Annotated in this window: 62 protein-coding genes and 1 pseudogene (2 of these 63 running past the window's edge); 20 read left to right on the top strand and 43 right to left on the bottom strand. The window is 50.2% G+C overall.

Going from position 1 to position 54,474, the window contains the following annotated elements:
• On the bottom strand, positions 1–1,383 hold the 5' portion of the coding sequence (locus H6F86_RS21470; protein ID WP_190450964.1) for an isochorismate synthase. The gene continues 60 nt to the left of window position 1, outside the view; the window shows 1,383 of its 1,443 coding nt (coding positions 1–1,383); it begins with the start codon at positions 1,381–1,383; the stop codon falls past the left edge of the window.
• A gap of 229 nt (positions 1,384–1,612) precedes the next feature.
• On the opposite strand from H6F86_RS21470, the gene menA reads away from it, so the two are divergent.
• The 3 genes from menA to H6F86_RS21455 are packed head-to-tail and all read left to right on the top strand — an operon-like array spanning position 1,613 to position 5,373.
• Positions 1,613–2,575, top strand: coding sequence for a 2-carboxy-1,4-naphthoquinone phytyltransferase (gene menA, locus H6F86_RS21465; RefSeq protein WP_190450962.1), 963 nt, complete (start codon positions 1,613–1,615; stop codon positions 2,573–2,575).
• A complete protein-coding gene (locus H6F86_RS21460; RefSeq protein WP_242033612.1) occupies positions 2,576–3,838 on the top strand; it encodes an o-succinylbenzoate synthase in 1,263 nt (420 codons plus the stop codon). It abuts the gene before it with no gap.
• The gene (locus tag H6F86_RS21455; RefSeq protein ID WP_190450960.1) at positions 3,823–5,373 is read left to right on the top strand and encodes a 2-succinylbenzoate--CoA ligase; all 1,551 of its coding nucleotides are present in this window, start codon (positions 3,823–3,825) and stop codon (positions 5,371–5,373) included. The genes H6F86_RS21460 and H6F86_RS21455 overlap by 16 nt, the downstream gene beginning before the upstream one ends.
• Here H6F86_RS21455 and H6F86_RS21450 read toward each other — a convergent pair.
• A complete protein-coding gene (locus H6F86_RS21450) occupies positions 5,336–5,755 on the bottom strand; it encodes a thioesterase family protein (protein ID WP_190450958.1) in 420 nt (139 codons plus the stop codon). The two genes, H6F86_RS21455 and H6F86_RS21450, sit on opposite strands and share 38 nt — an antisense overlap.
• A 347-nt stretch (positions 5,756–6,102) precedes the next feature.
• On the opposite strand from H6F86_RS21450, the gene H6F86_RS21445 reads away from it, so the two are divergent.
• The 3 genes from H6F86_RS21445 (at position 6,103) to H6F86_RS21435 (ending at position 9,543) form a co-directional block, all read left to right on the top strand.
• Positions 6,103–6,753, top strand: a complete 651-nt coding sequence (locus H6F86_RS21445; protein WP_190450956.1) for a DUF3386 domain-containing protein — start codon at positions 6,103–6,105, stop codon at positions 6,751–6,753.
• Between the two features lie 195 nt (positions 6,754–6,948).
• A complete protein-coding gene (locus H6F86_RS21440) occupies positions 6,949–7,191 on the top strand; it encodes a NifU family protein (protein WP_190450949.1) in 243 nt (80 codons plus the stop codon).
• 102 nt (positions 7,192–7,293) lie between these two features.
• Positions 7,294–9,543: a glycoside hydrolase gene (locus tag H6F86_RS21435; RefSeq protein ID WP_190450947.1), complete on the top strand. Its 2,250-nt coding sequence runs from the start codon at positions 7,294–7,296 to the stop codon at positions 9,541–9,543.
• Positions 9,544–9,618: 75 nt separating this feature from the next.
• Here the strand turns inward: H6F86_RS21435 and H6F86_RS21430 are convergent, their stop codons facing one another.
• The 3 genes from H6F86_RS21430 to H6F86_RS21420 all read right to left on the bottom strand — a co-directional run bounded on the left by H6F86_RS21430 (position 9,619) and on the right by H6F86_RS21420 (position 12,085).
• Entirely contained in the window at positions 9,619–11,253 is a 1,635-nt protein-coding gene (locus H6F86_RS21430) for a glycoside hydrolase family 3 N-terminal domain-containing protein (protein WP_190450945.1), read from the bottom strand.
• 161 nt (positions 11,254–11,414) lie between these two features.
• The gene (gene rbfA / locus H6F86_RS21425; protein ID WP_190450942.1) at positions 11,415–11,807 is read right to left on the bottom strand and encodes a 30S ribosome-binding factor RbfA; all 393 of its coding nucleotides are present in this window, start codon (positions 11,805–11,807) and stop codon (positions 11,415–11,417) included.
• 74 nt (positions 11,808–11,881) lie between these two features.
• Complete coding sequence (locus H6F86_RS21420; protein WP_190450941.1) at positions 11,882–12,085, bottom strand: DUF751 family protein; 204 nt, start codon at positions 12,083–12,085, stop codon at positions 11,882–11,884.
• A gap of 316 nt (positions 12,086–12,401) precedes the next feature.
• Between H6F86_RS21420 and H6F86_RS21415 the strand changes: the two genes are divergently transcribed.
• Positions 12,402–13,229: a DNA adenine methylase gene (locus H6F86_RS21415; protein WP_190450939.1), complete on the top strand. Its 828-nt coding sequence runs from the start codon at positions 12,402–12,404 to the stop codon at positions 13,227–13,229.
• A gap of 38 nt (positions 13,230–13,267) precedes the next feature.
• On the opposite strand, the gene H6F86_RS21410 is transcribed toward H6F86_RS21415, so the two are convergent.
• The gene (locus H6F86_RS21410; RefSeq protein ID WP_190450936.1) at positions 13,268–14,449 is read right to left on the bottom strand and encodes a metallophosphoesterase; all 1,182 of its coding nucleotides are present in this window, start codon (positions 14,447–14,449) and stop codon (positions 13,268–13,270) included.
• A gap of 160 nt (positions 14,450–14,609) precedes the next feature.
• Between H6F86_RS21410 and H6F86_RS21405 the strand changes: the two genes are divergently transcribed.
• Positions 14,610–15,842 (top strand): hypothetical protein, encoded by a 1,233-nt coding sequence (locus H6F86_RS21405; RefSeq protein ID WP_190450934.1) that lies wholly within the window; start codon positions 14,610–14,612, stop codon positions 15,840–15,842.
• Here H6F86_RS21405 and H6F86_RS32920 read toward each other — a convergent pair.
• The 7 genes and pseudogenes from H6F86_RS32920 to H6F86_RS21375 all read right to left on the bottom strand — a co-directional run bounded on the left by H6F86_RS32920 (position 15,839) and on the right by H6F86_RS21375 (position 22,217).
• Positions 15,839–16,333 carry a GNAT family N-acetyltransferase gene (locus H6F86_RS32920; protein ID WP_277881697.1) on the bottom strand — a complete coding sequence of 165 codons (495 nt, stop codon included), beginning with the start codon at positions 16,331–16,333 and terminating at the stop codon, positions 15,839–15,841. The two genes, H6F86_RS21405 and H6F86_RS32920, sit on opposite strands and share 4 nt — an antisense overlap.
• A pseudogene (locus tag H6F86_RS32365) lies at positions 16,331–17,065 on the bottom strand (N-acetylmannosamine-6-phosphate 2-epimerase); the annotation flags it as partial. The pseudogene H6F86_RS32365 and the gene H6F86_RS32920, both read right to left, overlap by 3 nt.
• A 65-nt stretch (positions 17,066–17,130) precedes the next feature.
• On the bottom strand, positions 17,131–17,892 hold the full coding sequence (locus tag H6F86_RS21395; RefSeq protein ID WP_190450929.1) for an ABC transporter ATP-binding protein: 762 nt from the start codon (positions 17,890–17,892) through the stop codon (positions 17,131–17,133).
• A 259-nt stretch (positions 17,893–18,151) separates the two neighbouring features.
• A complete protein-coding gene (locus tag H6F86_RS21390; protein ID WP_190450926.1) occupies positions 18,152–19,399 on the bottom strand; it encodes an FtsX-like permease family protein in 1,248 nt (415 codons plus the stop codon).
• 186 nt (positions 19,400–19,585) lie between these two features.
• A complete protein-coding gene (locus H6F86_RS21385; RefSeq protein WP_190450924.1) occupies positions 19,586–20,992 on the bottom strand; it encodes an amidohydrolase family protein in 1,407 nt (468 codons plus the stop codon).
• Positions 20,993–21,286: 294 nt separating this feature from the next.
• Positions 21,287–21,673, bottom strand: a complete 387-nt coding sequence (locus tag H6F86_RS21380; protein ID WP_199305396.1) for an Mpo1-like protein — start codon at positions 21,671–21,673, stop codon at positions 21,287–21,289.
• Positions 21,674–21,713: 40 nt separating this feature from the next.
• Positions 21,714–22,217, bottom strand: a complete 504-nt coding sequence (locus H6F86_RS21375; RefSeq protein ID WP_190450921.1) for a sterol desaturase family protein — start codon at positions 22,215–22,217, stop codon at positions 21,714–21,716.
• A 313-nt stretch (positions 22,218–22,530) separates the two neighbouring features.
• Between H6F86_RS21375 and H6F86_RS21370 the strand changes: the two genes are divergently transcribed.
• From H6F86_RS21370 to H6F86_RS21355, 4 genes are all read left to right on the top strand, one after another.
• A complete protein-coding gene (locus tag H6F86_RS21370) occupies positions 22,531–23,697 on the top strand; it encodes an aromatic ring-hydroxylating dioxygenase subunit alpha (protein WP_190450919.1) in 1,167 nt (388 codons plus the stop codon).
• A gap of 231 nt (positions 23,698–23,928) precedes the next feature.
• Complete coding sequence (locus tag H6F86_RS21365) at positions 23,929–25,206, top strand: aminotransferase class I/II-fold pyridoxal phosphate-dependent enzyme (RefSeq protein ID WP_190450917.1); 1,278 nt, start codon at positions 23,929–23,931, stop codon at positions 25,204–25,206.
• Positions 25,207–25,752: 546 nt separating this feature from the next.
• Positions 25,753–27,159 (top strand): ABC transporter substrate-binding protein, encoded by a 1,407-nt coding sequence (locus tag H6F86_RS21360; RefSeq protein WP_190450909.1) that lies wholly within the window; start codon positions 25,753–25,755, stop codon positions 27,157–27,159.
• 233 nt (positions 27,160–27,392) lie between these two features.
• Positions 27,393–27,677: a hypothetical protein gene (locus H6F86_RS21355; protein ID WP_190450907.1), complete on the top strand. Its 285-nt coding sequence runs from the start codon at positions 27,393–27,395 to the stop codon at positions 27,675–27,677.
• Between the two features lie 2 nt (positions 27,678–27,679).
• Here the strand turns inward: H6F86_RS21355 and wecB are convergent, their stop codons facing one another.
• Together wecB and H6F86_RS21345 are read right to left on the bottom strand one after the other, a co-directional pair.
• Positions 27,680–28,795, bottom strand: a complete 1,116-nt coding sequence (wecB, locus tag H6F86_RS21350; protein WP_190450905.1) for a UDP-N-acetylglucosamine 2-epimerase (non-hydrolyzing) — start codon at positions 28,793–28,795, stop codon at positions 27,680–27,682.
• A 244-nt stretch (positions 28,796–29,039) separates the two neighbouring features.
• Positions 29,040–29,414 carry a hypothetical protein gene (locus H6F86_RS21345; RefSeq protein WP_190450903.1) on the bottom strand — a complete coding sequence of 125 codons (375 nt, stop codon included), beginning with the start codon at positions 29,412–29,414 and terminating at the stop codon, positions 29,040–29,042.
• A 766-nt stretch (positions 29,415–30,180) separates the two neighbouring features.
• On the opposite strand from H6F86_RS21345, the gene gorA reads away from it, so the two are divergent.
• Positions 30,181–31,539, top strand: coding sequence for a glutathione-disulfide reductase (gorA, locus tag H6F86_RS21340; RefSeq protein ID WP_190450901.1), 1,359 nt, complete (start codon positions 30,181–30,183; stop codon positions 31,537–31,539).
• A 115-nt stretch (positions 31,540–31,654) separates the two neighbouring features.
• A complete protein-coding gene (locus H6F86_RS21335) occupies positions 31,655–32,197 on the top strand; it encodes a Dps family protein (protein WP_190450899.1) in 543 nt (180 codons plus the stop codon).
• Between the two features lie 140 nt (positions 32,198–32,337).
• Here H6F86_RS21335 and H6F86_RS21330 read toward each other — a convergent pair whose 3' ends face one another.
• The 3 genes from H6F86_RS21330 to pgeF form a co-directional block, all read right to left on the bottom strand.
• Entirely contained in the window at positions 32,338–34,212 is a 1,875-nt protein-coding gene (locus H6F86_RS21330; RefSeq protein WP_190450897.1) for a serine/threonine-protein kinase, read from the bottom strand.
• Positions 34,213–34,786: 574 nt separating this feature from the next.
• Positions 34,787–34,921, bottom strand: coding sequence for a hypothetical protein (locus H6F86_RS32915; protein WP_277881696.1), 135 nt, complete (start codon positions 34,919–34,921; stop codon positions 34,787–34,789).
• A 53-nt stretch (positions 34,922–34,974) separates the two neighbouring features.
• Positions 34,975–35,757 (bottom strand): peptidoglycan editing factor PgeF, encoded by a 783-nt coding sequence (gene pgeF / locus H6F86_RS21325; RefSeq protein ID WP_190450895.1) that lies wholly within the window; start codon positions 35,755–35,757, stop codon positions 34,975–34,977.
• A gap of 345 nt (positions 35,758–36,102) precedes the next feature.
• Between pgeF and H6F86_RS32910 the strand changes: the two genes are divergently transcribed.
• Positions 36,103–37,203: a M23 family metallopeptidase gene (locus tag H6F86_RS32910; protein ID WP_277881695.1), complete on the top strand. Its 1,101-nt coding sequence runs from the start codon at positions 36,103–36,105 to the stop codon at positions 37,201–37,203.
• Positions 37,204–37,350: 147 nt separating this feature from the next.
• On the opposite strand, the gene H6F86_RS21315 is transcribed toward H6F86_RS32910, so the two are convergent.
• Positions 37,351–37,773 (bottom strand): response regulator, encoded by a 423-nt coding sequence (locus H6F86_RS21315; protein WP_190450893.1) that lies wholly within the window; start codon positions 37,771–37,773, stop codon positions 37,351–37,353.
• An 839-nt stretch (positions 37,774–38,612) separates the two neighbouring features.
• Between H6F86_RS21315 and H6F86_RS21310 the strand changes: the two genes are divergently transcribed.
• The 3 genes from H6F86_RS21310 to H6F86_RS21300 all read left to right on the top strand — a co-directional run bounded on the left by H6F86_RS21310 (position 38,613) and on the right by H6F86_RS21300 (position 41,417).
• Positions 38,613–39,608: a metal ABC transporter substrate-binding protein gene (locus H6F86_RS21310; protein WP_242033611.1), complete on the top strand. Its 996-nt coding sequence runs from the start codon at positions 38,613–38,615 to the stop codon at positions 39,606–39,608.
• Positions 39,609–39,777: 169 nt separating this feature from the next.
• The gene (locus H6F86_RS21305; protein ID WP_190450891.1) at positions 39,778–40,554 is read left to right on the top strand and encodes a metal ABC transporter ATP-binding protein; all 777 of its coding nucleotides are present in this window, start codon (positions 39,778–39,780) and stop codon (positions 40,552–40,554) included.
• Positions 40,554–41,417, top strand: coding sequence for a metal ABC transporter permease (locus H6F86_RS21300; protein ID WP_190450889.1), 864 nt, complete (start codon positions 40,554–40,556; stop codon positions 41,415–41,417). Before H6F86_RS21305 ends, H6F86_RS21300 begins: the two co-directional genes overlap by 1 nt.
• Positions 41,418–41,490: 73 nt before the next feature.
• On the opposite strand, the gene rsmD is transcribed toward H6F86_RS21300, so the two are convergent.
• On the bottom strand, positions 41,491–42,036 hold the full coding sequence (gene rsmD / locus H6F86_RS21295) for a 16S rRNA (guanine(966)-N(2))-methyltransferase RsmD (protein ID WP_190450887.1): 546 nt from the start codon (positions 42,034–42,036) through the stop codon (positions 41,491–41,493).
• Positions 42,036–42,680 carry an imidazole glycerol phosphate synthase subunit HisH gene (gene hisH / locus H6F86_RS21290; protein WP_190450878.1) on the bottom strand — a complete coding sequence of 215 codons (645 nt, stop codon included), beginning with the start codon at positions 42,678–42,680 and terminating at the stop codon, positions 42,036–42,038. The genes rsmD and hisH overlap by 1 nt, the downstream gene beginning before the upstream one ends.
• Positions 42,681–42,791: 111 nt before the next feature.
• Between hisH and H6F86_RS21285 the strand changes: the two genes are divergently transcribed.
• Together H6F86_RS21285 and H6F86_RS21280 are read left to right on the top strand one after the other, a co-directional pair.
• Positions 42,792–42,956, top strand: coding sequence for a hypothetical protein (locus H6F86_RS21285; RefSeq protein ID WP_190451112.1), 165 nt, complete (start codon positions 42,792–42,794; stop codon positions 42,954–42,956).
• Positions 42,929–44,464 carry a recombinase family protein gene (locus tag H6F86_RS21280; RefSeq protein ID WP_190450877.1) on the top strand — a complete coding sequence of 512 codons (1,536 nt, stop codon included), beginning with the start codon at positions 42,929–42,931 and terminating at the stop codon, positions 44,462–44,464. The genes H6F86_RS21285 and H6F86_RS21280 overlap by 28 nt, the downstream gene beginning before the upstream one ends.
• A gap of 119 nt (positions 44,465–44,583) precedes the next feature.
• Here the strand turns inward: H6F86_RS21280 and H6F86_RS21275 are convergent, their stop codons facing one another.
• The 22 genes from H6F86_RS21275 to H6F86_RS21170 form a co-directional block, all read right to left on the bottom strand.
• On the bottom strand, positions 44,584–44,820 hold the full coding sequence (locus H6F86_RS21275; protein WP_190450868.1) for a hypothetical protein: 237 nt from the start codon (positions 44,818–44,820) through the stop codon (positions 44,584–44,586).
• The gene (locus tag H6F86_RS21270) at positions 44,817–45,512 is read right to left on the bottom strand and encodes a hypothetical protein (protein ID WP_190450866.1); all 696 of its coding nucleotides are present in this window, start codon (positions 45,510–45,512) and stop codon (positions 44,817–44,819) included. Before H6F86_RS21270 ends, H6F86_RS21275 begins: the two co-directional genes overlap by 4 nt.
• Complete coding sequence (locus H6F86_RS21265; RefSeq protein ID WP_190450865.1) at positions 45,505–45,981, bottom strand: hypothetical protein; 477 nt, start codon at positions 45,979–45,981, stop codon at positions 45,505–45,507. The genes H6F86_RS21270 and H6F86_RS21265 overlap by 8 nt, the downstream gene beginning before the upstream one ends.
• The gene (locus tag H6F86_RS21260) at positions 45,978–46,133 is read right to left on the bottom strand and encodes a hypothetical protein (protein ID WP_190450863.1); all 156 of its coding nucleotides are present in this window, start codon (positions 46,131–46,133) and stop codon (positions 45,978–45,980) included. Before H6F86_RS21260 ends, H6F86_RS21265 begins: the two co-directional genes overlap by 4 nt.
• Entirely contained in the window at positions 46,127–46,414 is a 288-nt protein-coding gene (locus H6F86_RS21255; RefSeq protein WP_190450861.1) for a hypothetical protein, read from the bottom strand. Before H6F86_RS21255 ends, H6F86_RS21260 begins: the two co-directional genes overlap by 7 nt.
• Positions 46,414–46,590, bottom strand: coding sequence for a hypothetical protein (locus H6F86_RS21250; protein WP_190450859.1), 177 nt, complete (start codon positions 46,588–46,590; stop codon positions 46,414–46,416). The genes H6F86_RS21255 and H6F86_RS21250 overlap by 1 nt, the downstream gene beginning before the upstream one ends.
• Positions 46,591–47,094 (bottom strand): dCTP deaminase, encoded by a 504-nt coding sequence (gene dcd, locus H6F86_RS21245; RefSeq protein ID WP_190450857.1) that lies wholly within the window; start codon positions 47,092–47,094, stop codon positions 46,591–46,593.
• 8 nt (positions 47,095–47,102) lie between these two features.
• Entirely contained in the window at positions 47,103–47,414 is a 312-nt protein-coding gene (locus tag H6F86_RS21240; RefSeq protein ID WP_190450855.1) for a hypothetical protein, read from the bottom strand.
• A 5-nt stretch (positions 47,415–47,419) separates the two neighbouring features.
• The gene (locus tag H6F86_RS21235; protein WP_190450853.1) at positions 47,420–47,689 is read right to left on the bottom strand and encodes a hypothetical protein; all 270 of its coding nucleotides are present in this window, start codon (positions 47,687–47,689) and stop codon (positions 47,420–47,422) included.
• Entirely contained in the window at positions 47,686–48,504 is an 819-nt protein-coding gene (gene thyX / locus H6F86_RS21230; protein WP_190450851.1) for an FAD-dependent thymidylate synthase, read from the bottom strand. Before thyX ends, H6F86_RS21235 begins: the two co-directional genes overlap by 4 nt.
• Entirely contained in the window at positions 48,491–48,823 is a 333-nt protein-coding gene (locus H6F86_RS21225; RefSeq protein ID WP_190450844.1) for a hypothetical protein, read from the bottom strand. The genes thyX and H6F86_RS21225 overlap by 14 nt, the downstream gene beginning before the upstream one ends.
• A 2-nt stretch (positions 48,824–48,825) precedes the next feature.
• Positions 48,826–49,356: a hypothetical protein gene (locus H6F86_RS21220; protein WP_190450842.1), complete on the bottom strand. Its 531-nt coding sequence runs from the start codon at positions 49,354–49,356 to the stop codon at positions 48,826–48,828.
• Positions 49,353–49,640, bottom strand: a complete 288-nt coding sequence (locus tag H6F86_RS21215) for a hypothetical protein (RefSeq protein WP_190450840.1) — start codon at positions 49,638–49,640, stop codon at positions 49,353–49,355. The genes H6F86_RS21220 and H6F86_RS21215 overlap by 4 nt, the downstream gene beginning before the upstream one ends.
• A gap of 75 nt (positions 49,641–49,715) precedes the next feature.
• Positions 49,716–49,931: a hypothetical protein gene (locus H6F86_RS21210; protein ID WP_190450838.1), complete on the bottom strand. Its 216-nt coding sequence runs from the start codon at positions 49,929–49,931 to the stop codon at positions 49,716–49,718.
• Positions 49,928–50,308, bottom strand: coding sequence for a hypothetical protein (locus tag H6F86_RS21205; protein WP_190450835.1), 381 nt, complete (start codon positions 50,306–50,308; stop codon positions 49,928–49,930). The genes H6F86_RS21210 and H6F86_RS21205 overlap by 4 nt, the downstream gene beginning before the upstream one ends.
• A gap of 354 nt (positions 50,309–50,662) precedes the next feature.
• On the bottom strand, positions 50,663–50,938 hold the full coding sequence (locus tag H6F86_RS21200) for a hypothetical protein (RefSeq protein WP_190450833.1): 276 nt from the start codon (positions 50,936–50,938) through the stop codon (positions 50,663–50,665).
• Positions 50,935–51,168 (bottom strand): hypothetical protein, encoded by a 234-nt coding sequence (locus H6F86_RS21195; RefSeq protein ID WP_190450831.1) that lies wholly within the window; start codon positions 51,166–51,168, stop codon positions 50,935–50,937. Before H6F86_RS21195 ends, H6F86_RS21200 begins: the two co-directional genes overlap by 4 nt.
• A complete protein-coding gene (locus tag H6F86_RS21190; RefSeq protein WP_190450826.1) occupies positions 51,165–51,377 on the bottom strand; it encodes a hypothetical protein in 213 nt (70 codons plus the stop codon). The genes H6F86_RS21195 and H6F86_RS21190 overlap by 4 nt, the downstream gene beginning before the upstream one ends.
• Positions 51,370–52,734, bottom strand: coding sequence for a replicative DNA helicase (gene dnaB / locus H6F86_RS21185; RefSeq protein WP_347240820.1), 1,365 nt, complete (start codon positions 52,732–52,734; stop codon positions 51,370–51,372). The genes H6F86_RS21190 and dnaB overlap by 8 nt, the downstream gene beginning before the upstream one ends.
• On the bottom strand, positions 52,721–53,803 hold the full coding sequence (locus H6F86_RS21180) for a helix-turn-helix domain-containing protein (protein WP_190450824.1): 1,083 nt from the start codon (positions 53,801–53,803) through the stop codon (positions 52,721–52,723). Before H6F86_RS21180 ends, dnaB begins: the two co-directional genes overlap by 14 nt.
• Before the next feature lie 183 nt (positions 53,804–53,986).
• Complete coding sequence (locus H6F86_RS21175) at positions 53,987–54,295, bottom strand: hypothetical protein (RefSeq protein ID WP_190450822.1); 309 nt, start codon at positions 54,293–54,295, stop codon at positions 53,987–53,989.
• A gap of 67 nt (positions 54,296–54,362) precedes the next feature.
• A protein-coding gene (locus tag H6F86_RS21170; protein WP_190450820.1) for a hypothetical protein crosses the window boundary here: on the bottom strand, positions 54,363–54,474 show its end. Its footprint extends 1,286 nt past the window's final position; the window shows 112 of its 1,398 coding nt (coding positions 1,287–1,398); its start codon lies beyond the right edge, outside the window — the gene reads right to left on this strand; the stop codon is at positions 54,363–54,365.

The following is a 54,474-nucleotide window of genomic DNA, read 5'->3' as shown; positions in this document are numbered from 1 at the left end:
TGGGGCTGAGCCTTCCACAATGCCTGCGCCTGCAAACAGTCTGGCACTGCAACCATCAATCAAAGCCGATCGAATGCCAACGGCAAATTCACCATTACCGTGATGATCGACCCAGCCGATCGGCGCGGCGTAGAGCGATCGCTCAAAGGTTTCGTAGCGACGAATGTAGTCACAGGCAGCAGCGCGAGGCATTCCGGCAACGGCAGGCGTGGGATGAAGGGCTGCTACGACATCAAGCAGATGAGTATCGGCAGGCACTGTGGCATAAATGGGTGTTTGCAGATGTTGAATGTTGGACAGTTGTAACAGGCGCACAGGCAACGACTGGGGACTTAAGCCCAACTGAGCTAGCTGTTGGCAAATAAACTGGCTCACAACCCGATGTTCGTGGCGTTCTTTGACGCTCTCTAAGAGGCGTTTTGCCAGGGCAGCATCAGCGCTGGTGGTTTTGCCACGGGGAGCCGAACCCGCTAACGCGCCCGTTTTGAGCTGCCCATCTCGTACGCTGACCAGCCGCTCTGGGCTGGCACCAATAAACTGCTGCCCCCGATCGTTGCTGGTGGAGAACAGGTAGCAACCGGGATATAGCTTACGAAGATGATGTAGTGCCGCGATCGCATCAAACGGTAGCGGTGAGGTGACATCCACCGCATGAGCCAGCACAATTTTGTGAAACGTCGCCTGCTGAATGTCGGTCAAGGCAGCCTGTACCGCTTGCTTAAAGTGTTGGGTAGTGGCAACATCACGCCGTGTCAGCAGGTCTTGATGCTCGATCGCCGGTGTGATTAATTCATACCGAATCGCTCGTATAGATTGCCATGTTTGCCAGAGTCGATCGACCGTTTCTTCTAAGTTTGTCGTGGCACAAAGCACGACATTCGCTACAACCAAACAATGCGATCCGCTTCTAGAAATTTGCCACTCTGGTAGAAAGATGGTTGCTGCTGGAAACGCTGGTTTACGATCAGAATCCTGATCAAAAAATGTGAAGCTACAGAAGAAATGAGGACCGGCTAACGGTAAGTGAGCCTGACCACAAATGGCAGTCTGAGCCAGCGTTGAGCGGATAAACTGCTGGGCAGCCGTAAAGCGTTCTGCACCGTTAATCGTGAACTTGGCAGCAGAGCCGATCGCGGCGATCGCCACTCCTTCCTGTGGCTCAACTTCTTGCCCAAACGCTCGTTTTTCCATATAGAAATTGAGCTGCTGTGGTTCTGCAAGCGCCTGAAAGACAACCAGCGGATCAACCGGATCTATTGCCATCGAAAGGCTCATAATCTGCGGCTGGATTCTCTCTTCTGAAATCTGTTTATAGCGGTTTAGAAAATGATGTAATTCTCTACGAGTTTGAAACAGATGAGTGCAGCGAGGGGTAACGGTCATGGGAAAGCAAGAGGGATTGGGGAGTGGGGAGGCAGGGGGAGCAGGGGAGAGCTTCTAGTTCCTGGCTCCTAGCTTCTGACTCCTTGATTCTGACCCCTCACCCCTCACTCCTTAGCCAAAATATTGCGAATCTTAAAGTCTGGACGGTCTATCAGGGTTGTCCGATCCACTCGATCGTAGAATGGGTGAGCTTCTGAGAACTACATCCAACTTTTGATATTTGCAAAAAATGACCACAAGAACGGTTAATTATTCAGCAAATGCTTTAAAGACCGCGCCAGCCATCCGCAAAAAGTTGTGGCTAGCAGCGATTAAGCCACCGATGTACAGTGTGGCGATCATGCCAATTATGGTGGGCACCGCGATCGCCATTGCCGAGACCAGAACGTTACAGGCAGGTATCTTCGCCATCTTTGTCTTTGCTGCCATCCTCATCCTTGCCTGGGAGAACCTCGCTAACGATGTCTTTGACTCCGAGACAGGCGTTGACGTGAACAAAGCGCACTCGCTGGTAAATCTGACCGCCAACAAATCGTTGATTTTTTGGTTAGGGAATTTGTGCCTTGCCACTGGACTATTTGGCATCGGCGCGATCGCTGCCATCCAGCGCGATCTGACCGTGGTTGGCATTATTCTGGTTTGCTGCGTGCTTGGCTACATTTACCAGGGACCGCCCTTTCGCCTCAGTTTCCAGGGATGGGGAGAAATTCTTTGCTTTTTCGCCTTTGGTCCCTTAGCGTTTGCAGCAGCGTATTACAGTCAAACGCAAGCCTGGTCAGGTACGAATCTGGCGGCTTCGACGATCGTGGGTGTTTCCACTAGCCTGATTCTCTTTTGCTCCCATTTTCATCAAGAAGCAGATGATGCCGCTGTGGGTAAGCGATCGCCGATCGTCCGATTGGGTACAAAACGCGCCGCGCAGCTACTACCCTGGCTCTGTGGCAGCATTTTCGCGCTGACGGCTCTTTGCGTGTGGCTGGGCGTGTTTCCAGTGACAACGCTGCTGGTGTTTGCCAGTCTGCCGATCGCGCTTAAACTCTGCAAACACGTTGGCACCAACCACAACAAACCAGAGAAGGTGAGCAATTGCAAGTTCATTGCCGTTGCCCTGCATTTCTGGAGCGGTATTTTTCTGGGTCTTGGCTTTGTTCTCCCACAACTGCTGGGGTTTGGAGCAGTCTTGCCAACGTAAATGCTGTACCAGTGGGAATTTCGCCCTTATCAACGACGCTTCAAGCAACCGTTGCAAACTAGCCACGGTTGCTGGGCAGTGCGAGAGGGTGTGATTTTGCGGTTGGTCGATGATGCTGGCAACATTAGCTGGGGCGAAATTGCGCCGATTCCCTGGTTCGGTTCCGAAACCCTTGAGCAGGCATTGGCGTTTTGTCACCAACTGCCAACAGTACTGACAGACGACCTCATTTTCGCTGTGCCCGACACGCTGCCATGCTGCCAGTTTGCCTTTGAATCGGCATGGGAAGGTCTGCAAGAATCAGCGATCGCTCAGGCAGCACCGCAGAGAGACAGAGGCGCAGGGAATCAAGCGTCGTTTGTCACTGCAAGCTCGACTCTCCGACCTCAGAACTCGAACCTTGCGGCTTTGAACTCGGCAATTACAGTTCAGAACTCGGCACTTCGAGATCAAAGCTCGGATGTTGCAGTGCAGAGCTCGATCCTCCGAGTTCAGAACTCGTCACTTCGACCTCAGAACTCGGATGTTGCAGTTCAGAACTCGAAACTTCAGTCTCAAGACCTAAGACCGAACAGTCGCTCTACTGCCCCTCTCCCCTCTCCCCTCTCCCCTCTCCCCTACAGCGCCCTCTTGCCAGCGGGAAACCTGGCGCTCCACACCTGGCAACCGCTCTGGGCGCAGGGTTTTCGCACATTTAAATGGAAAATTGGGGTACAGGCGATCGCCACCGAGCTTAAGGTGCTTGATGCACTCACTCAAGCCCTGCCAAAACCAGCCAAATTACGCCTGGATGCGAATGGTGGACTCAGCGCTGACGAGACGACTCAATGGTTACAAGCCTGTGATGCCATGATTGACCCTTCAAACCGAGGGGTCGTGCTTGAATACATCGAGCAACCGCTACCCATCGCGCAGTTCGAGGCAATGCAAGACTTGAGCCAGAATTATCGAACGCCGATCGCCCTGGATGAATCAGTGGCAACCTTGCAACAACTACAAACTTGTTACGAGCACGGTTGGCGAGGCATTTATGTGATTAAACCCGCGATCGTCGGTTCCCCCTCTCGTCTCCGCCAGTTTTGCCAGCACCATCCGATCGATGCCGTGTTCTCCTCTAGTTTTGAAACCGCGATCGGGCGACAGGCAGGGTTACGTTTAGCAGCATCGCTGGGGAATCCCGATCGAGCCGTAGGTTATGGCACAACGCACTGGTTTGAGGATTCTGAAAGCGACGCTTTTGAGCAGCTATGGCAGACCCTTTAACCATCCTCAAGCAACGTTCGAGAGACGATTGGCTAGTTGGTTATGACAGCCAGGAGTTTTTTGCTTTAGCGGAGCGAGTGTTAGTGGAGCTGCGATCGCCTCCAAACTCCGAAGCTCCCCTCACCATTCTGTTAGCCGATCGCAATCCGCTGACGTTTCTCGCGCACTTCATCGCCGCTTGTGCTGCTAATTGCTGCATTGTTCTTGCTAACCCCGATTGGACAAAAGCCGAATGGCAACAGGTCTTTGAGTTAGTGCAGCCGGATTTGGTTTGGGGCGAGGAAGCAAAGGTAGAAGGCAGGAGGCAGAGGGCAGGAGGCAGAAGGCAGAAGGCAGAAGGCAAAGAAGCAGCCAGTAGTCAGCAGCGCTCCTCTGCTTCCCCCAATCCCCTGCTTCCCCAGCCCCCAGTTCTCACTCCTCATATCCTGATCCCTACAGGCGGCACGTCGGGCAAAATCCGCTTTGCTGTCCACACTTGGGAAACCCTCATGGTATCAGTAGAGGGCTTTCGTGAATATTTTGAGGTTGAGCCGATCAACTCGTTCTGCGTGCTGCCGCTCTATCACGTCAGTGGACTGATGCAGTTCATGCGATCGTTCACTACCGGCGGCAAGCTCGTCGTACTGCCCTTCAAAGCACTTGAAGCGGGCGATCGCAGTAACCTTAACCCAGAAGAATTTTTTCTGTCCCTGGTGCCTACGCAACTTCAGCGGTTGCTGGATGGAGAAAGCAGAGGGCAGAAGGCAGCAGGCAGAAGGCAAGAGACACAACACTCAACGTCACTCCTGGCTCCCGACTCTTCGATCGCCTGGTTAGCGCGCTTCCACACGGTTCTCCTCGGCGGCGCACCTGCCTGGTCAGAATTGCTTGATCGTGCCAGAAGCCAACGCATCCGGCTCGCTCCCACCTACGGCATGACCGAAACTGCGTCCCAAATTGCCACTCTCAAACCAGACGACTTTCTCAACGGACAGACCAACGCTGGACACGTCTTGCCCCATGCCCAACTCACCATTCGCAATCCATCCGGCGACATTCTGAAGACAGACCAAATCGGTAACATCACCATCCAGGCGAAATCACTTGCCTGGAGCTATTTTCCCCCCACTCCCCACTCCCCACTCCCCACTCCCCGCTCCTTCCAACCCGATGACCTCGGCTATTTCGATGCCAATGGTTACCTGCACATCGTCGGGCGGCAAAGCGACAAAATCATCACAGGTGGCGAGAATGTGTTTCCCGCAGAAGTCGAAGCAGCCATCCGATCGACTGGGCTAGTACAAGATGTATGCGTGATCGGCATCAGCGATCGCCATTGGGGACAAGCCATTACAGCCGTTTACATCCCCATCAGCGCTGACATTTCTCCTACAAGTATCCAAACAGCCTTAAGTGACACTTTAAGCAAATTCAAACGTCCCAAACATTGGCTTGCCGTCGATCGCCTGCCTCGCAACGCTCAAGGCAAAGTCAATCGACCCCAAGTAGAGGCGATCGCTAAGATGGCGTTGCCCACTGTTCTAGCCATTGATTGATTTCCAGCGGCAGCGATCGACGTTTGCGAGTGCCTGGATCAATGCAGATATGGCGCGTCTGGGCATTACTCACCGATCGTTCCAACTTGCCCTCCAAAAACACAGCATATGCAATCTCAAATTCGCTCTCTTGTAGCTGTTTTGGAATCAGATGAACCACCAGACGATCGCCACAGAACATAGGACGAAAGAAATCCACATTGGCATGGGCGATCGGCAATGCCACGTCAACCCCGCTAAAAAAAGCCCTTAAATCAATCCCCGTTGCTGCCAACGATGCCTCATACGCCTCATGGCAAAGCGTCAACACGTTCGCAAAGTAGACTACCCCCGCCGCATCCGTATCGCTAAACCGTACTGTCCGTTGGTAGATAAAAGGCATGGGGTAAGGGAGTGAAGGGGTGAGGAAGTGAAGGAGTGAAGCGGTGAAAGGGTCAGAGGTCAGAAGTTGATGATCGCAATTAATTGAGCGCCACTAACGCAGATTCTCTTGCCTGCGGCATCCCCTTTGTTAAGAGGAACTGAGAGAACTTAGTTTTATACAAGGATCTGCTACTTTCATACTTTCAATTGGTATTAAAACTCAAAACTCAAAACTTTCCCTATCCCTCGCTCCCCTTGCCCCTTCACCATCTCATCTTCCTACTCTCCACTCCCTACACAGTTGCCGCAACATACCTACCAAAACTCTCTACACTAGAGATTGGACGATGACGCAAGGAGAATTGCATGACAGAGCCACTGTCCGCTCGTGAATTATTCCGGGCTGCTTACGAAAACCGCTACACCTGGGACTCTAACTTCCCCGGCTACAGCACCGACATCACGGTCAAGCAAGGCGATCGGCTTTACACTGGCAAAGCCCGCATCAACCACGATCTCACCTATGACATCACCGATGTCTCTGATGAGCAAGCCCAAGATTTAATCAAAGGTCAAGTCTGGGAAATCGCCGTTCATCGCGTCCGCAAGCCGTTTGAAGAAACTCACGGCAAGAATATCTTTGAACTCGGCGAAACCGATGAAACAGGAGCCGTCGCTATTGCCGTCAGCGGCAAGGCAATGGGCGATGGCTACAAAGTGCGCGACAACGTTGTTTCCCTCGTGCATCGCCACATTCATGGTGTTGTCGTCACTATCAATACCTTCAGCACGATCGACACTGGCGAAGGCTATCTTGCAGAACGCTATGATTCTGTCTACCGCGATGCCAGCACAGGTGAACTCAAAGGCTCCAGCCAATCTGAAGACACCTACGAAAAAATTGGTGGCTACTACATCATCACGCGCCGTGTCATCACAGAAGACAAACAAGGGGAAACCGTTATGACTGAGTATGGCTTCTCCAACATCAAGCTGTTAACGCCAGTAGCAGTCTAAAGAGGCAAGGGACATAGAAGAGACAGAGGAGGCAGGGGCGCAGAGGGAGAAAGAGTTCGGGATTCTTTCTAATGACTTGAGCTGAGTCTCCGTGTTCTATCTCCCATTGCCTCCCTTTCTCCCCTTGCTCTCCCTGCTGCCTTTCTTTCCGCTACGATCGAGATCAAACCACAACCAACACGTCATAGGTGAATCATGGCTGAAACATTAGAACTAACTCCAGTCAACGTCGAAACCGTACTGGATGAAATGCGCCCCTACCTGATGGCAGACGGCGGCAACGTTGAACTGGTCGAAATTGACGGACCGATCGTCAAACTGCGGCTGCAAGGTGCGTGCGGCTCCTGCCCCAGTTCCGCTATGACCTTGAGAATGGGCATTGAGCGTCGTTTGCGCGAATTTATTCCTGAAATCGCTGAAGTTGAACAAGTGTTCTAGAAAGGCTGAGGGATGTAGCTTGCTTCCGCTCTGCGGTGGGCTAAGGGCTGAGTTGATACTGCTCCTTCATCCCTCATACTTCATCCTTTATCCCTTCCCTCTATGCCCCATCCCCTTTACGTTGCTTTTATCTGGCATCAGCATCAGCCGCTCTACAAAAGTCGGGTCGATCGCCCAACACTTCTAGCTGGACAGTACCGCTTGCCTTGGGTGCGACTACATGGCACAAAAGACTACCTTGATCTGGTGCTGCTGCTGGAGGAATACCCCAAGCTGCATCAAACGGTGAATCTTGTCCCTTCACTGCTGCTGCAAATTGAGGATTATGTAGCGGGAACGGCGTTCGATCCCTATCTAACAGCGGCACTGCTGCCCACAGAGCAATTGAAGCCAGAGCAAAAAGCCTTTGTGGTGGAGCATTTTTTTGACGGTAACCACCATACGTTGATTGATCCCCATCCTCGCTATGCCGAGCTTTACTACCAGCGGCAGGATAAAGGACGCGATTGGTGCTTAGAAAACTGGAATCTACAAGACTTCAGTGACTTGCTGGCGTGGCATAATCTTGCCTGGATTGACCCGCTCTTTTGGGGTGATCCAGAGATTGCTCAGTGGTTAGAGCAGGGCAAGGGCTTTACATTGGGCGATCGCCAGCGCATTTACTCCAAACAGCGTGAGATTCTCAGCCGCATTGTGCCTCAACACCGCAAAATGCAGGATGCTGGGCAGCTAGAGGTGATCACGTCGCCCTACACCCATCCCATTTTGCCCCTGCTGGCAGATACCGATGCGGGGCGGGTAGCAGTCCCTAATATGATGTTGCCCACACAGCGCTTTCAGTGGGCAGACGATATGCCCCGTCACCTCAAGAAAGCCTGGACAATGTACGAGGAGCGGTTTGGTCGCTCGCCCCGTGGCTTGTGGCCCTCAGAACAATCGGTCAGCCCTGCGGTTTTAGCCCCGATCGCCAAAGAAGGCTTCCAATGGATCTGTTCGGATGAAGCGGTGCTGGGCTGGAGCATCAAGCATTTCTTCCACCGCGATGCGTCAGGCAATGTTTCTGAACCCGATTTGCTGTATCGCCCCTATCGGCTAGAGACGACCGATGGCGATCTCGCGATCGTCTTTCGAGATCACCGTCTGTCTGACCTGATCGGCTTCACCTACAGCGCTATGGAACCCAAGCAGGCAGCTAGCGATCTGGTGGGACATCTGGAGGCGATCGGGCGATCGCTTAAAACGCAGCAGCCCAGTGATAGCACAGCGCTCGAAGAACCTCGGCTAGTGACGATCGCCCTCGATGGCGAAAACTGCTGGGAGTATTACCCCCAAGACGGCATTCCCTTTTTGCGATCGCTCTACGAAACCCTTAGCCATTCGTCCGACATTCAGCTTGTCACTGTTTCCGAATTTCTCGACCAGTTTCCACCCACCGAAACCATTCCCGCCGACCAGTTGCACAGCGGTTCATGGGTAGACGGCAACTTCACCACCTGGATTGGCGACCCTGCCAAAAATTGCGCCTGGGACTTGCTGACCGAAGCCCGGCAGGTTTTGGCAAGTCATCCCGAAGCCACAGAAGAAGCAAACCCAGCCGTGTGGGAAGCGCTTTATGCAGCAGAAGGTTCCGACTGGTTCTGGTGGTTTGGCGAAGGACATTCCTCCAACCAGGATGCCATTTTCGATCAGCTTTTTCGGGAGCATCTTGCTGCTATCTATCAAGCGTTGAATGAACCCATTCCTGCTAACGTGCGCCGTCCGGTAGAGTCACATACAGAAGGGGGCGATCGTGCCCCTCAAAGCTTCATCCATCCGTTTATTGATGGGCGCGGTGATGAACAAGATTGGGATAAAGCCGGTCGGATTGAAATTGGCGGCGCACGGGGCACTATGCATCGCAGTAGCGCCATTCAACGGCTCTGGTATGGCGTAGACCACTTGAACTTTTACCTGCGGCTAGACTTCAAAGCAGGGGCAGAACCGGGAAGCGATTATCCACCCGAACTAAATTTACTCTGGTTTTACCCCAATGAAACCATGCATAACAGCCCTGCGCCTTTTGTAGACTTACCCGATGAAGCGCCCCTAAACTATCTGTTTCATCATCATTTGGGCATTAACCTACTCACTCAAACACTCTGGTTTCAAGAAGCTGAAGAAGATTGCCGTTGGCAGTCACGCATGACCCGCGCCCGGATCGGCTTTGATACGTGTCTGGAGTTGGCAATTCCCTGGGCAGATTTGCACATTCAACCCGATTGGTCGCTACAACTGGTTGTGGTCTTGTCAGACAGTGGACGTTATCGAAGCTACCTGCCGGAGAATGCACTCTTACCGATCGGTGTACCGTAAGAGCCAAGCTGTACGTGTAAACCACTCAAGTGGATTAATTTGGTCGATCGCCGCAGAACTCACGACACCGCAATTTTATGTTCTCAAAAGCTCTAGCGCGATCGCCTGCGCTTGTGGCATTTGCCCGTAAGTAAACACGTAGGGAATTTCAGGGGCTAACGTTGGCAAAAACTGATCGAGCACATAAGGGCTGCCATAGATGACTAACGCGAGCAGTTGCTCAGACTCAACTAGAAAGTGAAACCAGTCGGTAGCAGTTTGAGTCAACCCAGCGCTGCCGCGAAACGGATTACCGCGGATAAAAAGCTGTAGTAAGGTAGGCTGCCAGATTTTTGTATCAGCGTCTAGCGCGATCGCGGGCGTATGGCGATCGATCACTTGAAGTTTATAACCAAGGGATTGCGGCAGGGCGATCGCGGGGGTCTGCTGCCCTAGCACCTTACATGCCAACGCATCATCAACTACAATGAGATTGCGGCGATCTTGCGACCAGCGTGGGCGATCGATCCGGGAATCAACCGGACAATGCACCCGCATCGAATCTTGCAGAATGTTGGTAACGGTTGCCTGCGCTTGTGGCTGCGCTAATAGAGACACAACGGTTTGCGCTTCAACACCAGTAGGAGTCTGCGTTTCCCAAGCATGAGATGTGTCACCACCAACGGCACCACAGACTTTCTGCTTGGCTTGCCAGAGACGTTCAACCGAAGCCTGAATGCGTTCTGCGGGAATGCGTCCCGTTTCTACGGCTTCACAAACTGCCTGAATCGCACCTTCAGGATCAAGCGGCATTAAAAGCACATCTGCCCCTGCTTCCACTGCCAGCACAGCAGCTTCGTTGGCACCATAGCGGTTCGCAATGGCTCCCATAACCAGTGCATCGGTAACGATCAAGCCGTCAAAGCCCAACGACTGCCTCAATGCCTGGGTCAAAATGCGGTGAGAAAGGGTGGCTGGAAAATCCGGGTCAAGGGCAGGGATTTGGAGGTGAGCGCTCATAACCGCATCAACCCCCGCCGCGATCGCGGCTTTGAACGGCAGTATTTCTACTTCAGTGAGACGTTCGACCGAGTGATTCAGGACGGGTAACTCGAAATGAGAATCAACGGCTGTATCGCCGTGACCCGGAAAATGCTTGGCAGCCGTCAACACGGGATGCTGTTGCGCTCCCCGCAGAAACGCTGTAGTGAGTTGGCTCACGATCGCTGACGTTTCACCAAACGCCCGCACATTGATTACCGGATTGGCAGGATTGTTATTAACATCGACAGTCGGAGCCAGCACCCAATTTAGCCCGAGCGCCCGTGCTTCTTGGGCAGTCGTGGCTCCCAGTTGCTCGGCATAGTACTCAGCGCGATCGGGAAACTGTTGTACAACTGCCGCCAACGCCATCGGCGGCGGGAACCATGTCGCACCAGAAAAGCGCTGCCCCACACCTTCTTCGACATCCGCTGCCATTAGTAACGGAATGCCTGCCCATGCTTGAAGCTGCTGCGTGCGTAACGCAAGTTCTCCTGCACTACCACCCAGGAAAATCACTCCGCCGACCCCTAAGTCTCGAATCCAGTGCTGTAGTATCTCTGCAGTCGGCTCCCAAAGCGGATACTGAATCTGATGGTCAAACAGGTAGCCTGATGCCCGTACCACCACCATTTGAGCCACCTGCTCGGTTAGCGAAAGTGTTTCGATGCTGGGAAGAAGGGGCTGCATAGGAAGAGGTGGGGGGTGAGGGAAGCAAGGATGAAGCTAAAGAAGGAATGATAAGAACTAAAGGCTTTGAGTTTTCTGCCTGCTTTCTGCTTCCCCTGCCTCCCTTCCTTCCCCTACCTTTTGCCTTCTGCCTTTTGCCTTTTGCCTTCTACCTTCCACCGTTACTCCTCTTCCACAAGGTCGGATGGTGCTGATCGCTCCCGTTCCTGACTCAGACGATTGAGTAACGACAGCACTTTGTCACCACGCTCCAGGGAGGCGTCTTCTAGAAACAGCACTTCGGGGGTGCGACGTAGGCGAATGCGTTGACCCAGCTCACTACGAACGAAGCCAGTAGCAGATTTTAGCCCTGCCATTGTTTCAGCTTTGGCTTCGCTGGTGCCATAGATGCTGACAAAGATTTTGGCGTGCTGCAAGTCTCCAGCAACCTGAACATCCGTCACGCTGACGATACCGGCACCCACGCGATCGTCCTTAATGCCAGAGAGCAACATCTGGCTGACCTCGCGCTTAATCAGCTCGGCAACGCGCTCAATCCGACGACTCGTAGCCATAACAAACCTACCTTTTAATGTGTACGTTACTGCTTGGAGTCGCTGTTGCGTCGTCCTTACAGCCGTGAGAATGCTTAAGTCAGCCCAACGCCCAACATGGCACGCAGCGTAAAGCCAAGGAAGACAAAGGCTGCAATAAAGGTGCCAATTAGGGCGATCGCAGTCACTGGGTTCTTAAGCAGCGGTGCGAGGGGCTTCAGTGCGTTCAGAAAGACACCCAAAATTATACCAGTGAGAAAAATCGGGTACTTAGAGACGGTGTTCCAGAAATTTTGCATAAGCTTTGATGAGAATGGCGCAGTCGTGCGTCAAGTCAGGTCGTGAAGAGCATTATTGTTTCATTTTACTGGACTTTCGCTAAAGCACTCCACGCTGAAGTGAATCAAGCGACCCTTAGTAGGGTGAGGAGTGAGGGGTGAGAAAGTGGAAGGGTGAAAAGGTGAGGGCGTGGAAGAGTGAGAAAGTGAAAGGATCAGAAGGGGAAAGGGTAGGTTTTGCATTCAAAGTGTTGCTCCTAATCACTGACCGCTGATAGCTGACTGCTAACCGCTGAAAACTTGCTTCCACATTGAAAAACGCCTCTATGATAGTTGAATGCAAACTCGACTCCCGCCACGACTGCATCCCCGCCCGTTTTTAAAGTGGGCTGGTGGCAAAGGGCAACTCATTCAACAATACAGCGCACATTTTCCTAAACGGTTTTCAACGTACTACGAGCCGTTTCTGGGTGGTGGTGCGGTTTTTTTTCATCTGTTGCCTGATCGATCGCACCTGATGGACATTAACCCTGAATTGGTGAATGTTTACATATGCGTTAGAGACCAGGTTGAAGCGTTAATTGCTTGCTTAAAAGTGCATCGCGATCGTCATTGTGCGGACTATTACTATCAGGTACGTGCCAGTGTGGGTGGTTCGCCACTGGAGCGTGCAGCACGTCTAATTTATTTGAATAAAACGTGCTTTAACGGTCTTTACCGAGAGAATTCTAAAGGGCTTTTCAATGTGCCGATCGGCAGCTACAAAAAGCCAACCATTTGTGATGATGAGCTGCTGTATGCCACTTCAGCCGCACTGCGATCAACGCACATTGAGTCAGGTTGCTTTGAAGCCGTCTTGCATCATGCCACTAGCAGCCATGATTTTGTTTACCTCGACCCGCCGTATCATCCCCTTAGTGCGACTAGCAAGTTCACATCTTACAATCGCTATGCGTTTACAGAAGCAGACCAAATTCGACTGCGAGACACGGTTGTCACGCTGGCAAATCGTGGCGTAAAGGTAATGCTTTCAAATTCGGATTGTCCGTTTATTCGTGAACTCTATCAAGATTTCACAACGCATACGATCGTTGCTTCTAGAGCAATCAATTCCAACGCTGAAAAACGAGGCAAGATTACTGAAGTTTTAGTGACATCTTATTAGCTAAATCTTATTAGGCAAATCGCTTCATTGAATACAGGCTAGCTGGGTGTAAACGTCAGCGATCGCTCGGCGGTTGTTAAATCACTTTCGTTTACGTCTAGCCGTAAGGCTCTGCCCGTCGGACCGACAATCAATCGAGGCAAGGTTTTGTGATCCACAACCTGCATAGTAGTCATGTTGTAAGTGGTGTAGCGGGTTGCATCCGCATCCAAATCAACATCAATGACCGTCAGTGTTTTAAAGGGTTGCAGGCGGCTATTAAGCAGTGGGCGTGGACCGGAGCCTAACGCGCTGGTGTGAAGCAATTCGAGCTTGCCGCTATGAGCGGGATAGTAAGCGTGATCATGTCCGCTGATATAGGTATGAACGCGATATTTTTCGAGCAATGCTCGCAGCTTATCAGCAGGAGCAAGAATTTCGCCGAGTTCATCACGTCCTACAGCTACGGCGTAGAGAGGCAAATGCCCGATCACCATCCGCATTTTGGCAGACTGCGCTGTGGCACTCGCCAAACTTTTTTCTGCCCAGGCTATTTGTTCTGGCGGCATTTGTGAGGTAGAAGCATCCCAGACCAGATAGAAAATATCTTTATGCTGAAAGGTGTAGTAGAACGGAAAGCCTGCGCGATCGACAAACTGGAGATTGGGGTTATGTGCAGGCGCATTCCAGTAAGCTGCCGCCGCCTCACGCTCGCGGCTAAACAAAAACTTGCCGCCGACCGACAGCGCCCCTGATGCATCGTGATTGCCGATCGTAAAGCCAAAGGGTAAACCCGTTTTACGAAGCGGTGCGCCAACGTGACGGTCGAACCCATTCCACATTGCCTGAATTTCTGCGGGGCTAAGGGAGGGCGCTTGACCCGCAACCATATCGCCACCACTCAGCACAACATCTGGTTCCCAGCCAGGGATAAGGGCGATCGCTTTGTGTACTTCCGCTTCATAGGTTGTGGAGCCATAAGCGCTGTTCAAGTCACTGATGACCGCAATCCGTACATCTCCGCGTACTGGGGCAAACAACCCTTTCGGCGCGATCGCAGTTTTGGCAGCGGCGATCGTTTGCCCAGTTGGTGTAGTCGTAGGCGATGGCGCAGTCGTAGCCGCAAGAGACGGAGGACGACTGACTGCACCACTCGTCAAAGCCCTGTGCGCTAACGTTGCAACACCGACCCCACCGAGCAATCCACCCAAAACCAAAAATTGACGACGATTGAGACTCATAAAGGCTTTGGCAAGAACTAGAGGCTAGGGATAAAGACAAAAGGATCAAAGCTGGAGACGAAAGGCTGATCGCTAACTGCTAAGATTAACTCTGCTAAGGTAGCACCCGTAAGAATTTACCGCGTTTGAGTCTCTTTGTGCTGCCTGGGGAAGAAATTGTATGTCACAGGATCAGCCCGAATTGTCATCCAGCCAGCCTGAGCCAGCAGACGGCTCTGAGCGACTAGACGAATCTGAGCCGCTACTAGGATCGGAGTCACTGGACGGCTCTGAGCAATCAGAAATACCTGAGTTATCAGAAGCAACGATCGACCCCCAGCCAGACTTGCAACAGACGGAACCATTGGTAGAGCCAGAGCAGCCGACTGTTCTAAGAGAGGACGTTGCACGTCCCGTCGGTCGATCGCGCTCAACTGCCGCTAGAAGAACGCCGACTGAAAAGGACGAAATTTTACCGGAAACGCTGGTACGGCTTTTGGGTGAGGCAGTTGTAGCCACGCTACCGCTACTTAAGCAACAGAGCATTAAGACACTCCGTGGCACAATCGACCTTTTAGAAACAGCCGTTGAGAGACTGGAAGCAGAACCCACGCCACCCCAAAGAAAGGCACCAGCGCCAGCGATATCTGAGAACGTTTTGCCCCCGTCCTCAAAGCCAAACACTGGCAGACTGGCACCAACTCTCTCGACTCGTGCACTGCGGGAGAAGTTCCAAACCGTTTGGCAACCGCTTTGGCGATCGTGGCGTAGCCTTCTGCGACCACTTCGTAAGCGCCTGCCTACCTCGATCAACCGCAAGTTTTCTGATCCAGCGCTGACTGCCACGCTCGCAGGGTTAACTGCGATCGTCGTATGGGCAACAGGTACGCTTTTCGATCGCCCGCAGCCTACAGTCGTTTCCACACCTTCTACACCATCGCCTGTTGTAGCGGTTTCGCCATCGCCTATACCTACACCCATTCCTTCTCCTACACCAATTCCACCAGTGGTTCAGGCACCAGAAGCACCTAAGCCGATCGAAATCAGTCCTGCACCCAGCAAACCATCCCCGCCACTGCCACCACTCAAATTAACGCCAGAACAAGCGCTAATCGCCCGGATTCAGGATCAGGTTGCTGCCATCAGCAATCGGTATGCCAGTGGCTTGGTGCAATCTGTCCAGGCAAACTTTCGCGGCAGCCGCCTGATTGTCAACATCAGCGATGACTGGTACGGCTTGAGCCAAGCGCAGCAAGACAAATTAGCAAGCGAACTGCTGCGTCGATCGCAAGACTTAGACTTCCTTAAACTGGAGATGGTAGATGGAGCGGGGACGCTGCTTGCCCGCAGTCCAATCGTGGGTGCCGAAATGATTCTCTTTAAACGCACCAACAACGCGACAGAAGCAGCTTAAGACAGCGGTTTTTTCAGCCAGTATTGTGTTTGTCCCGGTGGATAGTCATCCCATTGCGCTACAACCTGATAGCCCAACTTTTCATAAAAACCCCTTGCCTGAAAGCTAAATGTCCCTAGTCTGGCAAACACGCAGCCTCGTTTTTTTGCTTCCTGCTCTGCCAATTCGATGAGCTGTCGTCCATAGCCCTGGTAGCGGTGCGCTTCATGCACCCACAAAAAATCAATTAAAAGCCAGTTCCAGCAGGATGTTGAACCTATCAATCCGCCCAAGATCGTCTGTTGCTCATCTAGCAGCAAAATTTCTAGCGGTTTTTGCGTTTGACGTGCGGCGGCTGTAAAAAAGGGCTCAACTTCAGCACAGCTTTCGCTAAATTGATCCAGCTTTGCATTGATGTAGCGTCGATAGGACTGGTCTTCTGTCTCAAAGAGTGCAAAACGGTAGCGTAACGAATCGGCGCGATCGCCCTCCGCTACCGCTTTCTTCGCCAAAACTTCTGCCAAAACCTGACCAGCGTTAACACCAATTTGAATCGCTGTCTTGTAAGCCTTAACCTGAAGGTCTACGCCGGTAATCGCCGTACCAACAACAACAGCATAGGCACCAAAATCCATTGCCTGCCGTGCCATCTGAGGTGAGGCGATGCCGCCTTCACAGATGATCGGTACGTCGATCGCGCTAATCATCTGCGTTAGCAGTTCAAAACCAGGAGGCGTTTGGTGTTGTGTGGCAGCCGTATAGCCGTACAGGGTTGTACCAACGATGTCGGCTCCAGCCTGAGCCGCTGCGATCGCCGCTTCTAACGTATCCACATCTGCCATCACGGGTTTGCCCAACTCATGATGAATGCGGGCAATCAGTGATGCAACCGTTTCGCCATCTGGACGATCGCGCAGCGTTGCATCGATTGCAATAATGTCTGCACCAGCCTGAGCGATCGCCTGAGCCTGCACAAACTGCGGCGTAATGTAGACATCAAAGCCGGGTATTTGCTGCTTCCATAGACCAATGATGGGCGCATCAATTTGACGGCGGACTGCCTGCACATGAGTCGGAGTATCAAGCCGCACGCCAACGGCTCCCTGATTGATTGCCGCCTGTGCCATAGCTGCAATGACTGCTGGATGATGCATTGGCGACTCGGCTGGAGCCTGGCAGGACACAATCAGATCCTTTTGAAGGCGTTGCACTAGCGTTAAAGCACTGTCTGACCAAGAGAGCATAGACGTAGTTAGCTGCTAGTTACCAATCTGCAATCTTCTCTAATAACTAACCAACAACGCTCCCCTTAGCCTTGCAAAACGCCATCTTCCAAAGAAGCAATTCGATCAGCAACATCCATTAAGCGGGCGTCATGAGTGACAATGAGTACCGTGCGATCGCTCTCTTTTGCAAGTTGTCGCAGCAGTTCAATGACATCATGCCCGCTATGAGAATCAAGCGCAGCCGTTGGCTCGTCTGCCATGATAATTTGGGGATCACCAGCCAGGGCACGAGCGATTGCCACTCGTTGCTTTTGCCCACCTGACAAATCGCGTGGCAGATGGTTTGTGCGATCGCACAGCTTCACCTGTTCTAGCAATGCCTGTGCCATTTGACGGCGCTTGGCAGAACCACGAACGCCTTTTACCTTTAGCGCCACTTCAACGTTTTCAGAAGCAGTCAGAGCCGGAAATAAGTTAAAGCCCTGAAAGATAAAGCCAATGTTTTGCAGACGGAAGTGCGCCAGATCCGATCGCGACATCTGAGTAATCTCCTGCCCAAGCAGTTGGACGCTACCGGCTGTGGGCGTAAGAATGCCAGCCAGGATGGACAGCAGCGTCGTCTTACCAGAACCAGATGGTCCCATCAGTAGCTGAATATCGCCCCGTTCGATCGTTAGATCGACCCCATTTAACACCTGATAGACATGAGAGCCAGTATGGTAAACCATTTCCACACCCTTCGCTACCACAGCCTGCTCCTGAAACCGTTCCACAATAATCGGGGGAGATGCAGCCCGCTCACGAGCGTTGATAAAATCAGTAAATTTAACTTGAGAAGCAGTCATTGTTTAGAGTTGTGAAAGGCATGGATTAGCTAATAAAAGTGAGGAGCTAAAGGAGAACCAAGCGAAAATCTAAGGGCACGCCATCACGGTCAACGTTAGCTTCATAGCACCAAACCCCTTTCCCGAACGTCAGTTTAATAATTTGCCTACATAGTGTAATACACAGTGTAACGAACTCAAGCTACGGCTCGCATCGCCTAATACGGTATGCCTTAAGACGTAGCTACACTTTAACTAGAAGCAGCGCTTTGAATCTAGTCTAAGCCTTGAACACGATCGCAGGATCGACTCTCGTTACTTTTTGAATCGCAAACATTGCCGACCCAACGCACATTACGACTGTAATACAGAACACACCTGCAGCTGTAACAGGGCTAATCAAAATCATGATCCCTTTGGCTGCCATCGTCCAGGTGCCCAAACCGATGCACAGTGCCATGCTTGGCAAATAGCCCAACACAGCCATCCATAATGCCTGTTCGGTAATCACCCGATAGATAATCCAGTCGGATGCGCCCATCGCTTTGAGCGTGCCGTACTCTTTAATGTGGTCTGCCACTGAAGAGTAAAGAATTTGACTCACGACTACCATGCCAACAACGAAGCCAACCGTTGCACCCAAGCCTAAGATAAAACCAACGCCAGTCCGCTTTTCCCAATAGTCGCGGGTTTGCTGCGCCATTTCTGCTTTAGTAAGGGTGCGGATACCGGGTAACGCTGCATCCAACCGCTGCCGTAGTGCCTGCGCATCCTGATCTGGCTCTGCCTTAACCAGAATGAAAGTAATTGAGTCAGACAATGAGAGCTTACGGGGTGCTGGTGGCGGGTTTTTGGACGATCGCGCTGGAGCCGCTTCGACATTATTCAGTACCTCCACTTCGCCATTTTGAATGCGGATATTTGCGGTTGACCTCAGACCGGACGTAGAGAAAGCATTGGCTGTTTCGAGCGACGTAAACGCAGTCGCACTCGATGCCATGGATTGGGTATCTGTTGCTAGCCCAACGACTGTAGCGGGCAAAGAGCCGATCGAGCCACCGTCACCAACCTGCTTAAGATTAAGCGCCATCAGTTGAGCTTTGTCGATCAACATCGTATAGGCCGTATTTAAGGCAGTGATGTTACCTTGAGTCAGTTTCCAGTTAGCAAATAACTGACCATTGGGGTCAAAACCATACAGACGAATGGGCGCGATCGTCCGATCAGAAGCCCGCCACAGCGCCGCTCGAATCATCAAAGCCTCGGCACGTTGCACCCCTTCGATCGATCGCACTTTTACCAGTTGCTCTAGCGGTAAGGGTGATGTTACCTCCAGATGCACCATATCTTCAGACGCAACCCACAAATCGGCACTGGACTGATCGATGAGCAAACCAGTCGATCGCGTGAAGCCATGCAAAATGCCGATCTGGATCGTGACAAGGCTAACCGCAAACATAATCCCCGCCTGGGCAACCAGGAAGCGAGGAATATCTTCAAACAAATTTTTGCGGGCAATTGATGCCATAATTCGTGCGCTTTAGAATCTGATTTGAAGCGAACTTGGCTTAGAAAGGCGCTTATGCAGTAGCTAGACCTAGCGTTGATCACGCTCGCCAGTCAGGTACCGACACAATGTTTCCATAAAAATGTTTTCATAAAATCGCTGGTGTCTGTAGGGACGCTCAGATAACATCCCTACAGACGATCCATTCTAACGGGCAGAACCGCTGGGGCTAGGTTGTAACTTCAGATACTCGGGAAGCGATTGACGCAAGCGATCGCCATAGAGCGCTAGCGCATTACCACTCAGCAACAGAGCCAGATAGTCGCGATCGTAGTCTGAACTGGTCGCTGCATCTTTAACACAATCCTTCAGCACACCATCCCAGTGCCCATAATCGCCAGAGAAACAGGTCAGGTGCTTGCCCGCTTCACCTAAACCGATCGGCAGGTAGGAGGGACCTGGATCATCCGACTCAAAGGACGTAAAGATCTGACCCCGCTCAAAATAATCCATTGGATCACGGTGGCGCAAGTCGTAATGTTCATACAGACTCGCATCGTCAATTTTGGTCGGGTCGTTTTCCTTTGTCCACATCAAGTCAAAGATGCTTTTCGCCTGACTGATGATGTTGGTGTTGTTGTGGGTGCCGCGCTCCTGAATCATCAGCTTGGTGAAATCCATCAGCGACGGACGATAGGGATGTTTGGGATCGAAGTCACGAATACGTTTTTCCCAATGTTCGTGCATGGCGTGAGCAAGGTCAGGCACCCAGCCACAGCCACCTTCTAAAAAGCCAACGCGCAGGGTTGGAAACTGCTCAAACGCGCCATCAAACACCATGCGAGTCATCGCGTGCTGCTGCTGGTTGCGCTGCACAAAAATGTGGTTCAGCACAAACGTTTCCATGTGGTCAGAAATACCGCCCATCATGTACGAGCCAGGTCCGCCGTGGATGCCCAGTGCGATGTTCAAATCAACGGCAGCTTGCAGAATGGGACGGAAATCGGGATGGCTAATGGCTTTGCCGGTACGGATTTCGGGGAAGGCATCGGGTGCTTTGGGATGGGGAATCGGCATATTGGGTGCCACTGCCACACCAATCAATCCCAGTTCGTTCACACAGCGATACATTTCGGCAACGGCAGCATCCACATCCTGTAGAGGGAGTACACCAATCGCCTTTAGCCGATTATCGTAACCCCGGCAATCTTCGGCAATATAGCTGTTGTATGCCTTACAGAGGGCGATCGCTAAATCCTTATCTAATAAGCTGGAGAAAATCAGGTTTAAGGTGCCATAAATGACCTGCACATCAACCCCTTCCTGATCCATATGCTGAAGACGCACTTTGTTGAACATTGCGCCCAAGGTTGTGTCGGGATGAAGATTGCGGAAGCCGCCTTTGCCCAAGCCCTGTGGCTGAGGAAACATTCGAAGGTAGTCAGCCTTGCCAGTAGCAGGATTGGCATCAATTACTTTCGCTCGTTGGTCGCCCAAGCTATCGACAACCAAGCCGATGCGATCGCGGTACTCTGGCTCAATGTAGTCTCGCAGCACTAGAGGATTCTCTAGCTTGTGAGCGTCAGCATCAATGACCGGTAGACCTTCGTACATTCGTTTCTCCTTAAAACTTAGGGGGAAAGAGGTTATCAGAAGAGAGGATAGAGTTTGAGGCTGTATCGTTTGAGCTAAATCACGCCAGCGATGCTGCTTACAGCAAACTGTTCCATGCAAACAGTTAATCGAAATCATCTGCACACATGGTTACGCTTTCGAGAAAAGCAGTGTAAAAAGGCTTAGAAGAGAGCAAAAGCAGAGCCTAGCACTCAACCCAGCGGTCTGACTTGAGCAACCGGCCTTGCAGCCGCATCCTCTAAATTGCGTCTGGCTTTACATTCAGCCGTCTAGCTAACTTGATTTCTCAATGTCAGTCGTGCGACTGAAATAGGCTAGAACTTGACGTAGCCCAAACCAGCGCTCAAAAGACCATGACATTGCTACCAGGATCGTGATGCCGGGATATTTAACGAACGCTGGTTCATTTTTCTCAAAGACAGCGTGCCCACCCAGCGCAAAAACCTGGGTCAGCACCAGGCAAAGCAGCGTGATCCGCCAGTCCAAAAAGAGATAAACGATCGCAGCGATCGCCAAAGCATTCGTGAGATGGTGCAATGCCTGGTTAATGGGATTTTGATGACTTGCAATAAAGTGCGCTTTTGCAGCCTGGAAGTAGCTCAAGGCATAGCCTCCGAAGTGTTTAGTCAGGGTTCTGGCACGATACCACAGACAAATCATGCACGCGTGTGAGCGATCAAAAGTCTTTGGAATTGGGAGGCTACCACCAACGCAACTCGGTATAACCCAACTCTGGGCGGCTCAACTCTTCCTCAGTCAACCAATCTACCAGCTTGTAGGTGCCAAAAACGTGATCCCACCAGTCTACCGCCAACCCAAAGTTGTGATGCCACATCCCATACTTGTGATGCACATAGTGGACAGGCATCTTCATCCAAAAACACTTGTGAGGGTTTTCATGCTGAAGCTGGTGGGCGTAGGAAGAGAAGGCTGCAAAGGCAAGCCCACCCAAAAACCAACCCAGCCCTGCTTCTAGCGAAAAGAAGAACAGCAAGAGCATCACGACAAACGTGCCCTTCACGTAGTCAAAAAATTCCCACACAACGCCTTGCCCCTCATTACGACGATGATGGTCACGATGCCGCTCACCAAGCTGAAGCGGTGCGTGCATGAGGCGATGTACCCAATACTCCACTAGACTGGCGAGTACAAAGGCGATCGTGAACCAGACCAGCCCTGTCGCTACTTTCGTCAAGTCAGGCATAGATTCTCCTTCCTTACACCTACCTACCCAAAATTGAAGCGTACCGGATATTTCAAGATTTTGCTACTTGTAAAGCAGACAGCAGAACCTAAAAGGCAGCATGAATGCAAAAAATGCAAAATGCAAAACGTCTCTCACTTCTGATGCTTCACTCTTCATCCCTCTCCCCTTACCCACCCTGGGCTTTTGTAAGCAAAGGTTAAGTGCTATCATGCACTCCAAGTTGAGCATCGTTGAGCATTTAATGTATGCAACCGTAATAGTCTTGCAAGACGATCTTGTTGGCGAGGCGATCTAGCGGGAGGAGGAAGAAATGGAACTGGCTACGACCTTAAAAAGTCAGGCAGTTCGATCGGGCGTGCGCCAGGCTGGCATCAACCCCAACCATTGGTACGCTGTTGGTTGGGCAAAGCAGATCTCAGTGGGGCAAGTAATTCAGGTTGTGATCTGGCAGCAGGCGATCGCGGTTTATCGGGATGCCAACGGTACTTTGCACGCACTTGAGGATGCTTGCCCCCATAAGGGCGTAGAACTGCATCGCGGTAAAGTGCAGGGACAGCATTTGGTGTGTCGCTACCACGGTTGGGAGTTCAATGCCTCAGGTCAATGTGTTAGTATTCCCTACCTACTAGAGGGGCAAAAGCTGCCCTGCGCTCAGGCGCGAAGCTATCCAATTCAAGAAAAATATGGTTTGATCTGGGTGTTTCCGGGGGAGGCGGCGATCGCGGTAGACCATGAGCTACCTGTGATGAAAGAGTATGCCGAATCAGGATGGCTGCAAGTTCCCATTAGCGGTCATTTTCAGGCTCATTTTTCTATATGCAACGAAAACTCAATGGACGTGTTTCATGGCTTCTTACACGAGAACCTACAAGGCTGGTTTAACCCGCGTCTACTGAAGTTGAGCGAAACTGATCATGCAGTCCAGGCAGAATATCAGGTATCTTACAAAGGTCGTATGGCAAAGTTCTTAGGCTTAAGTGAACGGGCTGACCAAGTGACCACCTTGCCGATTACAGTAGAGTATCGCTATCCTCATTACCAAAGCAACTTGCAGGGCATCTCAGCACTGTATCTCATGCGGTTGCCAGTAAGCCCGGTTGAAAGTCGCTCGTTTGCGCTCTTCTTTTTCAGAATTCGCTTACCGCAGTGGCTACTCAAAGGGCTTGAGCCGCTGCTGCAAGTATTGCTTGAGCGCTTTGTCTTGATGAAGTTTTTGTCTCAGGACATTGAAATGATGGAGAGTGAGCAGCGGCAATATTCAGCGTCTCCGCAGCGGCGTTACGTTGAGATTAACCCAGCCATTATTGCTGTTCAGCGGTTGATCGTGCGGCAGTTTGAACGCTTTACGCAAAGTTCTAGTCAAACCAACATGAATGGGCACAAAGAATTAGATTCAGTCGTCTCCCGCTCTGTAGCTGTTCCGCAGCACAGTTTTGCCCCTGATGAGCAGCGATCCGATCGCCCTGATTCTGTGTAGGCAATTGTACTCATACAGTTATATGCGCCTTAAAGTACGCTCAAAAATAACTGTCTTTGTGTCTACAACTGCAAAAGTTGGCATAATACCGTTCTATGCATCTAGTTAATACAGTTCAAGCCAACATTCATGCAAAATTGTGTTGGGCTGGATAGCCAATAATTTGCTAGGAAAATATACTGTTGGGCAAGAAGCGAGTCGGCTGTCTACAAAAGGTGAGAGGAGTTTACTGTGCAAGTTGTTAAGGAGTACATCCAGCGCTGGTACGAGAGTGGGCTAGACCCCGATATCTACATTTGCCATAAAAAGCAGGGCAACCTTGTAGACATTGAAGAAGAAGCGACTGGCAAACGTCGGACGGTTCTCACCTTCTGCACAAACGATGTGCTAGGACTAACCCAGGAAGAGGCAGTTAAGCAGGCAGCCGTCGATGCGATTTGGCAGTATGGTACGTCCAATAGCTCGGTTTCAGCGTTAAGCGGTCGCATTGATCTACATCGACAGCTAGAGAACGAAATTTCGGCATTTAAAGAGTTGCCACATACTCAGCTTTTTCTCAATGCGTGGATGGCGATGCAGGCGTTGGTTGATGCCTTTTGCCATTTAGCGATTCCAGTACCCAACTTTCAGCACACGCGCGAAACGTTGATTTTGACCGATGTGCTGAATCACGGCTGCATTGTCTCGGCGCTGGCACACTCTGGCACTCGCTCTGGCAAGATGTTTGGCCACAATCCACGGGTGCGAGTACGTGCGTATCGCCACTGCGATATGGAAGATCTTGCCCGCCGCTTACAGCGCTATGCCCGTCCTGACGATCGCATCATGGTTGTTTCTGATGCAGTGTTTTCGATGGATGGCGACATTGCGCCCCTGCCGCAGATGCTCGATGTCATGAGCAACTATGAGGGCAGTGTCCTTGTCATGGATGAGGCTCATGCTAGTGGGGCGATCGGTGCTACAGGTCGCGGCATCTACGAACACTTCGGACTTCGCCCTCAGCAGACTCTAGAACGGGGCGTTGTACCGTTGATTATGACTACTTTTTCTAAGTTTGCTGCTTCAGCCGGAGCTGCCATCAGCAGCCACGTTGCCGAACTGAAGCCGCTGCTGGATGTATCACCCACGTCGATCGGTACAATTTCGCTACCGCCGCCAACGACTGCTGCCGCTTTAGAAAGCATTCGTATTGTCCGGCGGGAGCCAGAGCGGGTCAAGCAGCTACAAGAAAACAATCGCTACCTGCGAGCAAGTCTTGCAGCCAATGACTTTATGGCGATTGGCGAAACTAACGTAGTGCCTGTCATCTTGCCGCCTGAAATCAATCCGAAGCTTTATGCTAGGCAGCTCATGGAATACGGCATTTGGGTTTCACCCATCTGGTTCATCGCCAAACCACGTATTCGCGTTACCGTCAACGCGCTTCATACAAAGGAAGACATGGATCGTCTAGTAACGACGATGGTCAAAGTGCGCGATTTAGTTTACAAGCCCACCATTAGCGCCTGATCGTGCTTAGAAGTTGTGAGGAGCCGCTAGCCCAAAGGTGAGCGACCCTCATACATCTTTCAACTTGAAAGCACGATCGGAGTAAGTGAAAAAATTATTGTTAGCACCAAAGCAGCTCTTGGGTGCTAGAAGGTTCTAGGCGCTAGCTGGTGTCAGAGGTTGTTTGAGTGTCTGGTAGTCCGACCTGCGACCACGTGGGCAAGACTCGCCAACATAGACTACTAAAACGAGGCTTTGAAGCCTGCGGTGGCAGGTTATAGCTCTTTGGGTAATGTCAGTGGAGTCACAACTTTAGTCGCTAAAGCGACAGGAAGCTGGGCTTTCAACCCATCTCTCAAAGATGATTCGCGATCGCACGTTTGCTCTGTTTTGCTCTGCTAATCGCTATCGGTAGAGACATTAAGGGGAAGCTACCCACTGGTTCATTTTTCAACATCATATGTGTGCTGTATTGCAGATCAGCAGCGACCATTTGCCCAACAGCGCCTCTCGATTTCTAGGCTTGAGCAAAGTGGTAACCTTATCTCAATCCTGCCTGGTTCGTATATGTCGCAGAAAAATGAAATGCCAGCGCTAGTGCTTGCACTCCTACTTACAGTTGGGGTGTTAGGTGCCGGTTTTTGGTGGTTAATGCCGAAAGCAGGCATCAAGCTTGGTTCTCAGCTAACCACTCAGGAAAACACATCCGTTGATGATCGTATCAGCCAGGGAGAACGCAGCTTAGTTCAGGCAGAAAGCAAAGCTGATAATCCCGTCTTTGTACAGGCAAAACAGGCAGGCATTCAGGCAATGGCTGCAAAGCAGTATGGCGAAGCAACTGCACAGTTTCAGTTGGCGCTGCAATCAGCCCGTAATGCACCTGAAACGGCGATTTATTTGAACAATGCCTATATTGGCACTAAACGTTCTCATACGATCGCGGTAGCCGTACCCATTGGCAGCGACCCCAACGGCAGCTTAGAAATTTTGCGGGGAGTAGCGCAGGCGCAGCTAGAATTTAACACCATCAGGCAGGCGATTCCACTTAAAGTCGTAATTACCAATGACGACAACAACCCTAATACAGCTCAACAAATTGCCAACACACTGGTGGAAATGCCTGATGTGTTGGGAGTAATCGGTCACTACGCCAGCGATGTCACGCTGGCAGCAGGCAATGTCTATAACGCGGGTGGATTGGTAAGCATCTCTCCCATTAGCTCTACCGTAAAACTTTCGGGTTTCGGTAAGTACATCTTTAGGACAGTGCCCAGCGACTATGTTGCAGCAAGAGCGCTGGCAGACTATGCCATTAAACGTTTGCAGCAAAAAAAAGCAGTCGTCTTCTTCAACTCTCAGAGTGCCTACAGCCAATCGTTAAAAGCGGAGTTTGTCACTGCAATCGCTCTTTCAGGTGGGCAAGTATCTGCTGAGTTTGATTTGTCGGCTCCTAATTTTAGCGCCGCTCAGGCAGTTAATCAGGCGTTGAAACAGGAGGCTCAACTGCTGATGCTAGCGGCAAATACAGGCACCCTTGATCAGGCACTTCAGGTTGTGCAGATTAATCAGCGCCGTCTGAGTCTAGTGGGCGGGGATGATGTCTACGCCCCGAAGACATTAGAGGTTGGTGGACGCCAAGCAGAGGGCATGGTGCTGGCGGTACCCTGGCATATTGACGGCAACCTTAAGTCTGCTTTTCCCAGACAGTCGCGTCAACTTTGGGGTGGTGATGTGAACTGGCGGACTGCCACTGCGTATGATGCGACGAAAGCACTTGCCGTCGCGATCGCCCGGAATCCCACTCGTTCAGGCGTACAGCAAGCGCTGACAGCACCCGACTTTGCAGCAGCAGGGGCATCAGAGCCAGTGCGATTTTTGCCATCAGGCGATCGCAGTGTTGGGATTCAACTGGTAAAAGTGGCCCCCGGTAAACGCTTTGGATCAGGCATTGATTTTGTCCCCCTCGCTTGGTGAATAGCATCTAAATGGCTGGACGATTGCCTGAAACCAACGATCGCCCAGTACTCAAGAGCTCTTCAACCGTATAGAACGATACGCTTTACTCAGTGTTCTAGTCAGCATTATGTGCGAAAAAGATTCAGAATCACAGGCTTTAACTGTAGCAAGCCCGTTTATAGAGGATTAAGATTCAGATGTGATCATCACTAGATCAATTGAGTAACGTCCTATTTCAAAGGGTTAGACACGTGGCAGAAAGCACTGACAGCAAAAGAGAAAAGGAAAAATTCTTTTATCCAACTGCAACCTACCGAGGTGAATTTACGCCAGAACATCTAACGTTCAATGCCAATCTGCAAGAATTTGCTCAACGGGTCTCTCTCCTATGCGGTCTAGAAACAGGCGGCAAAATTCCACCGGGCGAAGCCTACAAGGAGATCAAGAAGCTGTGGGAACAACTCAAAGAGTCGAAGAAGGCGTTGCTTGATCAGGTAGAACGACCCCGACCAGAACTGCCAGAGGATGATAGCTAACGCTAAACCTTAAAGTAGTCTTTGACGATCGCTAGAATCTGCTCGGCAGAGTCACCCTTCCCAAACGGATTGACTGCCATTGCCATTGCTTGATAAGCCTCTGTATTGCTCAAAAGCTCGCCTGCGGCTGCCAAAACGCGATCGGGGTCAGTTCCCACCAATTTGGCAGTTCCAGCCATGGTTGCTTCGGGGCGTTCAGTCGTCTCTCGTAACACCAAAACAGGCTTACCTAAACTCGGCGCTTCTTCCTGTAAACCACCCGAATCGGTCAGCAGTAAGTAGCAGCGCTGCATCGCGCCGATCAACGCCGCATAGTCCAACGGTTCTGTCAAAAAGACTCTAGGATGCTTGCCCAGCATCGCCTGTAACGGTTCACGTACAGTAGGATTACGGTGTAGTGGCAACAGCAGCGCTGTATCGGGAAACGCCTCCAAGATTTTTAGAAAGCTGTGAGCGATCGCTTGCAGTGGTTCACCCCAGTTTTCGCGACGATGCACCGTTGACAGCAAAACCCGATACTTGCCCCACTCCAGGTTCGGTACATCACAGGCAGGTTGCTGTGCTGCCGTTTTTAGCAGTGCGTCAATTACCGTGTTGCCCGTCTGGTAAATCTTACCCAGAACACCCGATCGTTCCAGGTGTTCGACCGCTAGTGCCGTGGGTGCAAAGTGCAATTGAGTAATCTGAGAAACAAGGCGACGATTTGCTTCTTCTGGAAACGGATTGTAGAGATCATCGGTTCGCAAACCTGCTTCTACGTGCCCCACGGGAATTTTTTGGTAGAACGCCGCTAAGGCTGCGGCAAATGCCGTTGTTGTATCGCCCTGCACAAGCACCAGCCGGGATTGCAGCGTTTGAAAGAGTGCTTCTAAGCCACGCAAGGTGAGATGAGTGATATCACTCAAGCTTTGGTTAGGTTGCATGATTGCAAGGTCATGATCAGGCGTTAACGCGAACAAAGCCATCACCTGATCGACCATTTCGCGATGTTGCCCGGTCAGAATGACCTGTGTGTCAAAAACTGGGCAAGCTTTGAATGCCTGAATCACCGGAGCCAGCTTAATTGCTTCTGGGCGCGTCCCCAAAATAATGCTGACTGGGATAGGAGTCTTCTGCATGACGTTCAGTGAATGGAGTGATCTAAAGACAGACAATAACCGAAGGCAAGACTGCCCACGCTCGCTGCCTGTTAATGATGACATCCTGACGCACGATTGCAGGAGTCATCGATCGATAAGGTTCGCCAAAAGTTATCTTCAAGAGCAGCATTGCACCAACGCAATAAAAAACCCGGTAAAAACCGGGTTCGTTCATCTTATATCGGGATGTTACAGATCAGAGCGTTGCAGATGACGTTGCCACTTATCCTTTCACATCGCATGTCAGCGGGCAGGCTGCATACACGGATGTGTGCCGAGGATTAGCTTCGCCATGTAACCACCGGAACCAGGTTAAATCTTGAGGGTGAACACCCTTTAAGGTTAGAACAGCAGCGCCTAGCATAATGCCCAAAACGTTAAAGCTAAGAATACTGCCAGCAACAACAAGCACTGCACTTACTGGCAGCACGGATTGCAAAACAACGGCAAGCAAAGAGCCGATCGTCACCATAAGAATAATCAAAGGAAAGCCAATGATGAGCAGACAAACCGTTAGGGCAAATGTCCAGATCAAAAAGCTTTTGATTGCCAAAATATAGTAGGTATTTCTAAAGCTTTGGCTCTGAGATAATGTCATTGATTGCCTCCTAAATAAAGAATTGATGGTTTAATCAAAATGTTTTCTGGTTGACTCACGCTCCAGTTGCGTAAGTTCTTCATAGTATAGGGAGAAGATTCGTGCTAGGTGAGTCCTTGTAGCGTAAATTTACAGTCTTGAGTAATTGTTTACCTTCGTGAGACCGGTTTGTAAGCGCCACGGATAACCACCAGGCAACGCTCTTAGCAGCAGACTCAGCAGACTAGCCCTTAAAGGAACAAGATTGCTATCTGTTAAAACTGCACTTTTTGTAACATTTCTACCGAAATTACTATTAGACTTCTTGACTCATAATGCTTTTCGCTCCTAACAGAGCTGTACTGAAAATCACTTCTTGTAATCCCTCTTACGAGGTAGGGCAGCTAATAGCAGGGGCTACATCAAGTAATTTTTTACGTTTGGGCAGTTATTAGCTTCCGTCACTTTACTAATGAAACCTTTGCTACAAACCCAACGCCTTAAGGCTTGCAGAGATGTCATTCTCTAATCACAAAAGCCTGCTTCAAGGTTAAGTCAAGCGACTGGAGCTAAAGGGATGTTGCTACCATCGGCGTGCTGCATAGATAGCGGTCAAAAAGAACATTAGAACAGACATAAACCTTGAAACTTCCTTTGAGCAAGGGCTTCTATTCATCCCTCACCCTTTATCCTTTGGCTATAAACATTTGGATCTCCTACTTTGGAAAGTGGCTAACCCAATTGCAAACGTTATTAGGCTAACAATGAAGCTTTCAGACAGCAGCGCATGACCTACGATTATGATTTGTTTGTGATTGGTGCAGGTCCAGGCGGTGTAGCAGCAGCAAAACGATCAGCGCAATATGGTGTAATGGTTGCGATCGCTGAGCAGGCTCAAGCAGGTGGAGGCTGTGTCAACCGAGGTTGCATTCCAAAGAAGTTGATGGTTTATGCGTCAGCGTTTGCACGATTGCAGCGCGATGCGATCGCGTATGGCTGGAGCAAGAGCGAACAGCAGTTTGACTGGCAGCGGTTTGTCACTGTGAGAGATCGCGAAATTCAGCGGTTGCAGCAGGTACAGAGGCAAGCACTACAAACAGCAGGGGTTGAGTTTATCAATGAGCGGGCAACCTTTGTCGATGCCCATACATTGGCAGTCGGCGATCGCAAAATTACGGCTGCAAAAATTTTGATCGCGGTGGGCGGTAAAAGCATTAAGCCTGCGATCAGCGGCATTGAACACGCGCTCACATCTAACGAGATGTTTCACTTAAGGGCGCTTCCTGAACAAATTGCCATTTTAGGCGGTGGCTATATTGGTGTTGAATTTGCCAGCATTCTGCGCGGCTTTGGCTGTGAAGTAACGCTGATTAACCACGAGCACTGTCTGCTTTCAGGGTTTGATGCTGATTTGGCAGCAGCAGTGCATCGTGCCTTCGACCATCGTGGCATTCAAACGCTCTGTAATACTACTATCAAGACGATCGAGCCTGTGCCAGAAGGCTTGCGGGTCACGCTAGAAGGCGAAACTGCTACACCTTTAGTAGTAGAGACTGTTCTCTGTGCCACTGGTCGTGCACCTCAGCTAGACGAGCTAAGGCTAGAAAACGCTGGAGTGGAAGCAAAAACGGCGATCGCGGTAGACGATTACAGCCGCACTAGCCAGCCTCACATTTTTGCAGTGGGTGATTGTACCAATCGCCTTCAGCTTACCCCCGTTGCCAAAGCCGAAGGCAAAGCCTTTGCTGATACTGTCTTTGGTCAGCAGCCCCAGGTCGTTCACTATGACTACGTACCCTCAGTGGTTTGTAGTGACCCAGAAGCTGCGTCTGTAGGGTTAAGCGAAGCCACTGCACATGAAAAGCTGGGAGGAGCGATCGCGTGCTACCAGTCGGAGTTTCAACCGTTGTTCTATAGCCTGACCGATCGACCGCAGCAAAGCCTGGTCAAACTGGTGGTAGAAGCTAATACTGAGCGGGTTGTAGGCATCCACATGGTCGGAGATCATGCAGGCGAGATTGTGCAAAGTTTAGGTGTTTCACTACAAATGGGCATCACGAAGCAAGCGCTGGAACGAGCGATCGGTATTCATCCCTCTTCAGCGGAAGAGTTTTTCTCGCTAGAACGATCACCCAGTGCCACTTAATTTTCCTCTTTCGCAAGAGTCAACTGCTGTACAGCAACAATCCCTCATCTGGTTGATGCTCCTCAGCAGTGAATCTGGTCAACTGGAGAGAGCAATGATAATGGGAGCTATAGCAATGCGGAAGCTAAATATTGGCTTAACAGAAGAGCAACGTGCTGGCGTTTGCGAACTTTTGAATAGAGATTTGGCTGATGCCAATCTATTGTTGATCAAAACTAAAAAGTACCACTGGGATGTGACCGGACCTGAGTTCCGCTCGCTGCACCAGATCTGGGAAGAGCAATACGAAATCTTGAACCAAACGATCGACTCCACAGCTGAACGTGTGCGTGCATTGGGTAATTATCCAATTGGCACTGCTGAAGGTTTTCTACGTTATGGCTCGATCAAAGAGCAAACTGAGGGCGTGCCGACTTCCTACGAAATGGTCTCAAACCTGGTAGACGATCATGAACAAATCATCCGCAACCTACGCGAACACATTGATCAGTGTGCTGATGATTTCCATGACCAGGGTACGGCTGACTTCCTCACAGGTTTGATGGAAGGGCACGAAGAAATGGCGTGGATGCTACGCTCCTTCATTGAGGGTAAAGCAGTGGAACCTGACAACCAACCTCCTGCTGGTGTGAAATTCCCTGTAGGTGCTGCAAATTAGACTGTATGTGCTTACTACAAGCCATGTGCTTGCGAGTGTAGAAGTAAACGCAGAATAATAATTCGCCTGAATGCCATTGCTTACTGTTGAAACGGTAAGCGGTGGCATTCAAACTATTTTCAGGCTAATTGCTGTAGGACTTAATAGCCTAGCTGTTCACGTGCCTGCTGACGTAGAGCAAGGGCACCCGCTGCTTTCGGTTGAATTTGGAGGGCTTTGTCCAGTGACTCGATCGCCTGATCATAGCGCCCTAGATTCCATAGAGCCGCACCTTTCGTACTCCAGGCTTCGGCAGAGTTTCGATTAAGTTCGATCGCGATGTCTAGTGCATCGATCGCTTCGGCAGAGCGCCCAAATTCTTGTAATGTCATACCTTGCTCTACCCAGGCATTGGTAAGCGTTGGCTTCAGGAGCGTTGCTTGCTCAAACGAGTCAAGTGCTTCGAGCAGACGATCTTGCTGTTTTAACGCTTTACCTTGACTCCACAATGCTTCAGCATAATCAGGGTTGAGGTTAAGGGCATCATTACATGAAACCAACGCCTGATCTGGTCGTTTTAGCTCCGCTAAGGAATCGCAACGTCCCCAGTGCGCCGCTACGGTCTCTGGCTTTAGCTTCAGCACTTTGTCGTAGGTAGCTAGTGCCTGTGAGTATTGCCGTTTTTTGTGCTGTTTATTTGCCTGGTCAAGCAGTCTAGCAGCTTTCTGCTCAGGCGAAAGCGGTTTGGGTGTCGGGACGGGCAACGGCTTAATAACAGGATAAGTAATTGCCTGAAGTGGCAGCCCAGGCTGACTTATAGATTGCAGAGAGGGGTTAATTTTGAGGCTCAAGAGCATGACCCCTGTTGCAGCTACGCCTGTTAGGAGTGTTCCTCGTCTAACGGTTGGTTGCCGAAGCCAGTGGGCGACTCGCTCAAGCGGGGAAACTTTTTTTGCTAAAAAGGACGGCTCAAAGCTGCGTAGAAATGATTCGGATGCCGTGTTGCCAGCGAGCGTCAACGTTTCATCTCTTGGGTCAGTGTTTCGGGAGTCGATAAAGATGAAATCGTGCGTGGCGCTTGACTGCCTCTGTGTGCCCAGACCGGATGAGTGCGGTGCATCAGAAAGCTCAGTAGCATCCAAATCATTGGTGGCTAAAGCTTGTAATGATTTCGCTGCGGGGTCAGGTGCAAGGCTTCGTAGTGCTTCCAGTGCCTCAAACGCAGTGGGATAACGATCGCGGAAGTCATAGCACACCATGCGATCAAGAATTTCTGCTAGTTCATTGCTGACGTTTGGTGAATGCACGCGCCAGTCTAGCTCACTGGTTTGAGCATCTTCGCCCAGTTCTCGCGGCAGCACGCCAGTAAGTGCCTGAATGCCTGCTAAGCCAACAGCATAGATATCACTGCTAAAACGTGGTTTGCCCGCAAGTTGCTCGTTTGGAATATAACCTTGAGTGCCGATCGACACAGTGGAATCAACATGATCGGTAGTAGGGTCTGCCGCTTGAACGCTGACTTGCTTCACAGCACCAAAATCAATTAGTACCAACTTGCCATCGCGGCGGCGGCGCATCAGGTTGGACGGTTTGACATCACGGTGAATCACATTCTGCTCGTGGACAAACACCAGTACTTCGAGAATATCTTTGAGCAGCGTAATGACTCGCTCTTCTTCCCATTGCTCACCCTTAATAATCTGCCGAGTCAGTGGTTCACCTTCAATGAACTCTTGCACCAGGTAAAACTCCTGGTTCTCCTCAAAATGGGCAAACAGGGCTGGAATCTGGTCGTGGTTGCCGAGTTGGTACAGTACCCTGGCTTCAGTGTGGAACAAACGTCTAGCTGTTTGCAGGCTTTTTGGCTCGTTTGTTTTGGCAAGGAGACGTTTGACTACGCAGCGGGGGCAATCTGGCAGGTGCAGGTCTTGTGCCAAAAACGTTTGCCCGAAGCCGCCAACACCAAGCTGGCTAATGAGCTTGTAACGTTTACCCACAATAGCGGTGGAACTGTCCTGTTGAAGTTGATGCGTCATTGTTTAATTAAGCGACTCCAGGTTCACCAAGCAGCAGGGTAGCCAGACATACCTAGTTTTTCTGTCTACAACCCTAAAATCAGGATGTCCGAGAGAGATTCCTTTTTGTTTCCAATGATAAAGACTCACAGCGATATGTGTAACTCAAGTAGCATTGCAAAAGTAAGTGCGATCGCTCAAAGGCTACTCTAGACGGCATATAGACAGGCTAATAAAAATTAGCTATACGCCTTAAAGGCAACAGTCTTGAAGTAACACAGCCTGAAACAGCACGCTTTTAAGCAGTACACCCTAATGCCTTGCCATAATACTGTGTGATGACGCCACTTCTACTCACCGATTCACCCAGTTTTTCAACTGGGTACGTTGATCGCTCAGGTAACCCAACAGCACCCCGTTTAGCTAAGTAGCTGGGCGTAATTACTTATAAGATGCATTGAGTGCAGTCGAAACCTGGTCTCTCAGTAGTGCTTAATTTAGCCCTCCTAGCTTATTGCTGTTGGTGCCGTTTCACTAACTAAAAAGCGAAGCACGATTGTCTTGAGCCTCTCGCAGTGCCAGATGTCGCAAGGCTTTAGCTTTTAAGAACAGTGATGCCCCTAAAGCGGAGGAGCGATCGCGCTTTTGGTTGGAGTTGACCGCTAGCTTTAGCGAATGACATGAGAACGTTTTCTGCCACTGACTGTTCTGCCCCTAACTTTGCTGCCATTGACTTTTACAGTGAGCGCTAATACTCCTGGCGTCATATGAATAGAGCAGTGGTTAGTTCATTGATTGGCTGACAATGCCAGACCACTGGGCTTTCTTCTCGCGGCTACGACGATACGAAAAAAAGCGATCGGGGGTTTGATAGGTGCAATAAGGCGCGATCGCTACTTGTTCGGCATGGATGCCTAGTTGCTCTAACTGCAAAGCGTTGATGCGACGCACATCTAACCGTACCCGTCCTGGTTCAGGATCAGTGAGCAGTGGGGAATTGGGTAGTTGGTGCAGGGCGTAGAGCAGCGTAGATGGATCGCTAGAGTCAGGAGCAACAACGGTCGCTCCTACCTCAGCCGCCACGTGTTCAGAGACTTGGTACACCTCGCCAGCGATCGCAGGACCCATCGCCACACGCAGATTTTGTAACTGGCTACCCTGTGCCTGCAAACGGGCGATCGCGTGGGGCACAATTTTTAGCGCAGTGCCTCGCCAACCAGCGTGAACGGCTGCAACCTGCCCAGTCACAGCATCAGCAATCAAAACAGGCGTGCAATCAGCGCTACACGCCCAAACTGCCTGATTGCCTCGTTCTGTTATAAGTCCATCTGCCGAGGGCGCTTCGTCGTCGATCACGAGTGATGCCACTTCAGACGGTGACAGAACTGTATTACCATGCACCTGCTTGGCTCGATAGGCTTGTGCCGTTGGTTGCAAAATTTCGGTTAGTTCGTTGGGCGATCGCTGCCAAAACTGTTGCGTAAAAAAGCCATGTGACCACGGCTCTAAAAGGCTACAAGTTAGATACGGCAGTTCATTCCAGGTACGCCAACGCCAGGTATGCATATGGTATGAAGAAAACAAGGGACACAAAACCGACTGAATGTGTTCTTACTGAAGACGGTTCTTCAAAGACAGGTACAATAGTCGAGGTCGTTAACGCTTTGGTTCAAGAAGCGCTACCACGCCTCTACAATAGCCGCAGCTCAATGAAGGGCGACCTTCAGGCTGGAATCAAAAGTGAAAACTTTCACTGCTATTGCAACTGCAACGTTTACAACCGTATCCTAAAGCAATCTCAATGGATACTTTAGGCTTTAAGCTAAAGTCCATTGCCGCTTGCGGAACTAAGCCGTCTACCTTCACGACTAAGCTGACAGCACCAACCCGATCGTCCCTCAGGATCCCCACATGACTCTAAACGCTCATCCAACGCTGCTGAATCGTCGATACCGTGTGCTAGTGCGTGGCTTGGGTTGGATTGGGAGTTTTGGGTTACTCAGTAGCGGCATGGCGCTAGCGCAAGGGTCGGCGGATGATGTGTTGACTGCCCCCTCAATGCCATCGGTGGATCTTAATTCAGCCCCGATCGACTCTACAAACCAACGAGACATCGCACCGCCAGAAGTATCGACACCTGTTTTTGTTGCACCTACTGTACCAGCGCCGGAACCTTTAAGCGTCCAGCCTCAAAGCACTCAGCCAACCGCGCCATCTGCGCGTCCTGATTATAACGATAGTTATGATGCACCGACCTCTATTGTGCTATCGGAGCGTTCAACCGGATGCCGTGCCGTTTTGCAAAGCGGGCAACTGCTAAATGGTAGTCCCTGCTCGTTAGACGATCGCTGGCAGGCTGCTAACGCTAAGGTGACAGCAGATAGAGCCGCATCTAGCATTAGTAGTTCTGGCAACACGAGTTCTGGTGGCATGAGTGTGGCTGGGCTTGGCACAACCACTGCCTTTGCATCGCAAACTCCTACATGGCAAACCTATTACAAGCGCACGGCACGCCCTTCGGGACGCTTAGGCAATGGTAATATTCGCCTGATTTTTCCGCTCTCTATTCCTGCGCCTATTTCCTCACTGTTTGGCTGGCGCGTGCATCCTGTGTCGGGCACTCAACGGTTTCATTCCGGTACCGACTTGGCAGCGCCTTTAGGCACACCTGTTTTAGCAGCTTACGCTGGCAAAGTAGCGATCGCTGACTTCCTCGGCGGTTACGGTCTTTCTGTTGCTCTAGACCACAATAAAGGTACGCAACAAACCCTTTATGCCCATCTCTCCGAAATCTTCGTTAAACCAGGCGAAGTGGTGAAGCAAGGCATGGTCATTGGGCGTGTCGGCAGCACAGGCGTGTCTACTGGACCACATCTGCACTTTGAGTTTCGCCAACTTACGTCTGACGGTTGGGTTGCAATGGATGCAGGGGCACAGTTGGAGTACGCCCTGGCACAGTTAGTTAAGACCATGCAGGTTGCTCAAGCGAAAGCAGCAGCAACTCGAAGTTAGGGATTGGTCGGTTTAAAGTCTGCCGCGCAGTCAGATTTCGACTGCATGCTTGACTGAGCACTTATACCAAAGTTTCAACCTCCAGCCGTAGTAGGCGGAGCATGGTTTAAACCTAGGCTACTGATGGCTTATTCTTATGAAAATTCTTTAGTTAATAAGCAAAGAAAACGAAAGGTTCAGGTTACGCTCGATCGCGGCTGCCAACGTTTCTATTTCGTAAGGTTTACAAACGTAATCATCACAGCCTGAGGCAAGCGCCAGATCATGGTCGAGCGATCGAGCCATAGCGGTGACTGCAATAATTGGAATTGCCTGCGTTTGAGGGTTTTGCTTCAAACAACGAGCTACCTCAAAACCATCCATTTCAGGGAGCATAATATCCAGCAAGATTAAGCTTGGCTGGTGCGTTTCGGCGAGCGATAACGCTGTCTGACCATCCTGGGCGCTGATCACCGTGCAATCGAGTAGCTGTAGCAGTTGATAGTTAACGAGCAAAAGATTATCTGGATCATCATCAACTACAAGAAAAGTGATTTGAGCGTCAGCAGGGTGTAGAGACTGATTGTCCATACTCTTTTCAGGAAAGATCTAACCGTTAGGCGTTCTCTGAAGGAGAGCGGACGAAGTTCCTCCAGCGGCTAATTGGCGCTTTTGGCTAATCATCTGACGATACTTATCAGGTTGCAACTCCACCTAAGCAGAAATACGGCAAGCTGGTAAAGCTAATGCTCATCTCTTGAACCACATTCACCAATTTTACATATAAAAGCGAAGAACGGAATGCGTACTGCTGAAAGTAGAATGCTTGTAAATTCCGGTGAAGTCTTGCTTTGCAGAGTTGTCGTTTGCATCACAGCACGTTCTTAACTCACGCCGTTTCATCGCCTTACTAGATTGACGTGTTTACTTTCAAAAAATACTTGCCAAGCTGAACCTTCACTCAATGTTCTCAAACCTCCAACCTCACCAAGTTCAAACCAAGTTTGAACGTGAGCGTACATTAGGCGGTTTGCTGAAAAGCCAAGCTGTAGTCTGCCCCTAGACTGATCAATCCACTTGGAAATCGCTGTACTCTAGTAGCCCAAGTTGGTAGTTGTAGGTGGAGTCAGCAACAGCACTAATCTAAGCTCTGTAGGGTCTGCAACTTCTGTAACACTAGAGCTATCACACCAGACAAGACAGTAGTGCTGCTAATGGATAGGGTAGAGACAGCGCTACCAGATTGCCACGATCGCCCCTAATGATTGTTCCTTATGCTCCCCAAAGCTGCTGTAAGCGACCTTGACTTGATGCAGGTTATCTTAGCGTGGAAGGTTTGTGGGACTTGATCTCCAATCCCTGATTGCGTCAGGCTTTGATCCTGCTTGGTTCATGCTACGTTTAAAAATGAAACAATTATGAAAGTGGCAATGGATCATAAGCTTGCCTCTGACAAAGGCTTTCGGGCCTTGAAACACTTCTACCTTGGGGTGCTAGGGCTATTATTGGGGGTTTGGCTGACTGGGTGTAACACGTCCCCTTCAACGCAACCTCGATCGGGTGAAAGCTCTCGCCCTACCACTGCCACCGACCCATCTAGAGAAGGTAAAAAAATCATTCTCACTACATTTACTGTGCTAGCAGACATGGCACAGAACGTGGCAGGTGAGAAGGCAATTGTGGAGTCAATTACTAAAACCGGGGCAGAGATTCACGGTTATGAACCGACTCCTAGTGATCTGGAACGAGGACGAGGTGCAGCTCTCATTCTAGACAACGGTTTGGACTTAGAACGCTGGGCAGAGAGATTTTACAGCCGTTTCCCTCAGGTTACTCATCTGACCTTAAGCGAGGGCATTCAACCGATCAATATTGCAGACGATGCTGCTCAAGGCAAACCCAATCCACATGCCTGGATGTCGCCGCAGAATGCCTTGATTTACGTCGAAAATATTCGCAAAGCACTAGTGAACCTTGATCCTGTGAATGCAGCTACTTACACTACGAACGCGGCAGCCTACAGTAAACAAATTCGGGCGATCGATACAAAACTCCAGCAAGCTCTTGCAGCGATCCCACCTGACAAACGCTATATCGTCAGTTGTGAGGGCGCATTCTCCTATCTTGCCCGTGACTATGGCTTGAAGGAGATCTATCTCTGGCCTGTCAATGCCGAACAGCAAGCCGTGCCCAGACAAGTGGAACGAGTGATTAATACCGTTAAAGCAAATCAAGTGCCAGCCGTTTTCTGTGAGAGTACAGTCAGTAACAAAGTGCAGCTTCAAGTGGCAAAAGAATCAGGAGCAAAATTTGCAGGGGTCTTTTATGTTGATTCCCTGTCTGCCTCGGATGGTCCGGCATCCACTTATCTCAAGCTTTTAGAATATAACGTCAGCACATTAATTAAAGGTCTACAAGGCAGTTAAGAACATATTTGAAAGGCTAGATGTAATGTGAAGCACTGAGCGATCGTCCCTATCACTTTCAAAAGACGGAAGCAATCGTTAAGTCTCTCTTTTGAAAGAGGGTTTAAGAGGGAACTGAGCGTTTTGCTACAGATAGTAGGACTTTTAAGAGCTTTTTAGGGAAGAAAAAATGGCCGCAGTCAGCCTCGATATTGAGAATGTAACCGTTGCCTATCATGGCAAAGTAGCGTTACACAGCGCTTCGTTACAGCTCAAAGCAGGAACCATTTGTGGCTTGGTAGGGATGAACGGTGCAGGCAAGTCTACGCTGTTTAAGGCAGTCATGGGCTTCGTCAAACCCGTGCATGGGCGAGTGTTGGTAAATGGGTTGCCGATTTATCGCGTCCAAAAACAGAATTTGGTTGCCTATGTCCCCCAGGCAGAAGAGGTGGACTGGGATTTTCCAGTGAGCGTTCAGGATGTGGTGATGATGGGGCGCTACGGCTACATGAATTTTCTGCGTATGCCGCGACCGTCTGATAAACAGGCTGTGCGGGATAGCCTGGAGCGAGTCGAAATGTGGGAGTTGCGCGATCGCCAAATTGGAGAACTATCGGGTGGACAACGGAAACGTACCTTCTTTGCACGCGCCTTAGCGCAACAGGCAACCGTGTTACTTCTAGACGAGCCGTTTGCTGGCGTTGATGTCAAAACCGAGAAAACAATGATTAGACTGCTGATGGAACTGCGTCAGACCGGTCACACAGTACTGCTTTCCACCCATGATTTAGCCTCTATCACCACCTTTTGTGATCAGGTCGTGTTGATTAACCGCACAATTCTGGCGTATGGCGAAACTTCAGATGTCTTTACAGAAGAAAATCTTTCCCGCACCTTTGGTGGTTCAGTGATCGATTTATCCCTGACGAAAAGCAAATTAGCTCAGGGCAAGCAAGAGGAGCAGTGATGGATTTAGTTCAGTGGTTTTCGGCACCGTTGCAGAGTGAGTTCATGGTAAGGGCAATTTGTGTAAGTGCCCTAGTAGGAATGGTCTGTTCGGCGCTATCTTGCTACATGACCTTAAAGGGATGGGCTTTGATGGGCGATGCTGTTTCTCATGCCGTCATGCCAGGAGTTGTCATTGCTTATATGCTGAACCTTCCCCTTGCAGTTGGCGCGTTTGTCTTTGGCGTTGGTTCAGTCATTACGATCGGCTTTATCAAGGTAAAAACTCGTGTCAAAGAGGATACGGTTATTGGGTTAGTGTTTACCGGCTTTTTCGCCTTAGGTTTAGTGCTCGTTTCTAAAGTCAGAAGTTCCATTGACTTGACTCATATTCTCTTTGGCAACGTTCTAGGCATTTCGGATGCCGATATTGTTCAAACGGTGATTATTAGTGTCATTACGTTAGCAACGCTGGCACTGTTACGCAAAGATTTAATTTTATTTTGCTTTGATCCAACCCATGCCCGGTCGATCGGTTTAAACACAACGTTTCTGTACTACGTTTTGCTGTCTTTGTTGTCACTGACTGCCGTTGCGGGGCTTCAAACTGTTGGTATCATCTTAGTCGTTGCTATGTTAGTAACTCCGGGTGCAACTGCATATTTGTTGAGCGATCGCTTTGATTATATGGTGCTGATTGCAATGGCTTCTGGCGTTTTTTCTAGCGTTATAGGCACTTATATCAGCTACTACATTGATGGCGCTACGGGCGGCTGTATTGTTGTACTGCAAACGTTGCTCTTTGTGATAGCAATGGTTTTTGCACCCAAGCATGGATTATTGGCTAAAACTCAAACTGTTACCGAATCGGCTCCCAACCAATAACTTTCTCATATGCCTGTTTCTTTTCTGCCGTTATAAGTGCTACCTTACCGAACCAAGACGGTTGTAGCAGCATTTAACTAATCGTTTGATAAAAGGTAAGGGCTGTGTTGCCATACACTTTTTGACGGCATATTTCTAAGGTGGAAGGTGTGAGAACGCTGAAGCGATAAGGGCTGTGTTCTACTGCTAATTCACCGTTCGGTGCCAGTAATTGAAGGTGCGCGATCGACTCAATGACTGGCTCATACAAATCACTATGGTAGGGCGGATCAAAGTAAATGCGATCAAACTGCTGACCCTCTAATGACTTGATGCGCTGCCTAACATCACCCCGCAGCACTTGAAATGTTTGCGTATCATTCGCCACTTGCTGCCAGTTTTGCCGAATGATGGCACCAGCACGGGTAGACTGCTCAATGCCTACAACTACTGCTGCACCGCGACAAAGTGCCTCTGCACCTATTGCACCACTGCCTGCACACAAATCAAGCCAGCGACAGTCTGCGATCGTGCCCTGCCAGATATTGAACAACGCCGATCGCACCATTGCTAAGGTGGGTCGCGTCTCTTGTCCTGCCAGAGTCTTAAGCTGACGATTGCCGTAAATTCTCAAGCTCATTAGGATGCCGTCACAACCTGCCTTGCCTGTACCAAATTAACGAAATTTGCCAAAATCTGTAGACCAGCAGTTGAAGACTTTTCAGGGTGAAATTGCACTGCCATGAGATTATTTTGAGCGATCGCGGCTGTCACTGTTTGGCTACCATGTGTAATCGTTGCTGCACGCGCTTTTGGATCACTTGGATCGACGTAGTACGAGTGCACAAAATAGACCCACGGATCGACAGAAAGGTCTTGCCAGAGTGGAGAATTGGGTTGTGCTAACTCCAATTGATTCCAACCCATGTGAGGAACTGTAATGCCGGGTTCATGGCGAAAGCGTTTGACGGTACCGGCAACGATGCCTAAACCAGGTTCTTTCCCTTCTTCACTCGCCTCAAACAAAATTTGTAGCCCTAAGCAAATGCCTAGAAACGGTTTGCCACTAGCGATCGCCCGTTTGATCGGCGCTTCTAACTGGCGTGAACGCAAATGTTGTACGGCTGGGTCAAACGAGCCAACACCGGGCAGTACGATCGCCTCTGCCTGATCCAGAGCAGCAGGAGAATCAGTAATGATGGGAGTTGCGCCTGCTTTTTCTAGCCCCTTACAGGCAGAATGCAGGTTGCCCATGTCGTAGTCCACCACGGCGATCGTTGGCATTTTTCTTACCTTTACACACGTTCACTCTCTAGAATTGTAGTCTGCAAGCACTGTTGTCTACACGATCGTCTAAACGTTGGGTAGAAACGCAACGCCTTAAGGCTTAAAAGTATGTTCAAAGTTGTCACGCCAAGATTTTCGCAGACGTTCGAGCGCTGGACGGATGCCCTCAACACAGCTAAAGCGCTGATACCGGAATGCAAAAGTCTGACCGAAGACATTCGCATCTTTCTGTTTGACGATCTGATATGGGTCTACAGTCGCTTGCAATTGTAGACTACGAGCAATTAAAGCGTACACCGTTGAGTGGTAGACTAGGCGCAAAACTTTTTGAGCGTATGCGGGTAGCAAGGTGCGTCAGGGTTAGCACGATCGAGCAGTCAAGGTCGGGGCAGTCGATCGAGCGGCAGCGTTTTGTTGTGGACGAAATTGCCGCTCAACTTGGCACCCTGGATGATGCCTTGCTCTTTCAGGATATTATCTCAGGGCTAAAAGAAGAACGCGAGACACTAGCACGGATTGAGCAACTGGTAGTCGCAGGGGCACTAGATGCAATTGTGTGCGATCGCATCGACCGTTTTAGTCGCGACACTGAAACGTTGTCAAGGCTAGCCAAACTATTCCAGCGATCGGGCGTGCGCTTTTTTGAGGCAGCAAGATCGGCGGATGGTACAGCCAGGAGTGCTGAGATTGACTGGATCAACCCGAACGACTGGAAGTATTTTGTACAAGCAGGCGTTGACGCTGAAGCAGAATCGCGACGTATCAAACAAAGGGTGTCACGCACATATCGCTACAGTCGTGCTAAGGGCAAGCCCAACCAAAAGGCACCATTCGGGTACATCCGCACGAAAGAAACGTATGACAGAGACGATGCTGAGTTTAAGGATGGTATCACCAAGCACCAAGCACTGAGGCAGATGGTAGAGATCTTGTTGCGATCGCCCTTTGTGAGCGATGCCATTGATGAAGTGAACCGGGCACTAGGACAGTACTGGAGTCGATCTAGTTTCCTACGACTGATTGATAATCCTGTACTGCGAGGACATACAGGCTACAGGATACAGAAGAATGGGAAGCACCAAGAACTGATCTATAACACTCATCCAGAGATTGCGGTGATTTCACCAGCGGAGTGGCTCAGTATAGAAGATAAGCGACGGCAAAATGGGCGGCTCTGGGGATCTAACAGTAAAGCGAAGCGGTACTCAATCTCAGGTCTGGTTCGCTGTAGCGAGTGCGGTAGTGCCTGCGAGATCATACCGAACAAGGGTAGAAGTGGCAAGCTTTATTCTTATGTTGGCTGTGGTGCGTATCGACGGCTTGACCCACGGTTTAGTTGTGGCACTCGTCGCGTGAATGGCGATCGCTCACCCTTTGCCAAGCTTGAGGTGATTGAGTCAGCGATCATTGCTGCTTTAGCCACTCGCGCTGAGACGCTTATGAGTGTGGCAGTGGACGAAACGGCAAAGGCGATCGCTGACCCTGAGATCTTAAAACTGGAGCTACAAATAGAGCAGTTACAAGCCACGATCAAAATGGTGGGTGACGATGAAGGTTGGTTAAGCCGGAAGATCGAGAAATTAGTAGCACAAATTAAAGCCAAGCAAAACGCTACGCCGGAAGTTCCGACCGATGACTTAAGCAGTCTTGTCATGCTTGGCTCGACTCCCTCTTTTTGGGAGGACTACCCGATCGAGGGCAAGCGGTTGTTGTTCGCTCGCTACGTCCGTACTGTTTGGCGTGACTGGAACGCTGCTTTGACTGTTGACCTTTGGATCTGATAGTCGGAGTCGAGCAGTCCAGAGAAGATACTCTGATGCTGTCATGCCTGGTAATGGATCTGGGTGCATTTATAAATTCTCCACACTAAATACTTCAGCGGTATTCAACTTGGGTCTAATTATTGGTTGTCTCTCAACAGAGCGAGAATCACCGCCAGCTTCGCTCTCACCGCACTCGTCGTTGCAGGCTCGATCGCCCATTCATCGAGCAACCTCGCAAAGTCAGACTCAGCTTTGGCGTAACCATGCTGAAAGCCTTCTTTGTGAACCTCTGCTATTAGCTTGTCAATCGCATCTCTTACAGCGGGGTCATTGACGACTTGCTGACCGATGCTGGGCTGCTCTTTTGGTGTCATGGTCGATCGCGCTCCAAAGATTCCATCTGACGCTGTCTGATATTTTTCAGTGACTCATCAGAATCACCGCGCCAATCATGCGCCCACATAAATTCAACTTCTGCCGTTGCTGCTGCCTGTTTGTCTGTGTCCATGTCACCAACGCACAGAATCGGCATCAACTGGTTATCCCCAAGCTCATCTCGCGCGATCGCCATTTGCAATTTAGGCTCTAGCATTTCGGTCGCGTCTAGCAACTCAACAATTAAGTTGTTTGTAAACTCGTTCATTGCTAGGCGTAGCATTCCAGGTTGAGGCTTTCTGAAGCCGCCTAAAAAATATCTAGGGTCATCGCCCGCCCCACCATCAATGCGATTAACGGTAAATAACTTGGGTGCCCACAGTGGTCTACTGACTCGATAGCAAGTGTCGCCACTGTCAGGACAGAAGTAAATGCGATCAATTTGCGGGGCAAGCTTCAACGTGTAGCGCTGCTCATCAATGCAAGCCTTCAACGTTTTGTGTTTGTGCATCACTCCACCTTGATTAGTGATACCAAAGATCGCCCATCCTTCAGCAACATATTTGTTTAGCGCGTCAACAACACCAGGTATTAGCTCTTGATCTTTAGGCTCATTGATAAAAGTGTCGTGGTTTGATTTGCAACGTCTCACAGTGCCGTCTAGATCCAGTAGTAACAGTTTGTTAGCCATTCTTGCCAAAGCCTCTAGATGTACGTTTTGTCTTTGAATTAACAAGTCCAGACGTTCTAAGATGCTGCTCAATTTCTTGTTCAGTGCGTCCAGAGAAGAACATTTGAATGTCGTTGGAATTGGTAATCTCTGCTTTAGTTTGCAATGCCCAAAACGGTGTGCTTCTAAACTGTTGCATAACGCTTCGAGCGATCGGAAATACCCGCAGACTATCAACTGTGACACCATGCCGTTCGCCAAAGAAAGGAAGACAGCGCAACTCGATCTCGTCAGAATTAGCGGCAATATCAGCAGGGTTCTCGAACTCGCCCATGTAGAGTATTAAGCCAAACAATTCAGGGTGATAGACATAGCCAAAGCTAAAGAATATCGGCTCATTATTGAACTCTAAACGGTTGAGATTCCCTTCTGACAGACCGAAGAGATAAAGCCTGCCTTCTGTTTGTAAATCAGCAACAAATTTGATCATGAGCGGCTCTCCTTCTGTGCCCACTGGGTTGACTGAGCGCTAGCGGCGATCGCTCTTGCTGCTGCCCTAACTTGCCGTTGCCGTTGGAGGTCGCGGAGTGCGATCGCGCAGACGATGATGGCACTGGCAGCAAAGATAGCGAGGATTAGCATGGGCAACTACCGCCCAGTACTGCTGCATCCTTTTCAGGCAAAGGTTTTGGCTCTAACAATGCTTTAATCTCTGGCTTCCACTCTAAATAGTTCAAATTTGGATCGCAGCAGTTTTCAACCAAAGTCTGATAGCCAAAGATAATTTTTGCCCAGTGAATTGGGCGACTTCTCAGCAGCTTTTCGGCATTGGTAAAATCATCACCTTCTACCATTTCTTCTATTTCGTTCAAGAAATCAATCAAAGCTTGAATATTTGCTTCAGTAGCCTTAGCGACTTTCATTAGTTACTCTCCTGTTTAGTGCTGAGCCGATCGCGGTGGTGAAATTCCCAGAGCAGTGTTGAGGCAGCGATCGCCCCAAAGACGGCAGTGGCGAGGATGAGGGCAAAGGCGATCATGGTGAATGCCAGAGCACCTGTAAAAACGAAATGAAAGAGGATTTGTAGGATTAGCATCATTCACCCCTTAGACATCTGGGCTACCAAATCGTTGTTGTAACGACCTTTCTGCCGATAACTTACCAACGGTCGATCGCACTGATGGAAAATGATTTGACCAATTAACCTGCCTGGATAAATTGGTAGTTGATGAAAGCGGCAATTGTTTCTTACTTCTAAAGTGAGTTTGCTGCCGTTCCACCCCGGATCGCACCAAATGGCTAAGGCTTGATCAAAACCTTCTCTGGCGCGAGATGATTTCAAGCGAAACTCACCCGCGATCGTGTCTGGCATATTGAATGTTTCTAAGGTACTCATCAGTAAAAACTCACCAGGGTAAATGCGGTATGGTTCTGCTTCGCTATACCGAGTGAGGTCTGTTAATACAAAACCTGCTGCTGTTTCCACTACGATCGAATCACCCACTCTCACATCTAAAGAAGCTGGGTTAATCAACCCTTCGTCAAATGGATCAATCATTCCTTGCAAGCAAAGAGAGTGGATCTGATAATCAACTAATGGCATGGTGTGACCTAAAGTGATGTGTCTTGTTGCTCAATCTGTAAAAGCTCTTTAGCAGTCAAATCGTCTTCATACGATCGCACTGCACCAGGCATTGCCCAGTAATGTTTACCTCTATAACTGATTGGAAAAACGGACTGCTCCGGCATAGGGTGAAAGCACAAGTCGTCATAAAGGTAAACTTCATGGCTTGCAACTGGCTGCTTTAGTTTTTCAACAAGCAAATAAGCTTTTCCCTCTTGTGTCCAAGCAACTACTGCTTCAAGGTTTGGATCTTGGCAAGTAGCTGTACGGCAAATTTCTAGTTGTTGTAGTTTTTGCATAGTTTCTAAAGTGAGGTGTTCCAGTTCTCAACAATATTGAGCGCGATCGCCCTTTCCGATTCTTCTGCGTCAGTGGCTAATACTTCCAGAAAAGTGATGACCGCCCTTTTGTCTGTTAACAAACTGTCGCCGTTACAAAGAAATGATTTAGCGCTTTCAAGGTTCAGTCGTTTGTCTTCAGGCTGTAGTCCTTTGAATGTGTCAAGGCGTAGTTTGTGGCGCAAAGTGCAGGCGATCGCGGCTTGCAACTCTGCTGGTGTAGATGTTCTGATCATGGTGATAGTCTTGCTTTTTTGGCACGGGCTTTTTCGTAGTACGCAGCGATCGCTGGCACCCATTCTTTGAAGTGTGGAAACATTAGATCGCAAAGTCTTTGTGCTTCAATTTGGGCATCTCCCTTCCAACGAAGGTCGAGGATGTGGCACAAGCTGCGAACATTGGCAGACATGACCCAATGCTGCCTACAATCCATCGGCAAAAGTCCGGCAGCGTGTTCTTCTGAATAGCCTTCTTCAAGCTTATTGGCGTACCGGATAATACTGCTTGCACACACTGTTAAGTCAGACATTCTCTCAGCAGCATCGTAGTAGTATTTGTGCCCAGCACGATCGCTGTATTCGCCTTCAGGTCTGAGATAAATTACCTGCTCGATCGCTTCTTGGACGTGCTTATTTTCAAACACTGCCCTACCGAGTTGCTCATCAGCAAGCTTCTCCCTTTTGTCAAAGGCTTGCTGGATAATCGCAGCTACTTCTACAAAGCGTTCGCTAGTGTATCGCAGGCTTTGAACACTGAAATGCACGCCTATTCTATGCCTTGTGATCTGCTGCATTGTGCGGTGGTTGAAACCAATCACATTGAAGCTAATTTGCGGTGCTTCTAATGGCGACCAATGACCACGATCGCCAGCTAACAAATGTTTGACAGCATAAATACCAGCATCTTCTTCGCTCGGTACTGCATCATCGATCGCGGCTCCTTCACAAACACATTGATGGGCTGATATCCAGACCAACTGTTGAGGGTTTGGAGTTTTGGCAATTACCGCGACTCGGAATAGCGGATCTGTTTTTTGTTCAACTGCTTGCATTGTTCTCGCCCTTCGTTAACTTCAAGTAAACCGACTCGACTTTTCTAATCGCTTGCCGACCTTCGATCTGTGTAGTGGCAGAAAACAGCCCATCTAACGCTGCCATCAGTTCGTGTTTTTCTTGCATCCACTGCCGCAGATAAAGCGCCTGGTCTAAGCATTCTTCGTAAGCATCTTGCAGGCTATTTCTACCGTTAAATGGTTGTAGCGGTGTTTTGTATCTGGCAATGCCTAACGCTTTGCGATCGCACAAGTCTTGTATCACTAAGTCAGTAATATGTGTGCGATCGTTTGGTGTGGGCGATGGTTGATTAAACATTTTCACCCTGCCTTCTGCTGTTGGTTAGCCAGTGAGATTTCATCGTCTTTGTCATCTTTGGCGAAAGCAGAATGATGCACGACAATCAGCTTTTTCTCCAGCAGTTTGTCAATCAAAGGTTGAACCTCGTCTTTGTGTATGTTCAGCAGGCGGGAAATAGTTTTAATTGGCACCTTGCGCCACCGCAGATGACCGAGTAACTGTGTCTCTGGTGATGGCTTTGACTTATCAACAGTTGGCTTAATTGTGAGCAAGGCTTCCTCGGTTGATCGCTTGGCAGTTTTGTAAGTACGTTTTTGTTTCGGCATGACTAATCTCACTTCGGCAGCAGCGCGATCGTAGGTAATTAAAGCGAGTCGATTATGTAAGCCGTTTTGCCTGAAGAAGTCGTTAGACACTGCCGCCGTCGAACAGATGTCACGCTTACTTGGCATCTTTTGGTTAAAGGCGATCGCTTCGTTTTTGGCGATTTCAATTTGCTCTAAGACGCGATCGATTGAGGCTTGCTTTTTGGTTTGAGCTAAGGTTTTCACGCTGCGTCCTCCATCGGCAAGGCTTGAGCGATCGTCTTAACTTCGACGGGCAAAAGGTAGCCACGCCAGTCGGGGGTGTGGTTGTCTAGGGCTTGCAGTGTCAGGTTGTACCAGTCGCAGCGCGGATCATTGTTTGTGTTTCTGGTTTTAATGCCGAATAGTCTCGCAGCCGCTTTCATGGCTGGCAGACTGCGACGATACGTAAACGCTAGCTGTGGCTCACGTAGCCGTGCTAATAATTTGGGCGGCAATTGTTCGGGGAGAGTAGTATTGAAGTGCGACATTGTTCTTTCTCGGTTAGTGGTTAATGGGGCGATCGTGCTGGTAGTCGGCGCGATCGCTTTTTCGTGTGCGATCGGCTATTGCTTTTGTCGGTCTTCTTGCGCGGCTTGCAGTTGAATGGCAAGTGCAATGTATCCGTCTTCAGATTCGGTAAAAGCGGCTGGCAGTGGATCTTCTAGCTGTTTGCAGGTTGCGGCATACAAGCGACCCTGTGCGGCGTAGTACAGTTTTTCACGGTCTGAAAGTTCGCCTTGTATGTGGCGTTGAGCTGTTTCGTTAAGTGGTTCGTTCATGCGGCACCCCCGATACTTGAATTAGCGCGAATGGTTTGAGTAGCAGCACCGACCACGACAGGCAGGCGGATGATTTCACACAAGGGGCGATCGCTCACTGTGACCACGACCTTTTCTGGCTCCAGTGTTTTGCCAACTTTCAGTGCTGGACGAAAGAAAGGGGTAACTGCCTGCACAACGCTGAAATTGTCATCAACAATCACGCCTGCATCTTTCAACCCGTCAAGGATGAATTTCGCGCTTGCCACCGTGTTATCCCAGTCACGACTGTTGAAACGTTGGAGGACGTAATCGAGGGTGATCCACACATCACCAGGGAACTGAACGCCGATCGCGGCTTGAGAAACCAACTTTGACCACTGGCGCTCTTTGTCCAATGAGTGCGAGCCTGATTGATCTGCTCGTTGAGTGTCGGTGGAAGTGAAATAGTAAATTGCGTCATCACGGCTCTAAGCCCTCTCTAAATGCTTGAATGATGAGAACAGCGCGATTGCTGTATGAGATGCCTTGCTGTGGCGAAATCTGGCAAATGCGGTGATGTTTGATTCAGTCATCCTTGCTAGCTTTCTTTGCGGCTTTGAGTTTGACTGGTAGCGTTAAGCCGAGTAGATACCTGTTGCAGTTGCCGCATCGCTCTTGTGTGAGGTTGAGTTGGATTTCCTTGAGGACACGCTGAAGGCTTTTGCAGTTGGGGCAGGGCGTGCCGGGTGGGACTGGTCCTTTGTGGTTGGTCATGCGGCAAAGTCCTTAGCGCTAATCAGAGGCTTCAGTTGTTGCAAGACTCTGAGCAATGCCCCTGTCCTTTGCCTCGGTTGCGGTTGATCACGCCTGCCTTCGAGGTACTCACAAGCTGTGAGAACTTCGGCTTTGAGGACTTCAAACCAGCGATCGTTGTTAACGCGGGTCCAACTGTTGAGCATGAAAGGCGTTTGAGGCAGGCGATCGCTTGGCAGTCGGAGGAAGGCACGGTAAACAGCGAGTTCAATTTCTGCGTCAAAAGGGTTCATGCTGCTAACCCTTCCCGTTTCAATAACTGCTGTTCAATCTTGTTTGCCATTGCTGCCAGCGCTTCGTCAGGTAACGAGGCAACGGCGATCGGCTGATTTAACCCGTTGAGTTCTAAAGCTTTCTTCACCCACGTTTCAACCTGTGGCGATCGCAGTGTTAGGTCCATGTCATGCAAGCCGCCACGAATGCGGGCGATGTTTGTTCTACGGAGTTCGTCGCTGTTAGTCATGTTGAAACCTTTTGTTGCTTGATGCGGTGCAATGCGGGTCTGCCGCTTCTGCGGATCACCTGGCTTTGATGTTCTTGCAGCAGTGAGTAGCAGTCAGGGTGGTAGAGAAGGTCATACGATCGCTTTTTGCCGTAAACCAGGAGCGAAGTCTCAAGGGCGATCGCCTCTAGCGGATCAACAGCTTGAAGGCACCAAACGCAGTTATTCATAAGCCCTCGATGGTGTTGCTAGGTTTCTGAATTGAGTAAATTGGTTCTCGAACAAAAGCTTGACTGTGCCCGTTGGTCCGTTCCGAGCTTTGGCAATAATCACTTCGGCAATACCGCGATCGGGCGTGTTGGAGTCGTAATATTCAGGTCTATAAAGCAGCATCACGACATCGGCATCCTGCTCAATCGACCCGCTCTCACGTAGGTCTGACATCATTGGGCGCTTATCTTGGCGTTGCTCTACAGCGCGGTTCAACTGCGACAGGACAATCACTGGCACCTTCAACTCGCGTGCCAAACCTTTCAAGGCGCGAGTAATTTTGGATAGCTCCTGCACACGGTTCTCGCCGCCACCTTCGACTAAGCCCAGGTAGTCAACTAGAATCATGCCAAGCTGCCCCGCCTCTGCTTGCAGCCGCCGAGCAGTCGATCGCATATGTGAAACGCTGGCACCAAACTTGTCATCAATGAACAGCGGCATATTGGCAATCTTGCTGACCGTCAAGCCCAGAGCGCTCCAGTCCTGATCGACCAATCGACCAGATCGCATACGCCCCAATTCGATCCGTGAGTTAGACGACATCAGGCGACCGATTAGCTGCTCACGATCCATCTCCATGCTGAAGATCAGCACTGGTAGTTGGTGTTGCGTGGCTACGTTTTCGGCAATGTTGAGCGCAAAGGCAGTTTTCCCCATCGATGCCCTGCCTGCCAGGATGATCAGGTCAGAGCGCTGGAAGCCTTGCGTCATTGCGTCCAAGTCGTAGAAGCCGCAAGTTAAGCCTGGTTGCTTTACGCCTTCCGATCGTTCTACAAGGTCGTGGAAAACGGGTCCCACAATCTCGCTAGCAGGTATCGCTTGAGAGCCTTGCTGCTGCTGCGTCACCTCAAATAGCTTTTGTTCTGCCTGGTCACAGACTTCGCTCAAAGATGTGGCAGACTCCAGACCGAGTTGAGCGATCGCATTGCCTACCAGAATCAGACGGCGGCGGTTGTACTTTTCAACCACTAGGGCAGCGTGTAAGTCGATATTGACAGCACTCACGCTGTTATCAATCAACTCAACTAGCTTGGCTTTGCCACCCACCTTCTCAAGCAGTTCGTTATCTACCAGCCAGCTATAAACGCCCATTAGGTCGGTCGGCTTATTGTCTGCGTGGAGAGCGACGATCGCGCGGTAGATGTTGCGGTGAGCGGCTAAGTAGAACGCTTCAGCAGGTAAGTGGTCTGCAATACGCTCGATCGCGTTCGGGTCCATCAAGCAGCCACCTAGCACATCCATCTCGGCATCAAGGTTGTTTGGCAACATCCGATCCTGCAAGCGGATTAAGTTGCTGTCGGCTTTAAGCTCCTGCACGTTGCAGTTCCTCCTTCGCTCTTGCCATTGCCGCTAAAGCGATCTCTTTGCCTCGTCGCGCCTGCTCAAGGTCGATCGGTGCATAGGGGCTGTAATAGCCTGGTCTTGATTCCGTGGGGACTGGTGCGGTAGTCGTTCGCAGTTCTTCGGCTTGACGCCTACGTGACTCCGTCTTTTGCGCCTGATCCCAATAACCCAACAAGTCGGCACGGGCTTTGATCGAATTCGGTCCGAAGTTATTCGCTCCTGAGTTTTCTAGCTTGCGGAGATACTTGGCGATCGCGTGGTCATTTCTGGAGCCGTCCAGAAGCTTGATGCCTTCCCATTTCGGGGAAACATCTGCGACCGCTTGAAGCATTGACTCCTGGTACTTGATAAGGCTTGCGTGCCAGGGGGCTTCATGCATTGCCCACTCAGGCGCTTCAATATTTTCTTCCGTGAAAGTTTTTCGGGCGGCGGAATAATTTGCCCTCAAGCTAGTGTTGCTCGGAGCGCTAGAGTCTTCCTGATTAACAGGTAGAGCGGGTAGTTTAGGGCTTACTTCCGGTTCTTGTAGCGAAGCGTTGATTTCTCTCTCGTTTTCGTTTTCGCCCTTAAAGGGAGAAACTTCTGGGAGTACCTTAGAGGGAATACCTTTGGGTACCTGATCTGGTAGGGGTGGGGTACCTGATCTGGTAGGGGTAAAGTCCTGATCTGGTAGGGGTGGGGTACCTGATTTGGTACTACCTGATTTGGTAGGGGTCAGCTTTGCACGTATCTGACCTAGAAGATTTGAGTCTACCCAATGCTTAGAACTGGACAGTGTGATCGAGTTGGTTGTACCCTTCCTCGTTGATTGCCAAATTAATCTTGCCGCCGTCAAGACAGCGATCGCTTTGCGTGCTGTCTTGACGTTCATGTTGCAACAGGCGGCAATATTGTTGATTGACTCCCAGCATTCACCTGATCCGGCGCGTCTGGCGATATGACTGTAGACTCTGAACTCAAAAGGGTCTAAGCCGTAGTCGTCAAGGTTTGATGGGATAAATGCGCCTAAATCTCTTTCGTCGCGTGCGTTTGTGGTACTCATTACGCCACCTCCAGTGAGGTGTGTCGCCCCTGTTGAGCAACGTTGACAGGCGTGTTAAGGTTGGAATGTGTACAGGCGTTCGTCTTGTAGCGCGTAGCATTCATCTGAAATAATCCTTCTGGTTCATGATGTGAACTAGCCGCTGTGCAAACTTTCCTAGGGTGGGCACAGCGGCTTCGATTTTTAAGCAGCTTCGTCTTCATCCGGTTCAGCGTCGATCGCTTCAGCTTCCGGCTTCCCTGCCAGTCGTAGAGCAGCTTTTTGTTCGTCGCTCATTGCCTGCCGTTCGTCGGGGTTGAGCAGCTTCACGATGAGCGAAGGATTGCGGCAAAGGTGCATTGGGATGGTCAGGAATCGACCACTATGCACAACACCTTCTTGAGTGCCTAAGCGTCGAAGGATGCCGTTGATCACTCCGTCGCGATCGCTCTGGATGCGAACTTGTTTGATCTCGTAGTCGTAAACAATGCTGGTTTCGCCGTTAATAGCCATGCGTCTGTTTTTCTCTCGTTGTAAATTGTGAAAACGTATCAGACTACCTGAAAGGGGTTAGCGTGGCTTAGATGCCATCCTCGGTGTCAAATTCTGGGTATTCGTCTTCTTCGAAATCGGTCAGCACTTCAGGTTGAATCGCCGACTCTTCCACTTCAGGCACAGCAGTTTTGACGGAG

Origin of the sequence: Phormidium sp. FACHB-592 (assembly GCF_014695795.1) — a bacterium.
Taxonomy (GTDB): Bacteria; Cyanobacteriota; Cyanobacteriia; order Leptolyngbyales; family Leptolyngbyaceae; genus Stenomitos.
Note: the sequence above shows the minus strand (reverse complement) of the source record. Positions and strands in the feature narration are given on the sequence as shown.

What these genes read in the sequence shown, in the direction of transcription:
- H6F86_RS21310 (WP_242033611.1), top strand. Translation starts at nt 38,613, where the DNA reads ATGGATCATAAGCTTGCCTCTGACAAAGGCTTTCGGGCCTTGAAACAC.
- H6F86_RS21380 (WP_199305396.1), bottom strand. Translation starts at nt 21,673, where the DNA reads ATGATTTGTCTGTGGTATCGTGCCAGAACCCTGACTAAACACTTCGGA.
- H6F86_RS21370 (WP_190450919.1), top strand. Translation starts at nt 22,531, where the DNA reads ATGGAACTGGCTACGACCTTAAAAAGTCAGGCAGTTCGATCGGGCGTG.
- H6F86_RS21410 (WP_190450936.1), bottom strand. Translation starts at nt 14,449, where the DNA reads ATGAGTCTCAATCGTCGTCAATTTTTGGTTTTGGGTGGATTGCTCGGT.
- H6F86_RS21375 (WP_190450921.1), bottom strand. Translation starts at nt 22,217, where the DNA reads ATGCCTGACTTGACGAAAGTAGCGACAGGGCTGGTCTGGTTCACGATC.
- H6F86_RS21215 (WP_190450840.1), bottom strand. Translation starts at nt 49,640, where the DNA reads ATGTCGCACTTCAATACTACTCTCCCCGAACAATTGCCGCCCAAATTA.
- wecB (WP_190450905.1), bottom strand. Translation starts at nt 28,795, where the DNA reads ATGCAGAAGACTCCTATCCCAGTCAGCATTATTTTGGGGACGCGCCCA.
- H6F86_RS21280 (WP_190450877.1), top strand. Translation starts at nt 42,929, where the DNA reads ATGGGTCTACAGTCGCTTGCAATTGTAGACTACGAGCAATTAAAGCGT.
- dcd (WP_190450857.1), bottom strand. Translation starts at nt 47,094, where the DNA reads ATGCCATTAGTTGATTATCAGATCCACTCTCTTTGCTTGCAAGGAATG.
- H6F86_RS21240 (WP_190450855.1), bottom strand. Translation starts at nt 47,414, where the DNA reads ATGCAAAAACTACAACAACTAGAAATTTGCCGTACAGCTACTTGCCAA.
- H6F86_RS21395 (WP_190450929.1), bottom strand. Translation starts at nt 17,892, where the DNA reads ATGACTGCTTCTCAAGTTAAATTTACTGATTTTATCAACGCTCGTGAG.
- H6F86_RS21235 (WP_190450853.1), bottom strand. Translation starts at nt 47,689, where the DNA reads ATGATCAGAACATCTACACCAGCAGAGTTGCAAGCCGCGATCGCCTGC.
- H6F86_RS21225 (WP_190450844.1), bottom strand. Translation starts at nt 48,823, where the DNA reads ATGTTTAATCAACCATCGCCCACACCAAACGATCGCACACATATTACT.
- H6F86_RS21360 (WP_190450909.1), top strand. Translation starts at nt 25,753, where the DNA reads ATGTCGCAGAAAAATGAAATGCCAGCGCTAGTGCTTGCACTCCTACTT.
- H6F86_RS21255 (WP_190450861.1), bottom strand. Translation starts at nt 46,414, where the DNA reads ATGAAAGTCGCTAAGGCTACTGAAGCAAATATTCAAGCTTTGATTGAT.
- H6F86_RS21300 (WP_190450889.1), top strand. Translation starts at nt 40,554, where the DNA reads ATGGATTTAGTTCAGTGGTTTTCGGCACCGTTGCAGAGTGAGTTCATG.
- thyX (WP_190450851.1), bottom strand. Translation starts at nt 48,504, where the DNA reads ATGCAAGCAGTTGAACAAAAAACAGATCCGCTATTCCGAGTCGCGGTA.
- H6F86_RS21195 (WP_190450831.1), bottom strand. Translation starts at nt 51,168, where the DNA reads ATGACTAACAGCGACGAACTCCGTAGAACAAACATCGCCCGCATTCGT.
- H6F86_RS21405 (WP_190450934.1), top strand. Translation starts at nt 14,610, where the DNA reads ATGTCACAGGATCAGCCCGAATTGTCATCCAGCCAGCCTGAGCCAGCA.
- menA (WP_190450962.1), top strand. Translation starts at nt 1,613, where the DNA reads ATGACCACAAGAACGGTTAATTATTCAGCAAATGCTTTAAAGACCGCG.
- H6F86_RS21190 (WP_190450826.1), bottom strand. Translation starts at nt 51,377, where the DNA reads ATGAATAACTGCGTTTGGTGCCTTCAAGCTGTTGATCCGCTAGAGGCG.
- H6F86_RS21315 (WP_190450893.1), bottom strand. Translation starts at nt 37,773, where the DNA reads ATGGACAATCAGTCTCTACACCCTGCTGACGCTCAAATCACTTTTCTT.
- H6F86_RS21345 (WP_190450903.1), bottom strand. Translation starts at nt 29,414, where the DNA reads ATGACATTATCTCAGAGCCAAAGCTTTAGAAATACCTACTATATTTTG.
- H6F86_RS21390 (WP_190450926.1), bottom strand. Translation starts at nt 19,399, where the DNA reads ATGGCATCAATTGCCCGCAAAAATTTGTTTGAAGATATTCCTCGCTTC.
- H6F86_RS21445 (WP_190450956.1), top strand. Translation starts at nt 6,103, where the DNA reads ATGACAGAGCCACTGTCCGCTCGTGAATTATTCCGGGCTGCTTACGAA.
- H6F86_RS21415 (WP_190450939.1), top strand. Translation starts at nt 12,402, where the DNA reads ATGCAAACTCGACTCCCGCCACGACTGCATCCCCGCCCGTTTTTAAAG.
- H6F86_RS21275 (WP_190450868.1), bottom strand. Translation starts at nt 44,820, where the DNA reads ATGACACCAAAAGAGCAGCCCAGCATCGGTCAGCAAGTCGTCAATGAC.
- H6F86_RS21285 (WP_190451112.1), top strand. Translation starts at nt 42,792, where the DNA reads ATGTTCAAAGTTGTCACGCCAAGATTTTCGCAGACGTTCGAGCGCTGG.
- H6F86_RS21460 (WP_242033612.1), top strand. Translation starts at nt 2,576, where the DNA reads ATGCTGTACCAGTGGGAATTTCGCCCTTATCAACGACGCTTCAAGCAA.
- H6F86_RS21270 (WP_190450866.1), bottom strand. Translation starts at nt 45,512, where the DNA reads ATGGCTAACAAACTGTTACTACTGGATCTAGACGGCACTGTGAGACGT.
- pgeF (WP_190450895.1), bottom strand. Translation starts at nt 35,757, where the DNA reads ATGCATACCTGGCGTTGGCGTACCTGGAATGAACTGCCGTATCTAACT.
- H6F86_RS21335 (WP_190450899.1), top strand. Translation starts at nt 31,655, where the DNA reads ATGCGGAAGCTAAATATTGGCTTAACAGAAGAGCAACGTGCTGGCGTT.
- H6F86_RS21260 (WP_190450863.1), bottom strand. Translation starts at nt 46,133, where the DNA reads ATGCTAATCCTCGCTATCTTTGCTGCCAGTGCCATCATCGTCTGCGCG.
- H6F86_RS21435 (WP_190450947.1), top strand. Translation starts at nt 7,294, where the DNA reads ATGCCCCATCCCCTTTACGTTGCTTTTATCTGGCATCAGCATCAGCCG.
- rbfA (WP_190450942.1), bottom strand. Translation starts at nt 11,807, where the DNA reads ATGGCTACGAGTCGTCGGATTGAGCGCGTTGCCGAGCTGATTAAGCGC.
- rsmD (WP_190450887.1), bottom strand. Translation starts at nt 42,036, where the DNA reads ATGAGCTTGAGAATTTACGGCAATCGTCAGCTTAAGACTCTGGCAGGA.
- H6F86_RS21250 (WP_190450859.1), bottom strand. Translation starts at nt 46,590, where the DNA reads ATGATGCTAATCCTACAAATCCTCTTTCATTTCGTTTTTACAGGTGCT.
- H6F86_RS21265 (WP_190450865.1), bottom strand. Translation starts at nt 45,981, where the DNA reads ATGATCAAATTTGTTGCTGATTTACAAACAGAAGGCAGGCTTTATCTC.
- H6F86_RS21450 (WP_190450958.1), bottom strand. Translation starts at nt 5,755, where the DNA reads ATGCCTTTTATCTACCAACGGACAGTACGGTTTAGCGATACGGATGCG.
- H6F86_RS21175 (WP_190450822.1), bottom strand. Translation starts at nt 54,295, where the DNA reads ATGGCTATTAACGGCGAAACCAGCATTGTTTACGACTACGAGATCAAA.
- gorA (WP_190450901.1), top strand. Translation starts at nt 30,181, where the DNA reads ATGACCTACGATTATGATTTGTTTGTGATTGGTGCAGGTCCAGGCGGT.
- H6F86_RS32915 (WP_277881696.1), bottom strand. Translation starts at nt 34,921, where the DNA reads ATGGCAGCAAAGTTAGGGGCAGAACAGTCAGTGGCAGAAAACGTTCTC.
- H6F86_RS21385 (WP_190450924.1), bottom strand. Translation starts at nt 20,992, where the DNA reads ATGTACGAAGGTCTACCGGTCATTGATGCTGACGCTCACAAGCTAGAG.
- H6F86_RS21305 (WP_190450891.1), top strand. Translation starts at nt 39,778, where the DNA reads ATGGCCGCAGTCAGCCTCGATATTGAGAATGTAACCGTTGCCTATCAT.
- H6F86_RS32910 (WP_277881695.1), top strand. Translation starts at nt 36,103, where the DNA reads ATGACTCTAAACGCTCATCCAACGCTGCTGAATCGTCGATACCGTGTG.
- H6F86_RS21330 (WP_190450897.1), bottom strand. Translation starts at nt 34,212, where the DNA reads ATGACGCATCAACTTCAACAGGACAGTTCCACCGCTATTGTGGGTAAA.
- H6F86_RS21430 (WP_190450945.1), bottom strand. Translation starts at nt 11,253, where the DNA reads ATGCAGCCCCTTCTTCCCAGCATCGAAACACTTTCGCTAACCGAGCAG.
- H6F86_RS21210 (WP_190450838.1), bottom strand. Translation starts at nt 49,931, where the DNA reads ATGAACGAACCACTTAACGAAACAGCTCAACGCCACATACAAGGCGAA.
- H6F86_RS21455 (WP_190450960.1), top strand. Translation starts at nt 3,823, where the DNA reads ATGGCAGACCCTTTAACCATCCTCAAGCAACGTTCGAGAGACGATTGG.
- hisH (WP_190450878.1), bottom strand. Translation starts at nt 42,680, where the DNA reads ATGCCAACGATCGCCGTGGTGGACTACGACATGGGCAACCTGCATTCT.
- H6F86_RS21180 (WP_190450824.1), bottom strand. Translation starts at nt 53,803, where the DNA reads ATGAGTACCACAAACGCACGCGACGAAAGAGATTTAGGCGCATTTATC.
- H6F86_RS21200 (WP_190450833.1), bottom strand. Translation starts at nt 50,938, where the DNA reads ATGAACCCTTTTGACGCAGAAATTGAACTCGCTGTTTACCGTGCCTTC.
- H6F86_RS21440 (WP_190450949.1), top strand. Translation starts at nt 6,949, where the DNA reads ATGGCTGAAACATTAGAACTAACTCCAGTCAACGTCGAAACCGTACTG.
- H6F86_RS21420 (WP_190450941.1), bottom strand. Translation starts at nt 12,085, where the DNA reads ATGCAAAATTTCTGGAACACCGTCTCTAAGTACCCGATTTTTCTCACT.